Consider the following 56,776-nt stretch of genomic DNA (forward strand, 5'->3'; position numbering starts at 1 on the left):
CTCCGATGAGCTACGCCCTCGTGCTGGCCGTCGGCTTCGTTGCCGGTACGGTGAGCGGCATCGTCGGCACGGGCGCAACCGTCATCCTGCTGCCTGTGCTGGTGATCGTCTTCGGCCCGCGCGAGGCCGTGCCGATCATGGCGGTCGTCGCCCTGATGTCGAACTTCGCCAAGATCACCTCATGGTGGCGCGACATCGACTGGCGCGCCGTCGCCGCCTACGCGCTGGGCGGCGTTCCCGCAGCGGCGCTGGGCGCACGAACTCTGCTCGTGCTCCCCGAGAACAGCGTCGAGTTGGCGCTCGGCCTCTTCTTCCTAGCCATGGTCCCCGGTCGCCGCTGGCTCGCCTCGCGCAACATGACGATCGGTTTCGGCGGGCTGGTGATCGCCGGCGCCGTGATCGGCTTCCTCACCGGCATCGTCGTCTCGACCGGCCCGCTCAGCGTGCCGACCTTCGCCGCCTACGGCCTGGTCAAGGGCGCCTTCATCGCCACCGAAGCGGCGGGCTCGCTCGCCCTCTACATCAGCAAGGCCGTGACGTTCAGGCAGTTCGGCGCGCTGCCGACCGACATCGTCGTCAAGGGCCTGATCACCGGGTCCTCAGTCATGGCCGGCACCTACCTCGCTCGCTTGATCGTCGAGCGTCTGAGCGTGGCCGCCTTCCAGTACATGCTGGACATCGTCATGGTGGTCTCGGGCCTTGCACTTTTGTGGCAGGCACTGCACTGACCGAGCTGCCATACTGGCGGCCTCGCGGAGGAAGCCGGATGAACAGGATCGTCGTCGTATCGATGGCCGCAGGCTTGGCGCTGACGACCGCCTGCACCCAGCAGACGGCCCAGCAGCTCAACACCGCCAACGCCAACTCCCAGGTCTATATCGGCGCGCTGACCTGCAACGTCACCGGCAGCACCGGCTATGTCTTCGGCTCGAGCCGCGATCTCAGCTGCATCTATCTCACCAAGGAAGGCGCCTCGCAGGCCTATGACGGCAAGATCCGCCGTTTCGGCCTCGATCTCGGAACCACCAAGCCCGGCCATGTGGTGTGGAAGGTCTATCAGCTCGGCGGGCTGGTCGGGGACCAGACCAGCGCCAATCCAAGGGTGATCGTCGGCAACTACGGTGGCGAGCAGGCCTCGGTGTCGGCCGGCGCCACCGCCGGCGGCAACTGGCTGTACGGCGGCAGCAACAACCAGATCGTCCTGCAGGCGACCCAGCTCCAGTCGTTGGGCGATGCCGGCTACAACCTCGCCTACGGCATTGCCGAGATTTCGCTCAGCTTGAAGAACTAGACCCAAGTCTCGCTTGCGCCGCCGCGCGTTGTGCCATACTCGGGCGGCTTAAGGAGATACGGAGACCCATGAAACTGATCGCCAAGGCCGCCGTCGCGGCAACCCTCGCCGCGACCGTCGGTGCCTGCAACATGAGCCAGTCGACGCCGCAGCAGCTCAACACCACCAACGCCAACTCCCGCATCTACATCGGCTCGTTGAGCTGCAACGTCGGCGGCAGCACCGGCTACGTGCTCGCGTCGCGCAAGACGCTCGACTGCGTCTTCCTCGGTAAGGACGGCATCCAGAGCGCCCAGTACACCGGCACCATCGACAAGGTCGGCATCGACATCGGCTACACAAAGGCCGTGCACACGATCTGGCGGGTCTACTCGCTGGGCTCCGATCGCGGTCCGAGCGACCTCAGCGGCACCTATGTCGGCGAGCAGGGCACGGTGGCGGCCGGCCAGCAGGCCGGCGGCAACTGGATCTATGGCGGCCCCAATGCCGAGATCGGCATGGTGTCGTCGGGCGTCATCCAGGACGCGGGCTACAACCTCGCGACCGGCATCGCCGGCATGACCATCAAGCTGAAGCGGTAAGCTTCGACTACATCGTCGCCGGTTGCAGGCTGCAGCCGGCGACGGTGACGCGATGCATCAACCGGCGCTCGCCGCTGTAGTCGTTGGCGGCGTAGTGCCAGGTCGCCCGGTTGTCCCAGAAGGCGATCGAGCCCTCGCGCCAGCGGAAGCGGCAGGTGAATTCCGGCCGCGACGCGTGGCGATAGAGGTACTCCAGCAACGGCTTGCTGTCCTCGACCGACCAGCCCTCGAAGCGCAGGGTGAAGGCCGGGTTGACGTAGAGCGACTTGCGGCCGCTCAGCGGATGGCGGATCACCACCGGGTGCACGACATCGTCGCCCACCGCTTGCTGATTACCGAAGCGGCTGGCGCCTTCGGGATTGGCCGCATTGACGCCTTTGGCGCCGAAGATGTGCGCCGAGCCGTGGACGGCCGTCATGCCTTCCAGCGTGTGCTGCAGGCCGGGCGATAGCGTCTCGAAGGCGCGGTACATGTTGGCGAACAGCGTGTCGCCGCCCTCCTCCGGCAGCTCGCGCGCCAGCAGGATCGAGCCCATGGCCGGCTCGGCATCGTAGCTGTGGTCGGTGTGCCAGCCGCCGCCGATGTTGGTCTTCTGCTCGGGCTCCTTGCGCACTTCGGCGATCTCGGGATAGCCCTCGACCGCCTTGAAGAAACGGTTGACGTCGATCGGCGCCCAGCGACGCGCGAACTCGAGGTGCTGATCGGGCGTAAGCGTCTGGTCACGGAAGAAGATGACGCCGTGCTCGGCGAAGGCCTGCTGCACCTCGTCCCACTGGCGATTGCTCATCGACTTGAGATCGATGCCCAAGACCTCGGCACCGCAGCCGCCCGTGAGCTTACGCACCTGTACCGTTTCGTATGCCATGACCTTACCTCCGCAATGGAGACTAGCGAGTTTGCACGCCGAGGAGCAACAGCACCGCCGACAACGTGAAGATGCTGGCGCCCGTCGAAATGACGACGGCGTTGGTCGCGAGCCCGACGCCCGTCCGGTAGAGCTGGGCCACCAGATAGACGTTGGCGCCGGCCGGCAAGGCAGCGTTCAGGGTGGCGACGGTGAGCCACAACGCATCGAGTGCGAAGACGTAGCGACCGACCAACCACACCATCAGCGGCATGACGGCGAGCTTGACGGCGGTCGCAACGGCACCGGACTGCCAATGCTCCTTGATGCCGACATGGGCAAGCGAGGCGCCGGCCATGATCAGGCCACAGGGAGGTGCGGCCAGCGCCAGGGCCTGCAGGACCTTGTCGATCACCACCGGCATGCCGAGCCCCGGGACCAGCGCCGTCAGCTCGGCCCAGGCGAGGCCGGCGAAGATCGACGGGATCACCGGGTGCTTCATCATCATCAGCGCCGCACCGCCCAGCTTGGCAAGCAGCCGGCCGCCACCGCCGCCGCCGGAGCCGATCTCCAGCAGGAACGAGCAAAGCGTCAGCATGATCAGCGAGTTGACGCTGATGATCATCAGCAGCGGCACCAGGCCTGCCTCGCCGAAGGCGTAGGTGATGAAGGGGATGCCGATGCCGACGCCGTTGGAGAAGGTGCCGGACAGGGCGAACACCGCCTGATCGCCGAGCTTCATGCCGAGAGCGCGGCCGAGCGGCATCAGCAGCAAATAGAGCAGCAGGCCGGTGCCGAAGAACACGACGATGATGTCGGGCTCGAGCGCCTCGAGCCGCACCTTGGCCATGGAACGGAACAGCAGCGCCGGGAACAGGGAATAGAACGCGACCTGGGTCAGCCCGCGCAGGCCGTCGGCCGTGAGCAGCCAGCGGCCCAGCGCCCAGCCGACCGCGACCGTGCCGAACACCGGCACGATGATGTCGATGATGGCGCTCATGCTGGAGCGCGGACCTCCAGGTCCGCACTCATGAGCTATGAGCGGACCTGGAGGTCCGCGCTCCGAATGAGGACGACCTCACGCCGCCATGGCGAGGTTGCTGTAGCGTGTCAGGTGATGCTGCTGGTTGCCGAACATCAGGTCGATCATGGTCAGCCGCTTGAAGTAGTGGCTGACCGAGAGCTCGTCGGTGACGCCCATGCCGCCGTGCATCTGCACCGCGCTCTGGCCGCAGAACTTGCCCGACTTGCCGATCTGGACCTTGGCGCCCGAGGCGGCCTTGCGGCGCACGACGGAATCCTTGTCGTCGATCTTGAGCGACGCCATCAAGGTCATCGAGCGCGCTTCCTGGGCGTTGGTGAAGCAGTCGACCATGCGATGCTGCAGCACCTGGAACTTGCCGATCGGCACGCCGAACTGCTTGCGCGTCTTGATGTATTCCAGGGTCGCCGCATTGATCGCGTCCATGCAGCCCGTCGCCTCGGCGCACAGCGCCACGATGGCGTGATCGACCGCATCCTCGACCACGCCGAAGGCGTCATCGACCTTGCCCAGCACGGCGTCGGCGCCGACCGAGACCTTGTCGAAGGTGAGCTCCGAAGCGCGCAGCGAATCCTGGGTCGGGTAGTCGCGGCGGGTGATGCCCTTGGCCTTGGCATCGACCACGAACAGCGTCAGCCCCTTCTCCTCGCGCGCGCTGCCCGAGGTGCGGGCGAGCACGATGATGTTGTCGGCCGACGGCGCGTTGTAGACCACGCCCTTATGGCCCGACAGCGACCAGCCATTGCCTTCCTTGGTCGCCTTGAGCGAGACGTCGGCCAGATTGTAGCGCGACTGGCGCTCGAGCCAGGCGAAGGCGAACTGCTTCTTGCCCTCGATCATTGGGGCAAGCAGCGCTTCCTTCTGGGCCTTGCTGCCGGCCTTGGCGATCATGCCGCCGCCCAGCACGACGGTCGGCAGGAACGGCTCGAGCACCAGGCCCTTTCCGAACTGTTCCATGACGATCATGGTCTCGATCGGCCCGCCGCCGTAGCCGCCATCCTCCTCGGAGAACGCCATGCCGAGCCAGCCCAGCTCGGCCATCTGCGCCCAGTTCTCCGGCAGCCAGCCCTTCTCGGTGGCGGCGATCTTGCGCCGGTTCTCGAACGCGTATTTGTCGCGAACGAAGCGCTCGGCAGCGTCCTGCAGCTGCTTCTGTTCGTCGGAAAGGGACAGGTCCATTTGTCTTCCTCCAAATCTCTGGCGTTTATAGCCCGAGGACCATCTTCGACACGATGTTCTTCTGAATTTCGTTGCTGCCGCCGTAAATGCTCGTCTTGCGGAAATTGAAATAACGTGGCGCGGCGGGCGGCGCGTGGTCGGGGCCGATCGGCGTCTCGTTGGTGTCCTGGAACAGCATGCCGGGCTGGTAGGGCGCGGCATATTCGCCGACCGCCTCCATGGCGAGCTCGGTGATGCGCTGCTGGATCTCGGAGCCGCGGATCTTGAGGGTCGAGACCTCGGGCCCCGGCGCGCCGCCCAGCGCCATGGTCGAAAGCGCGCGAAGCTCACTCATCTCCAGCGCCTGGACCTGCAGGTCGAGGTCGGCGATCTGCGCGGTGAACGCCGGATCGTCGGCCAGCGTGGCGCCGTTCGCCGGCTCGGCGCGGGCGATGTCGCGCAGCGAGCGCACGCCGCGCTTGGAGGCCGGCACCTCGGCGATGCCCAGCCGCTCGTTGGCCAGCAGAAATTTTGCGCAGGTCCAGCCTTCGCCTTCCTTGCCGATGCGGTTGGCGACCGGGACCTTCACGTTGTCGAGGAACACGTCGTTCACGTGATGGGCACCGTCCACCATGATGATGGGCCGCACCGTGACTCCCGGCGTCTTCATGTCGATCAGCAGGAAGGAGATGCCCTCCTGCGGCTTGGCGTCGGGATTGGTGCGCACCAGGCAGAAGATCCAGTCTCCCCAATGAGCAAACGACGTCCAGGTCTTCTGGCCGTTGACGATGTAGTGGTCGCCCTCACGCACGGCGCGGGTGCGCAGCGACGCGAGATCGGAGCCGGCGCCCGGCTCGGAGTAGCCCTGGCACCACGACACTTCGGAGCTGCGGATGCCGGGCAGGAAGCGTTCCTTCTGCTCGTCGGTGCCGAAGGTGTAGATCACCGGCCCCACCATCTTGGGACCGAACGGGATGATGCGCGGCGCGCCCTCTTCCGCGAGCACGTTCTCGAACAGGAAGCGTTGCGTCACGTCCCAGCCCGGGCCGCCGTATTTCTTGGGCCAGGTGTAGGCGAGCCAGCCCTGGCGGCCGAGCGCCTGCTGCCACTGGATGTGGTCGTCCTTGTCATAGTGCTTGCCGGAGAAGGTCTTGGCCTTTGTGGCGGCAGACAGATTGGCGCGCGCGAAGGCGCGGACTTCGTCGGCGAAGGCCTTGTGTTCGGGTTTGAGCGCGAGGTCCATTTACAGTCCCAACACCATCTTGCTGATGATCCCTTTCTGGATCTCGTTGCTGCCGCCGTAGATCGTGGTCTTGCGCGTGTTGAAGTAGCGCGGCGCCGCGAGATGCGCGTAGGCCGGCCCGACCGGCTCCTCGTTGGACCCCTGCCACAGCAGGCCGGGCAGATAGGGCGCGGCGTACTCGCCGACCGCTTCCATGGTGAGCTCGGTGATGCGCTGCTGGATCTCCGAGCCCCTGACCTTGAGGCCCGATACTTCCGGACCCGGCTGGCCACCATGTGCCATGGCCGAAAGCACGCGCAGCTCGGTGTATTCCAGCGCCGTGAGCTGGATCTCGAGATCGGCGATCTTCTCGGCGAAGCTCTGGTTCTCGATCAGCGGCTTGCCGTTCTCCTGCTCGCTGCGCGCGATGTCCTTCAGCGCCTCGACGCCGCGCTTGGATTGCGGCACCGCAGCAATGCTGAGCCGCTCGTTGGCCAGAAGGAACTTGGCGCAGGTCCAGCCATCGTTCTCCTTGCCCACGAGGTTGGCGACCGGAACCTTGACGTTGTCGAGGAAGACCTCGTTCACCTCATGGCCGCCGTCGGCCATGATGATGGGCTTCACGGTGATGCCCGGCGTCTTCATGTCGATCAGCAGGAAGGAGATTCCCTCCTGCGGCTTGGCCTTGGGATCGGTGCGCACCAGGCAGAAGATCCAGTCGGCCCAGTGGCCCATCGTCGTCCAGGTCTTCGAGCCATTGACGATATAGTGGTCGCCTTGCTTCTCCGCCTTGGTGCGCAGGCTCGCGAGGTCGGAACCGGAGCCCGGCTCGGAATAGCCCTGGCACCACCACACCGTGCTCTCGCGGACACCCGGCAGGTACTTGGCTTTCTGCTCTTCCGTGCCGAAGGTGTAGATCACCGGCCCGACCATCTTGGTGCCGAACGGAATGATGCCCGGCGCATACTCCTCGGCGCAGATGTTCTCGAAGATGTAGCGTTGCGCCGGCGTGAAGCCCGGGCCGCCATGCTTCTTGGGCCAGGTGTAGACCAGCCAGCCCTGCTTCCCGAGCACCTGCTGCCAGCGCATGTAGTCGTCGCGGATCAGGTGCTTGCCGTTCTTGACCTTGTCGCGGATGTCGGCCGGCAGATTGGCCCGCACGAAGGCGCGCACATCATCGGCGAATTTCTGCTCTTCAGGTGTAAAAGCGAGGTCCATACAACCCTCCCAGGATAGGGCCTTCGTTTGCGCCGGAGTTTAGCCACGAGGCCGGTTGGGACAAGCGCGATGCAGCCGGATCGCGGCTTGATCCGCCGCGGCGCGGAACAAGTTTACGTAGATTGCGCGTTACGTCAGGTCGGGCTTCACACCCGTCTTGAAACCGTAAGTCTCGGGCGCCAAAGCGAAAACAAGCCCTTGCCAGTCTGGCGCCTGGCGCCCCAGCTGGCCGCGGTTCGCGCGGGCAATGTCCCCGAACGCCCGTAGTGCAGCCCGGTCATCGAGCGACGCCGTATCGACGCCGAGATGCTGATCGAACAGCGCGGTGCGCAGCGCGTGCGCAACGTCGGCATCCCAGATCGAGGCATTCATCTCGGTGTGCCCGCTCAGCGAGAACGGATGTAGGTTGCACGAACCGACGGTCGCCCAGACGTCGTCGACCACCATCATCTTGGCGTGGACGTAGGCGGCGCGCCGTTTGCCCTCGTGCATCGCGGCGAGGCCGGCCAGCGTGAAGTTGGCATGACGCCCCAGCGCCTCGATGCCCCAGAAGCGCGAGGCCTCGTTCGGATCGTGGCGCGCATCGAAAACGTAGCCCTCGGGGACCGGCGGCACGAGCATCACGATCTCGACGCCGCGCTCGACGGCTGCAACCAGGTGGCGGGCGACCTCCGGCATCGGGATCGCCTGGTTCTGCAGGTAGATCGTGCGGCGCGCCGCATCGATAGCGCGCTGGTACTGCTCCAGGATCGATCGCTCGACACGCGCCGGCGGATAGCGGCGCGCATCGAGCATGCGCTGGACCTGCACGGTGCTCGGCCCGCACGCAGGGCGCGGCTGGTCGGCATAAGGCAGTTCGTCGCCGGCGTCGCAGCCCCAATTGCCGTCAGGCGCATGGCGATCGCTCGCCTCGTTCCAGCGCTCGACGAAATTGTGGCGCACATCCGTCGCCGACGGCCCGGTCACCTCGACATAGACGTCGTGCAGGCGCATGGCGACGCTGGTGAGGTTGAGACCGCCGACGAAGGACGTTTCCGACGGCTGACCGGCATCGATCACCCAGCTCTTCTGATGCTGGCAGAACACCGTCGCCGCCCTGTCCCAGCGGATCTTCAGGCGCGACCCGCGCCTGGCGAGCAGCGCGCGCTGCTCGGCTGAGCCGCCGAACATGCGCGGGCTGGGCGCGGTCTCGGGATTGGGACGCCAGACCAGCAGCCGCACATCGACGCCGCGCGCGACGGCGCGATCGAGCACGTCGAACAGCGGCTCCTGTCCGTCCGGCAGCAGGAAGTCGTCGGAATAGAAGGCGACGGTCAGCCAGATGCTGTGGCGCGCATGGGCGATCGCCTCGCCGATACGCCGCATGATCTGCGGCCCATCGATGAACGCCCGCACGCGATTGCCAGGACGCGCCGGGTAAGGTCCCGATGTCGTGGCCGGGATGTAGGAACCGTCAGAAATCACTGGGCCATCGGCGCCGGCACGATCAGGGCCTTGTCGGCCTTCAACTTGTCGATCTCTGCCTGGCCGACGCCCGCCTCGCGCAGTACCTCTTCGCCGTCCTCGCCGATGCGCGGGGCGTGGCGGCGGAACTCGACCTTGGTCTTCTCGAAGTCGAGCGGGCTGGCGAAGGTCGTGATCGGTCCCTCCGTCGGATGCTCGCGCTCGGTGAAGAAGCCGGTCGCCTTGAGATGCGGATCGTCCCGAAGTTCCTCGAGGGTGCGCACGGGCATCGCCGGAATGTCGGCCTTGTCGAACATCTCCAGCCATTCCTCGGTCGGCCGATGCTCGAGCAGCGAGGCCAGCACCTGATAGAGCTCGCTGAAATGCTTGGCGCGCTCGTTGCGGTCGATGAAGCGCTGCTCCTTGCAGAGGTCGGGCCGGCCGGCGAGCTCGAAGAAGGTGAGCCAGTGCGCGTCGGTGTAGGGCAGCGCGCAGATGAAGCCGTCCTTGGTTTTGAACGGATGGCGGAACTTGTTGATGATGCGGTCGTAGCCCATCGCGCCGCGCTCGGGCGTCCAGGTGGCGCCGAACAGGTGCTCGGTCAGCCAGAACGAGGCGAGCGTCTCGAGCATCGGCACCTCGATCATCTGCCCTTCGCCGGTCTTCTGGCGATGATAGAGCGCGCCCAGCACCGCGATGCAGAGATGCAGCCCCGTGGTCTTGTCGGCGATCAGGCTCGGCATGAAGCGCGGCGGCAGGCCGTCGACGCGCGACTGCAACGACGCGGCACCGCTCACGCCCTGTACCAGGTCGTCGAACGCCGGCTTGTGGCCGTACGGTCCCTTGCGCGCATAGCCCAGGGAATAGGCGTAGATGATCGACGGATTGACCTTCTTCAGGTCCTCGTAGCCCAGGCCCAGGCGCTCGATCGCCTGCGGCCGGCTGTTGTGGATGAAGAGGTCGGCCTTCTTGACCAGCTCCTTCAGCACGGCGCAGGCAGCGGGCTTCTTGAGGTCGAGGCAGAGCGAACGCTTGTTGCGGTTGGCCGCCATGTAGATCGGCCCCATGCTCTTGTCGCGCCCCATCGAGCCACCCGAGACGCGTAGAAGGTCGCCTTCGGGCGGCTCGACCTTGATAACGTCGGCGCCCATGTCGGCCAGGTGCTGGGTGGCGAACGGCCCCAACAACACCGCCGTCAGATCGATCACACGCACGCCCGCAAGCGGTCCCGGCATCTCGCGCCCACCTCATTCTGTTCGGCTTGCCACAATGACGCGATCGGACGGCAAAGCAACAACGCCGCGCGATGAGCGCTTGCAGTTCAGAACTTCACGGCAGGATTTCTGTGCGCTCGGTCACATTCGCTTCGTACATTTTCTTGAGCCGTTGCCAAGAAAATGTCCCTTCGACCGCCCCTGTTTGCTGCGGTAGTTGGAACCACATCGACCTTCACAATTCGGACGTTGAGAACGCGCTGCCCGCCGGAGCAATCTGCACGGAGTCGCTTCGATGAATAGTCCTGATCGAAAGAAGATCCTGATCGTCGGCGGTGGCGTCGGCGGACTCACCACCGCGCTCTGCCTGCACGAGGCCGGGATCGAGGCCGAGATATTCGAGCAGTCGCAGGAGCTGCGCGAGCTCGGCGTCGGCTTCAACGTCCTGCCGCACGCCATCAGCGTGCTGGCCGGCCTCGGTCTCCTGCCCGAGCTCGACCACGCCGGCATCCGCACGCGCGAGCTGATCTATTGCAATCGTTTCGGCCAGACGGTGTGGCAGGAGCTGCGTGGCAGTGACGCCGGATATGACGTGCCGCAGTTCAGCATCCACCGCGGCAAGCTGCATGGCGTCCTCCATCGCGCGGTGCTCGACCGGCTGGGGCCGGCCCGCATCCATACCGGGTGCCGGCTGGTCGGCTTCGACGACCGGCAGGATCGCGTCGTAGCATCCTTCAACGGTCGGCCGGACGTCGAAGGCGATGCCCTGGTCGGCGCCGACGGCATCCATTCCACGGTTCGATCGATTCTCCATCCCGGCGAGGGCCCGCCGATCTGGAACGGAACGATGCTGTGGCGCGGCGCGACCGAATGGCCGGCCTATGGCGATGGCCGCACGATGGTGATCGCTGGCGGCAATGCCGCCAAGTTCGTGTTCTATCCGATCCACACCGACCCGGCGCGGCCCGACATGCGCTTGACCAACTGGGCGATCATGGCGCGCCTCAGCGATGCCCAGGTGCCGCCGCGGCGCGAGGACTGGAACCGCATCGGCCAGCGCGAAGAGGCGCTGCCCTTCGTGCGCGACAGGTTCCGGCTGGGCTTTCTCGACCCGGTGGCGCTGATCGAGGCGACCGAGACGTTCTACGAATATCCCAACTGCGACCGCGATCCCCTGCCGCGCTGGTCGTTCGGCCGCGTGACCTTGCTGGGCGATGCCGCCCATCCGATGTATCCGGTCGGCAGCAACGGCGCGAGCCAGGCTATCCTCGACGCGCAGTGCCTGGCGCGCCACCTCCAGGCCCAGTCATCGGTCGCGGAGGCCTTCGCCGCCTATGACGTCGAACGCCGACCGGCCATGGCGAAGATCGTCGAAGCGAACCGCAAGGGAGGCCCCGAGGGCGTGATCGACATGATCGAGGCCCGCGCCCCGGACGGCTTCGACGACATCGACCGTGTCGCCAGCCATGCTGAGCGCGAAGCGGTCGTGCGCGGCTACGCCTCGATGGCGGGCTTTGCGCGCGAGCAGGTCAACGGGCGCTAGACGACAAGCGGCACGTTGGCGATGACGGTCGCCAGCAGGATGCCGTTGAGCAGCATGCCCTTGAGGTGCAAGGCGCGAAGCCGCGGCACGGCCGCTGCTTCGCCGGCCGCCCTGGCCTGAAGCTCGACATCCATGTGTTGCAGGAACCAGCGCCGCGCCATGACCGCCACGGCTGCGACGGCGAGCGCGCCGACGGCGAAGACCGGACGTCCCGAAATCACGTACGCCACCGCGGAAGCGACTCCGGCCACACACATGACGATGAAGTAGCCGTTGAACAGGCCGCGCAGCAGCTGCGTCACTTCCGGAATCTCGAGCCCGACCAGCAGGAAGGTCGGCGACGACAGGAAGAAACAGGCCATCGGCAGGAGCAGAATGACGGTGGCGTAAAGGGCAAGGGCGTCAGGCGGCATGGGTTCCCTCAGAAGCGTGGCCAGAGGGTATTCGCCGCGTCATTCCGTCTCCATTGGACTTTGGTCGGAATTTCAACCAGCGAGAAAGGTCAGAACTTCGGCCTTGGCCATGACACTCACCTCGAACCGCTGCTTTGATGTCGAATGGTAGCAGCAATTCCCGAGACGACATGTTACTCGAAGCGGTGACGCGACTGTCCATGGAAATGAGTTGATAGATGCCTGGAGCGCTTGAAGGGCTGCTGGTGATCAGCGTTGAGCAGGCCGTGGCCGCCCCCTATTGCGCCGCCCGCCTGGCCGATGCCGGCGCGCGTGTGATCAAGATCGAGCGGCCGGAAGGCGATTTCGCCCGCGCCTACGACGCCTATGTGCACGGCCAATCGAGCTACTTCGTCTGGCTGAACCGGGGCAAGCAATCGGTGACGCTCGACTTCAAGGACAAGGACGATCTCGCCCTGCTGCATCGCATGATCGCCAAGGCCGACGTGCTGATCCAGAACCTGGCGCCGGGCGCCGCCGAACGCGCGGGCTTCGGTTCGGCGGCGATGCGCGCCAAGAACAAGCGGCTGATCACCGTCGACATCTCGGGCTATGGCGAGCACGGCCCCTATCGCAACCGCCGCGCCTATGACCTGCTGGTGCAGGCCGAGAGCGGCCTCGCCTCGATCACCGGTACGGCCGAAGGCCCGGGCCGCGTCGGCATCTCGGCGACCGACATCGGCACCGGCATGTTCGCCCATGCCGCCGTGCTGGAAGCGCTGCTGGCCCGCCAGAAGACCGGCGAGGGCCGTGCCATCGCGGTCTCGCTGTTCTCCGCCATGGCCGAGTGGATGACCGTGCCGGTGCTGGCCAAGGACTACTCCGACTACAATTGGCCGCGGCTCGGCCTCACCCATCCCTTCATCGCGCCCTACGGCGTCTACCAGACCGCCGACAAGGTGCCGGTGCTGATCTCGATCCAGAACGACCGCGAGTTCGAGCGGCTGTGCCACGGCGTGCTCGACCGGCCGGGCCTGGAGAAGGATCCCGACTACGCCACCAACAAGGCGCGCAATTCGCGGCGCGACGATACCAACGCCATCGTGCAGAAGAGCTTTGGCGGCCAGACCTTCGCCGACCTCGCGGCCCGCCTCGACGCGGCGCAGATCGCCTGGGCGCGCGTGAGCTCGGTCGACGATCTATCGACCCATCCGCAACTTCGCCGCGTCGTCTTTGGCACGACCGTCGGCGACGTCTCGATGCCGGCACTCGCCGCCTCATGGAACGGCGAGCCCGAGCGGCTGGGCGACGTGCCAACGGTGGGCCAGCATTCCGAACAGGTGCGGCGCGAGTTCGCGGCTTAGATGACGCGCTGCTGATGAAAGCCCCGCTGTCATCCCGAGCGCAGCGAGGGACCTTTCGTCGGTCTCGCAAGGGTCCCTCGCTGCGCTCGGGATGACAGTTTTGATGTCGTCGCGAATCCTCACCGTCGTCAGGCTTGCCGGATACGGCGCGGCCTACTTCTTTGCTTCCGGCGCCTTCATGAGCTACTGGCCGGTGTGGCTGCGCGATCGCGGCATCGCGGACGCCGAGATCGGCACGCTCTTCATGAGCCGGCAGCTCGTGGGGGTCGGCGCCACGCTCGCCATCGGCTGGATCGCGCATCGCGTCGGCAACGTGCGCGGCGTCCTCCTGGCACTGGCCGTGGCCGCAACGGTCCTGGTGACCGGCTACCAGTTCTCTCACACCTTCCTCGCCATCCTGGCTGTGTCGCTGGTGTGGGGTGTCGTGTGGGCGCCAACCATGGCGCTCTACGATGGCGTGGTGGTGAACGAGACCCGAGCGCGCGGCATCAACTACGGCAGGCTGCGCGTCTGGAGCTCGGTATCCTTCATCCTGGGCGTCATCATCTGCGGCGTTGCCGTCGACCGGCAGGGACCGTCCTGGGTGCTCTATGTCGGCTTCGCCGGCATCGTGATGCTGGTGCCGCTGGCGCTTTGGCTGCCGGCGGCGGAGACGCAGCACCGTGACCAGGCCAAACACGCCTCCTTCGGCATTCCCGACCTGCTGCGCTCGCGGCCGTTCCTGCTGTTCATGATCGCGGCTGGACTCTGCCAGGCGAGCCACGCCGTGCTCTACAGCTTCGGCACGCTGACCTGGCGCGCCGCCGGCATTGACGACGTCACCATCAGCCTGCTGTGGGGCGAGAGCGTTGCCGTCGAGATCGTCCTGATGCTGGCGAGCCCCTGGCTGCTGGCGCGGCTCGGCCCCACCGGCATGATTGCGCTGGCGCTCGGCTGCGGCATGGTGCGTTGGCTGGGCATGGCCTTCACCACCGAGCTGTGGGCGCTGATCCTCCTGCAGGCCCTGCACGCCGGCACCTTTGCCGCCTGTCATCTCGGCGCCATGGCCTTCCTCCAGCGGGCGCTGCCCGCCTCGGGCATGGCGCTGGGCCAGAGCGTCTACTACGCGATCGGCACCGGTGCGGCGCAGGCCGTGATCTTCCAGATCGCCGGCGTGCTCTACGGCGCCTACGGCCAGAAGGCTTTTTTAGGCATGTTCGTCGTCAGCGCCGTCGGCATGGTGGCGATCGTCGCGTTGGCGCGCCAGTGGAAGGGCGGACTGCTCGTGGGCAATGCCTAGACTAGGTAGTGCATGCACTGACGGCAGCAGTGAGAGAGGTTTCTGAGGTTTCCGAGAGAGAGCCTGGTAGCCCTTCGAGATCGCACCCCCTATCGGTTGGGCCTCATCCTAATTTCGGACAATAACGCTATTTGCGCTACCGGAATCGCCCGAGTCGGAGAGACCGAACGCCGAGCCCGGCCCGTCCATGTAAGCGCCTGGACGGGCCGCGTGGCGCAGCCATTTGGTCTCGGATCAACGATGCATAGAGCAGGAACGCGAAGGCGTAACGCGCCAAGAATATAACTATGGTTCGGAATGGTCAATAACTTTGGTCAGCGATGATGGCAGTTCTTTTCCTACGCCTTTTAGCGCTAGGGACCCGCTGTCATCCCGAGCGAAAGCGAGGGACCTTTCCTGCATTCAAAGGCCCCTCGCTTCGCTCGGGGTGACAGCAGTGAATCACCTCCAACGATAGCGAGTACTAAGCCTGCGGCGTCTCGGCCGGCTCGGTCGCCGTCATCGACGGCCGCTGGGCCACCCCATCGAACCAGGCCGCCAGCTTCGGCGCGACACCGCGCCACTCCTCGCCGTAGCGCCAGCTCTCGTAGCCGCAGGCGACGGCGGTCGTGATCTGGGCGAGATCGAAGGTGGCGCCAAAGTGCGGCACACGCTTCTCCAGGGCGGCGAAGCAGCGGAGCTCGCGGTCCTTCATCTTGCCGATGAAGTCGTCCGACCGTTCGTCTTCGGACCGCAGGAGCTCGGCCCGCCGCGCGATGTGCGCTTCGATGATGCCGCAGGCGATCGACATGTCGGCCAGCGCATGCCACCGCGACATGCCCTCGCGTGCCAGCAGGCGAAAGCCGCCGTGTTCGCCATTGAGGTAATCGCAGATCGAATGGGAGTCGGTCAGGGTGAAACCCGACGTGACCAGTGCCGGAATGCGGACGACCGGCGTGGCCTCGAGGAACTCGGGCCGGTGCTCGACGGCCCGGGTCGCCCAGTCGTGCGACCACTTGGTCTGCACGAACTCGAAGCGGCCTTCTATTCCCAGCTCGAGGATCGCGACCCGGACTCTCCTGACCCAGGGCGAGGCGGGTGTAACAAAGAGGCGCACGGCAATTCTCCGGCTAGGGCAAGGCGGACAAGTCCAATGCCCTGAGTCGGTCGCGGTCGGCAACCACCTCGATCGCCGCGATCCTGTCGCCGGCGAAGGTCAGGTTGAGCACCAGCAGCAGATGGCCCTGCGGCGCCACGACGACACCCAGCGCGCCATCGATCAGGGCAGGCCGCGCAGCCTGCGCCTTGCCCTTGAAGTTGGCAGCGACAACCTCGGCGCCATGCAGCTCTGTCACGTCGCCCAGGCGCACGGCGGTGCGGTCGGCCCGCAGGACGACGTCGGGATCGAGCACGGCCAGGAGTCCGGCAATATCGCCACTGCGCGCCGCCGCCAGGAAGGCGTCGACGACTCTGCGCTGGCTGGCGACGTCGGATGACGTCTTGCCCCCGCGCACGCGTCGGCGTGCCCGGCTGGCCAACTGCCGGGCCGCTGTCGGCGAGCGGCCAACGATGGGTGCGATCTCCTCGAACGGCAGGTCGAACATGTCGTGCAGCACGAAGGCCACGCGCTCGGCCGGCGCCAGCGCTTCCAGGACGACGAGCAGCGCCAGGCCGACGGAGTCGGCCAGCTCGGCCTCGCGCTCGGGATCGGCGGTGCGCTCATGGCCGGCGAGGGGTTCCGGCTCGCCTTCCAGCGGCTCCTCACGCCGCGACTTGCGCGAGCGCAGGGTGTCGAGGCAGACGCGGGCCACGACCGTGGTCAGCCAGCCGCCCAGATTCTCGATGCCTGCAGGCTGCGAGCGGCTGAGCCGCAACCAGGCCTCCTGGACGGCATCATCCGCCTCCCCCGTCGCCCCCAGCATGCGATAGGCAACCCGCTGCAGATGGTCGCGGTGGGCCTCGAACTGCTCGGCCAGCCAATTTTCTTTTTCCATCGGTCACATTCCCCGATCGCGCTTCGTCATGCCCATGACGGCCGAGAGGCGGCCGATGTGACAAAGGAGATGATCATGCAAGCACGGATGACCAACCCCGTTTTCGTGGTTCCCGAGGCGCTCAAGGCCCTCAATGCCCTGGGGACTTCGATCGCCAAGGGCGGCGTGCCCAACACGACCCTCGAGCTGCTGCGGCTGCGCGCCAGCCAGATCAACGGCTGCAGCGTCTGCGTCGAGATGCACGCCCGCGACCTCCGGAAGGCGGGCGAGAAGGACGATCGCCTGTTCGCCGTCGCCGCCTGGCGCGAGGCCCCCTACTTCACCGACGCCGAGCGTGCGGCGCTGGCACTGACCGAAGCGGCAACGCGCCTGCCCGACCGCGGCGATGCGGTGCCCGACGACGTCTGGAACGACGCAGCCAAGCACTACGACGAGAAGGCGCTGGCCGACCTCGTCCTCAACATCGCCCTGATCAACTTCTGGAACCGGGTGAACGTCACGATCCGCCAGGTGTCGGGCGTGCTGCCCAAGGCTGCGTAGCTTTCCTCCCCAGCTTCGCTGCTACGGGGTGGAGACACCTTCAAATTCCTCTCCCCCTAGCGGGCAGGCCAATCGCATATGACCAATTTTCCCGTCATCCCGAGCGGAGCCGCCCGAAGGGCGGCGCAGTCGAGGGACCTCTTTTTGTCGATGCATCAACAAAAAAGGTCCCTCCGCTCCGCCTCGCTACGCTCGGCTCCGGTCGGGATGACGGGACTTTGCAGTCATATGCGATCGCGCTGCCCTAGCGGGGGAGAGGAGCCTGATTCGACGGGGAGGAAATGAGCGCACACGAACGTTCGTGCGCATTCGGTTGCAGGAAGTTGTGGTGCGCGCCGGCATGCATACAACAAATGCGAGCAACGCGAATCTTATGTTCGTTTTCCACCTTATGCACCGATGACGGACAGCGGAATCTGCCGGATCACACGAGCGAGTCGTGTTAGCTTCACAATCAGAGAGCAGCGGTTGGTCGAGCCCCGGTCCTCTCTTAAATAAAAGATCAAACTCGACGACCGGCTGGAGGTGCGGTGACGACCCGAAAGGGCATGCCGCACCGGGATCAGAGGGGACGCGCAAGCGGCATCTGTGATCTTCGAGGTCGGTAGGCCGCGCGGTTCGTGTGACCGCCCGGAAATTGCCTGGAGCGGCAACGCGACGGGCGGATTTCCGAGGTCGCTCGGGTCGCCAAGGTCCGGAAAGGGGTCGTTCCTCGGAACGGCCCCTTTTTCTGTTGGGGCGAACCACTTAGAAGAGCTCGCACAAACTGGAAAAGGAGGAGTGAGCCAGTGCGAGTAAAAGCATTGAGTAGTGTGGTGGCGTTCGCCGTGGCTGCGTTCGTCGGCCTGCAGCCGGCGGCGGCGCAGTATCCGGACAAGGCGGTCACCGTGATCGTTCCCTTTCCACCCGGCGGCGCCTCCGATGTGACGGCGCGCACCGTGGCGCCGGAACTGGCGAAGAAGCTCGGCCAGCAGGTCGTCATCGACAACAAGGGCGGCGCCAACGGCGCCATCGGCGCGGCGGCGCTGAAGCAGGCCAAGCCCGACGGCTACACGCTGATGATCGGCTCGATCGGCGTCTACAGCATAAATCCGGCCCTGTTCAAGGACCTGCGCTATGATCCGCTGAAGGACTTCGACTTGCTGAGCGTCATCGTGCGCACGCCCAACGTGCTGGTGGCCAATCCTGACTTCCCGGCCAACACCGTCGCCGAGCTGCTCGACTACCTGAAGAAGAATCCGGACAAGGTGAGCTTCGCCTCGTCGGGCACGGGCTCGTCGGATCACCTGACGGCGGCGCTGTTCCTGCAGAAGACCGGCATGAGCGGCGTGCACGTCCCCTACAAGGGCGGCGGACCGGCCATCAACGACCTGATCTCCGGCCATGCCAACGTCTCGTTCCAGAACCTGGGCGCGATCGCCCAGCAGGTTCGCGCCGGCAAGCTGAAGGCGCTGGCCGTCACCAGCGCCACGCGCGCGCCCGCGCTGCCCGACGTGCCGACGCTCGCCGAAGCCGGCGTGAAGGACCTCGAGGTCTATTCCTGGCAGGCAGCGGCCGCGCCCAAGGGCCTGCCGCCGGCGGTGAAGGCGAAGCTCGAAGCCGACATCACCGCAGCCACCAAGGCGCCCGAGGTCAAGGAGCAGTTCGAGAAGATCGGCTTCGACGTGGTCGCCACGACCGGCGCGCAGTTCGACGCGTTCCTCACAGGCGAGATCGCGCGCTGGAAGCAGGTCATCGAGACCGGGAAGATTACGGCTGAGTAGCTACTCAGCAGCACGGCGACCCAGCGTCACAGGGTCGTCGTGCTATGCTGCGCCGATGATACCGAGAGCGGATGTGATGATTCCCAATCTGAGCGAACGCGAGAGAAGGTTGCTCGAGACGCTTGTCCATGAGGTCGACCGCCTTCTCGATCGGCCGTTTGAGAACGGACAAGAAGGTAGCCTCATAGAGACTAGCGCAATGCACGCAGGTGAAAGCGCGATCCTGGCGCTCGAGGAATACGGCGTAGTGAATTTGTGCCTGCCAACGCTCCGCTTTGGAGAATGGACAGACGCCGGACAAAGACTTCGAAAAGCGCTCCCCAAAGAGTCCGTCGGAGTGAGAGCTCAACACAACCTGCCATTGCTGACCGAGCTGGACGATCCCGAATACACGCCCGCTACAGGGCTTGGCATCGGCAACCGCGAAGCACTGCTACTCGAAGCATTGTGCGCCATGACCCGGCAATACTATGTCGTCGAGCACGCAATCACCGTGCTCGCGGAATACGGCCTAGTGGAGCCGACGGGATGCTCAGGGCAGTGGACGGAGGCGGGGAGAAAATTTGAGGGTTGGTGTGCGAGATGTGCCCGCGAAGAATCAGCGCGGGCGCTCTCGGCTATTTCAAAGCCCTAGGCAAGGAACAGGCTCGCGGTCTCACTCAACGCGACCTGCCGCGCGCCGTCACCGGCCAGATGTCGACGAGCGTGTCGCCCTTCACCACGTGGTAGCTCTCGTAGAGATTGACCGTGGGATCGCAATGCGGCGGCGTCAGGATCACCTGTTCGCCGTGGCCCGGGGGCGCTTTGCCTTCGGGCGCGATCACCGCCAGGTGCTCGTCGCCCATGAAGCGCGTGGTCGAGCCTTCGACCGCGCCCTGCAGGATCATCGGCGGGCCCTTTTCGGTGGCCATCGCCTTCAGGCCGGCATCGACGGTGACCATGCCGGCGGTGTTGGCGCTGACGACGCGGGCGTCGATCTGCAAGGCCTGCTCAAAGGTCGGCTTGTCGAGGCCTCGCAGGTCGCAGACGTTGTAGTCGTGGTCCATGAAGACGTAGGAGCCCACCTGCAGCTCGGTGAAGACGCCGAGCTTGGCGTCGATATAGTGCGTGCCGGTCCCTGAGCCGGTGATGATGCCGGGCTTCAGTCCGGCTGCCTCAAGCTTGCCCAAGGAGACCTTCAGGTACTCGGTACGCTCCTCGATCTCGGCCGTGCGCTGCTTGAAGTCGACGATGTGCTGGTGACGGCCGCAATAGAACTGCACGCCGGCATATTTCAGCGACTTCAGGCCGACGACCTTCTTCACCAGCTCGACGACGCCGTCGGGCGTGGCCACGCCGGTGCGATGAAGGCCGGGATCGATGTCGACGATCACCGTCAATGGCTTGCCGGCCTTCGCTGCGGCCGTGGCCAGCGCCTCGACATTGGCAGGATGGTCGACCACCACCATCAGGTCCTTCACCTTGGCGTTCAGCGCCACCAGGCGGTCGATCGCCTGCGGCGTGACCACCGGCGAAGTGATGTGCAGGCTCTCGATGCCGGCCTCGCCCAGCGCCTCGGCCTCGCCCAGCTTGGCGCAGCACACGCCGAGCGCGCCGGCGGCGATCTGGCGGCGGGCGATGTCGGCCGACTTGTGGGTCTTGGAATGTGGCCGCAGGTTCACCTTGTGCGCCTTGGCGAAGGCCGCCATCTCCGCGATGTTGCGGTCGAGCATCTCGAGATCGAGCACCAGGGCCGGCGTGTTCAGCGAGCGCCGCGATCCCTGCTGGCCGATCAGATGGCGGTGGAGTTTCTCGGCTTCACTCATGACTTGTCCCTCAGGTTGCGCACGACCATTGCCTCGCCGGTCGTGCCGCGGTTCACGCCCGCGCTTTTCATGAACATGTTTTCCTTGCCCGTGCCCCAGAGCGCAATGCCTTGCGCTAAAAGGCCGCCGTCGACCTTGACGGTCTCGCCGGTGATGAAACGGGCGTCGTCCGAGCACAGGAACGAGGCCACGTCGGCGATGACGTCGGGCTCGCCGCGGTCGGGCCACGGCTGGTGCTGGAACTGCCGCTCGTACTTCTCAGGCCGGCCGCGATGGACCAGCGGCGTGGAGATCACGCCGGGCGCGATACCGACGACGCGGATGCGCTCGGGGCCGAGCTCGGCCGCCACGTTCTCGATCAGGCTGATGACGGCAGCCTTGGCCGCCGAATAGGCGTGGCTGCCGGCGCCGCCCACCATGCCGGCAATCGAGGCTGTCACGAGGATCACGCCGCCATGGCCATGCTTCTTCATGGCTAGCGAAGCGTGCTTCATGCCCAGGAACACCGAGCGGACGAGCACGGCGAAGGTGTAATCCCAATCCTCGACGGCGGTCTCGGCGATCGGCCCGAAGGCACCGCCGACGCCGGCATTCAGATAAGCGATGTCGAGGCGGCCGAAGCGCTGCTCGGCCTCGGCGACCGTGGCGGCCACATCCGCTTCCTTCGCGACGTCGCAGCGCACGAAGGCGATGTCATTGCCGTGGCCATTCGCCTTGGCAACCGCCAGGGTCTCCGCACCGTTGGCCTCGTTGAGGTCGGCCACCACGACCTTCGCGCCATCGGCCAGGAAGCGCATGACCGTGGCGCGGCCCATTCCGCTTGCCCCGCCGGTGACGATGGCGACCTTGCCTGCCAGTCTTGTCATCTTTGATTTCGCCCTCCGATCCCATGGTGAGGTTGCGCCGCCCGGTGGGCAAGCCTAGCGTTTGACGGAAGGCGTATCACAATTTTTCGTCATCCCGAGCGGAGCCGGCCGAAGGCCGGCGAAGTCGAGGGACCTGTTCTTCAGCCAAAGAAGAGGTCCCTCCACGCGGCCCCTTCGGGGCCTTGGTCGGGATGACGGCTTGGTAGGAGCCGTCAGATGAAGTTCGGCCTGTTCTACGAGATCTCCATTCCGCGTCCATGGACACCGGAGAAAGAGCGGACCGTCTACAACAACTGCCTCGAGCAGGTGAAGCTGGCCGACGAGCTGGGCTTCGATCACGTCTGGGCCGTCGAGCACCATTTCCTCGAGGAATACTCGCACTGCTCCGCGCCCGAGCTGTTCCTGACGGCCTGCGCCATGGTCACCAAGAACATCCAGGTCGGCCACGGCATCGTCGTCTGCGTCCCCGAGTTCAATCATCCGATCAAGATCGCCGAGAGGACGGCGACGCTCGACATCCTGTCGGGCGGCCGCCTGCATGTCGGCACCGGCCGCTCGGCGACCTGGACCGAACTCGGCGGCTTCCGCGCCAATCCCGACACCACCAAGAAGAGCTGGGACGAGTTCGTGCGCTGCCTGCCCAAGATGTGGATGCAGGAGACCTTCTCCTACCAGGGCGAATTCTGGTCGATGCCCGAGCGCACCATCCTGCCCAAGCCCTACCAGAAGCCGCACCCGCCGATGTGGGTAGCCGTCACCAGCCCCGGTACCGAGATCGACGCCGCCGACCGCGGGCTGGGCAGCCTCGGCCTGTCGTTCGCGGGCTTCGACGAGCAGGAGAAGAAGATCAAGGAGTACCGGCGGCGCATCAAGTCGTGCGAGCCGGTCGGCGCCTTCGTGAACGAGCAGGTCGCCACCACCAACTTCCTGTTCTGCCACGAGGACGAGAAGACCGGCGTCGAGATGGGCAAGCGGCTGGGCAACACCTTCAACTATCTCGCCACGCAGCTGATCTCGACGCGCGAGGTGTTCTCCTCGCCGTCCTACCAGTCGTTGGGCCTGCTGCCGGCATTGCGCCGCGCCGCCACCGGCCCCGACGCCAACGAGCAGCAGACCGAGGGCATGGCCTATGGCGATCCCGCGCGCATCATCCGCGCCGTCAAGAAGTGGGAGTCGCTCGGCGTCGACTGCATCAATTTCATCCTGAACGCCAACGAAGTCGTGCCGCAGGACCAGGTGATGGCGAGCCTCCGGCTCTTCGCCAAGGAAGTGATGCCGGTGTTCGCCAAGGGATCGGCCAACAAGGTCGCGGCGGAGTAGACGATGCCCCTCTACGGAACGCTCGACATCACCCAGAACGCCAAGGCGCTGCCGACGCTCGGCAATCTCGACACCGAGGCCTGGACCTTGCCCAAGGCCGAGATGCTGCAGCTCCTGATCGAGGTGCCGCGCAGCACGACCGACGGCCTGCTGCCCAAGGCGATGCACCCGGCCCTGCCTTCCTACGTGATCCTGGCAGTCACGCGGTATTCGGAGAGCCCGGTCGGGCCGTTCAATCTCGCCGTGCTGCGGCTCGGCAGTCGGGCCGGGGCGCATCCGCGCGGCTTCCTGCTGGGCGCCGTCGCCAGCACCGTGGCCGCCGCCAAGGAGCTGCGCGGCCGTTGGGGCCTCCCGGTCGAAGCCGGCGAGGTGAAATTCCTGCGCCGGCACGACCGCGTCATGGGGACGGTCGCCAAGGGCGGCAAGACGATCCTCGACTGCGCGCTGGTCGATCCGCAGCCGGTCGCCGGCACCGACGTGCAGTACATCAACTGGGTGACGGCGGCCAACGCGCCGCTCGACGGCCAGACCCAACCGATGCTGATCCAGGTCGACCCCAAGTACACCTTCTACAAGGCCGAGCGCGGCAAGCCGCAGGTCTCGGCCTTCGACGCGGCGGCCTGGAACGCCGGTGCGATCACGCTGGCCGATCCCATCGTCGGCACGTGCTGCACGGTCGACACCGACCTGCCGCGCATCCGCTTCGTGATGGATCCATTGAAGCCCGTGTTCCAGGGCACCCGAAGGATTAGGGAGTCTCGAGCTGACGAATGAGTACCGAAACCCGCCACAATTCCGGTGTCATCCCGAGCGTAGCGAGGGACCTTTCCTGCGGCCTTAAAGGCCCCTCGCTTTGCTCGGGGTGACAGTTATGTTGAATTACGACGCCATCATCATCGGGGCCGGCATCTCCGGCCTCTACCAGCTCCATCTGCTGCGCAAGCTCGGCATGAAGGTACGCGTGTTCGAGACGGGCACCGGCGTGGGCGGCACCTGGTACTGGAACCGCTATCCGGGCGCGCGCTTCGATTCGGAAAGCTATTCCTACGGCTACTCCTTCTCCCAGGAGCTGCTCGACCAGTGGCACTGGACCGAGCACTTTTCGCCGCAGCCGCAGACGCTGAAATACCTGAACTTCGTCGCCGACAAGTTCGACCTGCGCCGCGACATCCAGTTCAAGAGCCGGGTCACGGCGGCGCACTGGAAAGAAGAAACGCAGAGCTGGGCGATCACGCTGGAGGATGGCAGCCGCCATACCTCGCGCTTCCTGATCACCGCCATCGGCCCTCTGTCGGCGCCGACCATGCCGCGCATCGAGGGCATCGACAGCTTCAAGGGCCAGTCCTGCCACACCGCGCGCTGGCCGCATGAGCCGGTGAGCTTCGAGGGCAAGCGCGTCGCGGTGATCGGCACCGGCGCCACGGGCGTGCAGACCATCCAGGAGGTGGCCAAAACCGCGGGCCATCTCACGGTCTTCCAGCGCACGCCCAACTGGTGCGCGCCATTGCACAACGCGCAGATCTCCAAGGAGGAGATGGCCGAGATCCGCCCGCGCTATCCCGAGATCTTCCAGCGCTGCCGCGAGACCTTCGCCTGCTTCCTGCACACGCCCGATCCGCGCAAGGCCATGGAGGTGACACCCGAGGAGCGCGAGGCGCTGTGGGAGAAGCTCTACGGCAACCGTGGCTTCGGGATGTGGCAGGGCAATTTCCGCGACATTCTCGTGGACCGCGAGGCCAATGCGCTGGTGAGCGACTTCGTCGCCCGCAAGATCCGCCAGCGCGTCAAGGACCAGGCGGTGGCCGACAAGCTGATCCCCAAGAACCACGGCTTCGGCACCCGCCGCGTGCCGCTCGAGACCAAGTACTACGAGGTCTACAACCAGCCCAACGTGAAGCTGGTCGACATCAAGGAAACGCCGATCGAGCGCATCACGCCGAACGGCATCAAGACCAGCGATGCCGAGTACCCGTTCGACATCATCATCTACGCCACAGGTTTCGACGCCATCACCGGCGCCTTCGATCGCATCGACTTCCAGGGTGTCAACGGGCTGAAGCTCAAGGACAAGTGGAAGGGCGGGCCGCAGACCTATCTCGGCATCATGGTCGAGGGCTTCCCCAACATGATGATGCAGATGGGCCCGCACACCGCGCTGGGCAACATTCCGCGCAGCATCGAGTACAGCGTCGAATGGGTCACCGATCTGCTGCGCCATGCGCGGGAGCACGACGTCACGCGCATCGAGGCGACCGCCGACGGCGTCGCCTCGTGGACCGATCACGTGAAGTCGCTGGGTGTCGGGCTGCTCTCCAACGAAGTCGATTCATGGATGACCGGCATCAACCGCAACATCGACGGCAAGCAGACCCGCATCATTGCCCGCTACAGCGGCAGCGCCCCCGCCTTCCGCGAGCGCTGCGATGCGGTGGCGGCGGACGGCTATCGGGAGCTCAGGCTCGGCTGACAACGACGACGGAGGAGGCCATGGCAGACGGCATCACGGTCGCGAAATTCCGGGACGTGGCCGGCGGCCTGCAGAAGGGCCAGTTCTCCGTCGGCGAGCACGTGCAGATCAGGCACCTGTCGGACCTCGATCCGATCTACAAGGCGCTGCTCGACCGGCCGATCACCGTGACCATGGGATTGGTCGCGCCCGACGGCACCATCGGGCTTACGCCGATGTGGTTCGACTACGAGGGCGACAAGGTGCTGGTGAACACGGCCTCGCATCGTCCCAAATGCGGCTGGATCCGCAAGAACGGCAAGCTCACCATCCTGGTCGTCAATCCCGACAATGCCTATCACTGGGTCCAGCTGAAATGCTCGGTGGAGCGCGAGGAACACGAGGCCGCACCGGGCGGCGAGCGCGTCACCAAGCAGCTCGACAAGATCTGGACCAAGTACACCGGCAATCCGCCGCCCTACGGCCTGCGCGATCCCGCCATCGACGAAAAGCGTGTGCTGTTCATCTGCAACGTCGATCGCATTGCGACCTTCGGAAAGCCGTGAGCGGCTTCAAGCTGCTTCACCCCGGGCGAGCGCAGCCGCCTGATGGAGGCTGACGCCGCCGGCAAGCGGATCGGCATGGCGATGGGCAAGGTGCCATTCGGCGCCCTCGCGGCGATAGACAAGCGTGACGCGCAGCGGCCAGCTCTGCGCCGGCAGGCCGCCGACCTCGACCGTCTGGCGTTCGATCAGGGCGAGGACCACCATGTCGGCAGAACCGTAGGCCTGCACGACGTCCTGCTCGAACACGCCGTTCTTGAAGAAGCGCCCCATCGCCTCCCAACGCTCGCCGGTCATGTCCGAACCGCGCGTGGGCGTCCCGCCGAAGGGCGACATCAGCATGAAGTCGTCCGCATGCTTGATCAGGGCGCGGTAGCGGCCGACGTCGCCGCGCATCAGCGCCGTATTGGCTTCTGCCGATCGCCGTATCAGCTCGGCCACCGTCTGGTCGATGGCCATGTCGCGTTGCGAGTCAGGCATCGGATCATCTCCTCCAGCGATCTCAAGGACTGACGAGGCTGTGCAGCGGCTGGAAGGACAGTTTCGGTCGTATGCCCTCCGGCAGGTTCGGAGCGATATGGGCGGCGAAGAACCGTGTCGCGTCTTCCTGGCTTTGCCACACCTCGACGATCCGCCATCCGGCCTCGGCTGGATGGGCCATGTGCATGACGAAGCCAGGCGCCTGTCTCAGCGCCCCGCCGAGAAGAGCGAGCATGCTGTCGTAGCCCTGCGGCGACTGGCCGCCGACCTCGGAAATCATCATCACCGGCATTGGCCTCTCCTGCTGGAGCCGTTGGTCGGCAGCGGGATCGCATGTGGCGCTTGCTGAAGCCAGTGATATGATTTCAGCAACATGCTGAATGAGATTGATCTCGCGCGCGCCGACCTGAACCTCCTCGTCCTGTTCGAGGTCGTGCTGCGCGAGCGTCATGTCGGCCGGGCGGCCGATCGGCTCAATCTGACGCCATCGGCCGTCAGCCATGGCCTGGGCCGCCTGCGCCGCCTCCTCAACGATCCGCTGTTCCTGCGAACGCCCAAGGGCGTCGTCCCGACGGCCCGCGCCACCGAGCTTGCCGCACCCATCGCCGACGTCCTGGCGCGCGCCAGCGCCGTCATTACCACCGGCAGGCCATTCGACCCGTCCACCGCGACCCGCCGGTTCGCAATCGGCGCTCCGGACGGCATCTCGGCCGTGGTCCTGCGCCCGCTGCTCGCCCGGCTGCGCACGATGGCGCCCGGAATCGATGTCGGGGTGCGTCAGATCCTGCCCTCGCCGGCCCGCGTCTGGCGGGCGGCCGTCGCCGACCTCGAGGCGGGCGACATGGACATTGCCATCATCCCATCGGACGACATTCCGCCGCGTTTCGAGAAGCGCCGTCTCTATGAGGAAGACTTCGTGATTGCGATGCGCACCGGCCATCGCTTCGCGCGCGATCCGACCCTGGAGCGGTATTGCGAGATGCAGCATCTGGTCGTCTCGTATACCGGCGATCCTCATGGCTTCGTCGATGAGGCCCTGGCGAAGCGCGGCAGGACGCGGCGGATCGCGCTCACCGTTCCGAACTTCATGCTGGCGCTTGCGATCGTCGCCGAGACCGACCTTGTCACGGCCCTGCCGCGGCGCTTCGCGGCCATGCATGCGGCGCGCTTCGGCATCCTGGGCCTCGACGCCCCGCTGGCGCTCCCCGGCTTCCGGGTCAACGCCGTCGCGCCCAAGGTCGCGATGATGGACGCGGGCCTCGCCTGGCTGTTCGGCCTGCTTGCCGACTCCGCGCCAGCAGAGCCGACGCGCCGCAAGCGCCCGACGCAGCGACGCGCTACTCGATCAAGCCGTCCTCGCGCGCCTTGATCTGCAGCGCGAGGTACCGTGAGTAGATTCGGCACTGCGCCAGGCTGCCGGCGGTGAACCACAGGCCGTCCTGTTTCGTCGGTCCCCACATGTTGCGCAACTCGCCGCCATCGTCGAAGCCCCACACGGGTCCGATGCGCTCGGCGACGTCGTTACCGAGTGTGACGCGCACGAACTCCTGCTGGCTTTCGTAGCCGGTGGCGACGACCACCACGTCCAACGGCTTCTTCGTGCCGTCCTTCAGGACGACGCCGTCGGCCTCGAAACGGTCGATCGTGTCGTACTGCAGCAGCCTGACGCGGCCGTCGACGATCATGTCGGAGCAGCCGACGTTGAAGTAGTAACCGCCGCCACGCCGCAGATACATCATCTGGAAGCCGGTATCGTCCTCGCCAAAGGTCAGCTTGAAGCCGCGTTTCTCCAGCCCCTTCAGCAGTTCGCGGTCGACCTCGCGCATCTCGGCGGTCGAGAGCTGGTAGGCGCGGCGCAGCACCGGATAGGGCATCGAGCAGGCGAGCAGGTCGCAATCCTCGAACGGCAAGCCTTCGCTATAGGTCGAATAGACCTTCTGCGCCTCGCGGATGCTGACGATGTAGGTCGGGCTGCGCTGGACGATGATGGTGTTAACGCCACTGGCGCACAGGTCCTGCGCCACATCGTGGCCGCTGTTGCCGGTGCCGATGACCATCGCGTTGCCGCCCTTCCAGGCAGCGCCGGTCGTGTATTGACCGGAATGCATGACCTCGCCCTTGAAAGAGTCGAGGCCGGGCACCTTCGGCCAGATCGGGATGCCGCTCACGCCGGTGGCGACGATGATGTGACGCGGCTTCATGGTGCGCTCGCTGCCGTCGCTTCGCTTAAGAGTCACCGTCCAGCACTTCGCCTTGTCGTCCCAGCTGCCGCCTAAAAGCTCGGTGCCGGTCCAGAAGTTCAGCTCCAGGCTCTCGACATAGGTCTCGAACCAGTTGGCGAGCTTGTCCTTGGGAATGAACACCGGCCAGGTCGGCGGAAATTTCATCAGCGGCAGGTGATTGACGTGCACCTCGTTGTGCAGCGTGAGCGAGTGATAGCGCAGCCGCCAATTGTCGCCGATGCGAGGATTGCGATCGATGATCAGCGTGTCGACGCCGAGATGGTTGAGCCGCGCCGCCGCCGACAGGCCGGCCTGGCCGCCGCCCACGATCAGGACCGTGGGATCGTGGTCGGTATAGGCGAGCGCCTTACGCCGCTGGTCGAGCCAGTTCTCGCCGCCGAAGTCGCGTGAATACTTCTCGGCATCGCTCACCGCCTTGGGCCGGCCGTCGGGATAGCCGTTCAGCTCCTCGAGCGTGGTGAGCAGCGTCCAAATGCGCCAGTCGTCCTCCTCCTCGACCAGCCGCACGACACCGTTGGCGCGGCCGGCTGCCGTCTCGAACTCGAAGATCGCCTCGATGCAGTCGACGCCGGCGCGCTTGACGCGGCGCGCCTGCGAGCGCCCCTCGGGAATGTGGAAGCCACGCGGCCTGGTCCGCGCAAGCGTCGGCGCCAGGGCGGCCTCGATCGCCGCTACGCCGGTCTCGGTCCCGATCCGCCACGTGAAAGCCAGCACATCGCGCCAGTGGCCCTCGCGCGCGAAGTGGCAGGCGGCGCCGGCGGCATCGGCCGACTGCAAGGCATCACCGAAGGACTTCAGCCAGCAAGCCGCTATGTCCTGAACGTCGTGACGGGGCCTCGAAATCACGTTCATATGTCACACCCTTGCAGACGGGCCAGAATAACAGAGGAAACGAGGAGACGAACATGGAGCCGGGCAAAAGACTTTTGGGCAAGGTCGCCGTCGTCACAGGCGGCGCCTCGGGCATCGGTGCCGCGACGGCGCGGTTGTTCGCTCAGCACGGCGCGTCCGTCCTGCTGACCGACAGCAACACATCGCTGGGCAAGTCGATCGAGACGGAAATCGCGTCGGCAGGCGGAACCGCACGCTTTGCCGAGCAGGATGTGCGGAACGAAGGGCGCTGGAGCGCCATCGTCGACCAGGCCGAGAAGGCCTGGGGCCGCGTCGACATCCTGTGCAACATCGCCGGCATTTCGGGCCGCGATCCCAAGCAGAACATCCAGACCGGCCACACGGCAGGACCGCGGCTCGCCGACCAGACGCTCGAGCACTGGAACCTGGTGATGGAGATCAACGCGACCGGCGTGTTCCTCGGCACCAAGGCCGCGGTGCCGGCCATGCAGCGCTCGGGCGGCGGCTCGATCATCAACATCTCGTCGATCTGCGGCATCGTCGGCAGCCACGCCAACGCCGCCTATCACGCCTCCAAAGGGGCGGTGCGCATCTTCTCCAAGGCGGCGGCAATCCAGTACGCGCCCGACAGAATCCGCGTGAACTCGGTCCATCCGGGCTTCGTCGACACGCCGATGACCGCGCCCGGCCATTCCAATCCCGAGGTGGCGCGCAAGCGCATGGAGGCGACGCCGCTCGGCCGCTTCGGCACGCCCTACGACATTGCCGCCGGCTGCCTCTACCTCGCGTCGGACGAGGCGTCGTGGGTCACGGGAACCGAGCTGGTGATCGATGGCGGGATGACGGCGAACTGATCGTGGCTGGGGGCGCGCCACTCCAGTGGCGCGTCATGGTGCTAGCAGACCCAACACCACCTCACCCTGAGGAGCACCGCGCAGCGGTGCGTCTCGAAGGGTGGGCCCAGTCCCGATGTTATCCACCCTTCGAGACGCGCACGGAGTTTACCCCGAGGTATTCGAGGAGGGCGCTCCTCAGGGTGAGGTGGTTGGGTTGCGATCGCCGCCATGACGCGCCACTGGAGTGGCGCGTCCCCAGCAAAGCCCCACCCGTTCATTGACGCCATCACTCTGCGAACTCTTTCGGCAGCGGAGGATGCCGGAGCCGTATAGGCTCCGACAATCGACGCGGCCCGCCACGCGTCAGAAGTTCCATTCAGGAATGCGGGCCGTGACGCGAGGAGGAAACCCATGATGATACGCGTTGCGTTGTCGTGTGTGCGGTTTGTGGTGCTTGCGTTCCTGCTCATCGCACCTTTTGCCAGTGCCTCGGCCCAGAAGCAGGGCGGCATCCTGCGCATCACCCATCGAGACAGCCCCGCCAGCATGTCGATCCACGAGGAAGGCACGATCTCCGTCGTGCTGCCGATGATGGGCGTCTTCAACAACCTGGTCATGTTCGACCCGGCAAAGAAACAGAACAGCCTCGACGACATCGTGCCCGACCTTGCCGAGAAATGGGCATGGAGCGAGGACGGCAAGACGCTGACCTTCACCCTGCGCAAAGGCGTCAAGTGGCACGACGGCAAGCCGTTCACGGCCGCCGACGTGAAGTGCACCTTCGATCTCCTGCAGGGCAACGCGCCGGAGAACTTCAAGGTCAACTTCCGCAAGGGCTGGTACGCCAACGTCGAGAGCGTGACCGTCAACGGCGAAAGCGAGACCGTCCTCAAGCTGAAGGCGCCGCAGCCCGCGCTGCTCGGCCTGCTCGCCTCGGGCTTCTCGCCGATGTATCCGTGCCATGTCTCGCCGCGCGAGATGCGCCAGGTGCCGGTCGGCACCGGCCCGTTCAAGTTCGTCGAGTACAAGCCCAACCAGACCATCAAGCTCGCGCGCAATCCGAACTACTGGAAGCCGGGCAAGCCCTATCTCGACGGCGTCGAGTACACCATCATCCCCAACCGCTCGACGGCGATCCTCGCCTTCCAGTCGAACAAGTTCGACATGATCTTCCCGTTCGAGGTCACCGTGCCGCTGGTCGGCGACATCAAGGCCAACCGGCCGGACGCGATCTGCGAGACCGCGCCGATGAACGTCGCCGCCAACATCCTGATGAACCCCAACCCGCCGTTCGACGACATCGAGGTGCGTCGCGCCGTCGCCATGGCGCTCGACCGCAAGGCGTTCCGGGACATCATGACCTCGGGCACCGGCGATCCCGGCGGCGCCATGCAACCCCTGCCGGAGGGGCGCTGGGGGCTGCCGCCGGAGATCCTGAGCGAACTACCGGGCTACGCACCCGACGTCGCCAAGAGCCGCGAGAAGGCGCGCGCGGTCATGGCGGCCAAGGGCTACGGGCCCAACAAGCCGCTGAAGATCAAGGTCTCGACCCGCAACCTGCCGACCTACCGCGACGCGTCGGTGCTCCTGATCAGCCAGCTCAAGGAGATCTACATCGACGGCGAGCTGCAGCTGGTGGACACGGCGCAGTGGGTGCCCAAGCTGATCCGCCGCGACTACGTGATCGGCGTCAGCCAGGTCGGCAACGGCGTCGACGATCCCGACCAGAACTATTTCGAGAACTATGTCTGCGGCTCGCGCACCTACATGGACTACTGCAACAAGGACCTCGACGCGATGGTCGCCGCACAGTCGGCCGAGCGCGACCCCGAGAAGCGCAAGAAGATCGCCTGGGAGATCGACAAGAAGCTGACCAACGAGGCGGTGCGGCCGATGCTCTACTACATGTACGGCGCCACCTGCTGGCAGCCCGGCCTCAAGGGCGTCAACGTGCAGGTCAACAGCATCTACAACAACTGGCGCCTCGACGACGTCTGGCTGGAGTAGCTCTTGGGAGCGCGGGCCTCTGGCCCGCTCATGGTCTTCGTCTTCCGGACCGCGCATCCTGCGCGCCTCATGATCATGAGCGCGCTGGAAGCGCGCGGTCCGGAAGAACATGAGCGGACCGGACCTGCCTGCACGAAGCCGAAGCGGCTTCGCTTCGGCGAAGGCAGGGGTCCGCGCTCCGGCAAGAGTCACCTGTTCATCGACGTCACGGCGCCCGGCGTCGAGGTGCGGCCGCCGTCGACGACGAAGTGGGCGCCGGTGATGTTGCCGGCGAGATCGGAGCAGAGGAACAGCACGGTGTTGGCCACCTCCTCCGCCGTGCCGTAGCGGCCGATCGGGATCGAGGCCTGGTAGGTCGCCTCGACCTTGCCGGGATCGCCAGGGTTCAGCTGCTTCTCGAGATCGTGGATCATGCGGGTATCGATCGGGCCGGGGCAGACGGCGTTCACGCGGATGCCCTGGCGCGCCACCTCGCCCGACGCCGTCTTGGTCAGGCCGAGCACGGCGTGCTTGGAGGCGACATAGGCGTTCATGCCGGGCGAGCCCATCAGGCCCGCGACCGAGGCGGTGTTGACGATGGCGCCGCCGCCCTTCTGCGCCAGCATCTGCTTCAAGACGTACTTCAGGCCGAGGAACACGCCGCGCACGTTCACGGCCATGATCTGGTCGAACATCGCCTCATCGTAGTCGGCGATGTTCGCGACCTTGCCCTCGATGCCGGCGTTGTTGTGGAAGCAGTCGATGCGGCCGTAGGTGTCGACCGCCTTCTTCACATAGGCCTGCACCGACTTCGCGTCGGTGACGTCGGCTTGAACGAACAGCGCCTCGCCGCCCTTCTGGCGCACGATGCCGGCCGTCGCCTCGCCGCCTGCTGCGTCGCGGTCGACGATCACAACCTTGGCGCCGAGCCCGGCAAAGCCGAGCGTCGAGGCACGACCGATGCCGTTGCTGCCGCCAGTGACCAGGGCAACCTTGTTCTTGAAGTCCATCGAACGCTCCTCCTTTTGTCGGCATCGTAGGGCATGTCCGACCGCCACAGAACCGCCTCACCCTGAGGAGCATCGCGTAGCGATGCGTCTCGAAGGGCGAGGTCTTGTCAGCCACTGTTGCGCAGGCCGGCCGCGATGCCGTTGATGCTGAGATGAATACCCTGCACCACCTCGGGCGCGGTGTCGCCGGCGCGATGGCGACGCAGCAATTCGATCTGCACATGGTTCAGCGGATCGATGTAGGGAAAGCGGTTGCGGATCGAGCGCGCCAGCAGCGGATTGGTCTCGAGCAGCGTGCGCTGCCGCGTGATCGCCAGCACCGCGTCGATCGAGGCCTGCCATTCCTGGCGCACGCGCTCGAAGATGCGCTTGCCGAGCGCGGCGTCGGTCACCAGCTCGGCATAGCGCGAGGCGATGGCGATGTCGCTCTTGGACAGCACCATGTCCATGTTGGAGAGCGTGGTGCGGAAGAACGGCCATTCGGCGTGCATGGCCTGCAGGGTCGCAAGCCCGTCGGCCGGATGCGCCGCGAGCCACTCCTTCACCGCCGTGCCGAAGCCGAACCATCCCGGCAGCATCAGCCGGCACTGCGCCCAGCTGAACACCCAGGGGATGGCTCGCAGGTCTTCTATGCCCTGCTTCTTGGAGCGCGAGGCCGGGCGGCTGCCGATGTTGAGGGACGCGATCTCCTCCAGCACGGTCGATTCGCGGAAGTATTGGTCGAACCCCTCGGTCTCGTAGACCAGCGCGCGATAGGCGCGGAACGCCTTGGCCGACAGGTCCTCCATGATGGCGTGGTAGGACTCGGGCGGCGGCGGCCGCTCGGCATCGAGCAAGGTCGCCTCGAAGGTGGCGGCGGCCAAGGTCTCGAGGTTGCGCCGGCCGACCTCGGCATTCGAATATTTGCCCGCGATCACCTCGCCCTGCTCGGTGACGCGGATCTGGCCGCGCACGGCGCCGGGCGGCTGGGCCAGGATCGCCTCGTAGCTCGGCCCGCCGCCACGGCCGACCGAGCCGCCGCGGCCGTGGAACAGGCGCAGGCCGACCTTGTGCCGCGCGAACAGCTCGACCAAGGTCAGCTCGGCCTTGTAGAGTTCCCAGGTCGAGGTGAGATAGCCGCCGTCCTTGTTGCTGTCGGAATAGCCCAGCATCACTTCCTGGACGTTGCCGCGCGAGGCCAGCAGCCGGCGGTAGGCCGGCAGCGAGAACAGAGCCTCCATGATGCGGCCGCAGTGCTGCAGGTCGCCGATGGTCTCGAACAGCGGCACGATGTCGACGTCGAGCCGGGCGTCACCAGTCTTGGGGCGCGGGCCCAGCAAGCCGACCTCCTTGAGCAGCACCGCCACCTCCAGGATGTCCGACACACTGTCGGCCTTGGAGATCACGTAATGCGGGATCGACGCCGCGCCGTAGCGGCGATGGGCGTCGGCCACGACGTTCAGCATGGCAAGCTCGCCCGTCGTTTCCTCGCCGTAGGAGAGATGCGGCGAGCTGAGCGGACGCATGTTGCCGAGCTCGCCGGTCAGCAGGGCGATCCGGCCCGCCTCGTCGAGCGCGCGGTAGTCGCCGAGGCCCGCGGCTTCGACGAGCTCCGCCATGACGCGCTCGTGGACGTCGGAGTTCTGCCGGATGTCGAGCGACGCCAGGTGGAAGCCGAAGACGTCGACGGCGCGGCGCAGGGCGCGCAGGCGACCACGTGCCAGCGCGGTCGAGCCGTTCTCGGCCAGCGAGGTGAAGATCGTGTCGAGGTCGGCCTTGAACTCCATCACCGAGCCGTAGGGTGACGCCTCTGCGACCGGCTGATGCGGCGCCTCGAGCTTGTCGAGCGACCAGGCCGTCGCGGCCAGGCGCGCATAGATGCCGACGATGGCGCGGCGATAGGGTTCGTCCTGGCGCTCCACGGCGTGGTCGGGCGAGCCGGCCGAGAGCGCCCGCAGGCCATCGGAGACGCGCACGATGCGGCCGTCGAGCGACAGCTCGCCGCCGAGCTGGTGCAGCTCCTCGAGATAGAAGCGCATGGCGCGCTCGCTCTGCATGGCGAGCGTCTGGCGGGTGACGTCGGCGGTGACGAAGGGATTTCCGTCGCGGTCGCCGCCGATCCAGCTTCCCATGCGCAGGAAGGACGGGATCTCCAGCTCCTGCCAGGCCGCATCGGTGACGGCGAGCAGGCGCTCGAGGTCGGCATAGAACAGGGGCAGCGCCCGCAGGAAGGTATAGTCGTAGTACGACAGGCCGTTGGCGACCTCGTCGATGACGCGCAGCCGTGTGCCGCGCACCAGGCTGGTCTGCCACAGGACCAGCACGTTGCGCCTGAGCGCGCGGCGGTTGGACGCCAGCTCCTCCGGCGTGAACTCGATGCGGTCGCGCTCGTCGAGCAGGCGGGCGATCTCCATCTCGCGATCGATCGAGCTCTTGCGGCGGATCTCCGTCGGATGGGCCGTCAGGACCGGGACGCACATCGCATGGGCGAAGAAGCGCGTCAGCTGCTCACGGGACAGCCGCGCCTGCCGGGCGCGGCCCAGCGCATAGGCCATCGTGCCCGGCCGCGGGGCCGCCTCGGCCTTGGCGTAGGCGCGCGTGCGGCGGATGTGGTGCTGGTCCTCGGCGATGTTGGCGAGATGCGAGAAGTAGCCGAAGGCCCGGATGATGCGCAGTGCCCGGTCGGTCGGCAGCTCGCTCATGATCTTCTGCAGCTCGTGGCGCGCGGCCTCGTCGGCGTCGCGATGGAATTGCACACCGGTGCGGCGGATGTGCTCGACCAGATCGAACACCGCATCGCCTTCCTGGATCCGCACCGTGTCGCCCAGGATACGGCCAAGCAGCCTGATGTCGTAACGCAGCGGGGCGTCTTTTTCGGTCGGCTCGATGGGGTCCAGGCGATCCATATGTGCGGCCCGTCAGGGGATGTCGATCACACCATCGCCGCCGGCGTAGAGCTTGTCGACCAGCACGCGGCGCCGGTCGAGCGTGGCGCGCTGGTTGATGTAGCCCTTGTCGGTGATCTCGTGGCCATCGACCGACGGCGGCTCGGCCATCAGGATCGCACGCCTGACCCGCATCGACGAGCCCTTGCACTCGGCATTCATGCGCGCGAGGCCGTCGCGCAGGGTACCGACCACCGCGGGATGGGCGAGCAGCTCGGCGGCCGTCAGCTTGGCGCCGTCATCGTCGGCGAGGCGCCGGCAGGCCGCGATATTGGGAAAACCCAGCAGGCCGACATACTCGCGGTCCTGGCCGCAGATCACCGCGTCCTGCAGCACTGGCGAGGCCGCGGCGATCGCCGTGGTGCGCAAGGTGCCGACCAGGACGAAGGTGCCGCTCATCAGCTTGAAATCCTCGACGACACGGCCGTCGAAGATCAGGCCCCAGCTCGGGTCATTGGGATCGACGAAGCGGCCGGCGTCGCCGATCTTGTAAAAACCTTCCTCGTCGAACATCTGGGCCGTGAGGTCGGGCCGGCGGAAGTAGCCCGGCGTCACGATCACGCTCTTCAGCCGCAGCTCGTAGCGGCCCTCCTCGCCGGTCGGCACGAGCTTCAGCTGCACCTCGGGGAACGGCAGGCCGATCAGGCCGACGCGCTCGGACGCCCAGTGCACCGTGGTCGCCGTCGGTGCGGTCTCGGTCGAGCCCCAGCCGGTGACGAACGGCAGGCGATAGCCGGTGTGCTTCACCGCCAGCGCCTCCATGCGCTCATAGAGGTCGTTCGGCAGGGTGGCGCCGCCATAGGCCAGCGAATTGAGGTTCTTGAAGAAGCGCTTGGCGAGCCCGTCATCCTTCTCCAGCGCCGTCGCCAGCATGGCATAGCCCGCCGGCACGTTGGCAAAGTAGGTCGGCGAGATCTCGCGCAGATTGCGCAGCGTCTCCTCGAACAGGCCGGGCAACGGCTTGCCGTCGTCGATGTAGGTCGTGCCCCCCTCGGCCAGGTTGCCCTGGAAGGTGGCGTTGCCGCCCATCGTGTGGTTCCACGGCAGCCAGTCGAGCATCACGGCCGGCGGATCATCGGCCTTGCGGGTCCGCGCCATCTGGCTCATCGCCAGGTTGGCGCACATCATCTCCTGGGTGTTGATCACCGCCTTGGGCATGCCGGTGCTGCCCGAGGTGAACAGGAACTTGCCCACGGTCTTGGCGTCGATCTGCTCGATCGAGCGCGCGACGGCATCGGTGGGCCTGGTGGCTAAAAGCTCGCTCCAGGGCAGCGACTGCATCTCCGGCGGCGCCTTGTCGACGTGCACCAGCAGCATGCCCTCGAGATCCAGCGCGGCAAGCGCGCGGGCGTAGATCTCGCCGTTCTGCACGAACACCATGCCCGGCTTGATGAGGTCGAAGACGTAGCGCAGCTTGGCGTGGTCCTGGCTCATCACGGAATAGGCCGGCGACACCGGCGCCATGGGCGCGCGCGCCTGCATGGCCGCCATGGTGAGCAGGGCGAACTCGATGGAGTTCGACGACAGGATCATCACCGGCTTGTCCGGGCCGAAGCCGCGATCGATCAGCGCCTGGGTCACCGCATCGACCTGGCGCTTGGCCTCGCCGTAGGTGAGTTTCAGCCACTCGCGGTCGGGTCCGCGGCGTTGCGCCAGCCACACGCGATCCGGCGCTTCCCTGGCCCACTTCGCCAGGAAGGCCGGCACGTGCGTCTCGTAAGGCTTCAGCGGGTGGTTCGACTGCAGCAGGATGGTGCCATCGCCGCGCCGTTCGACCGCGACATCGCGGCTCAGGAAGTCGATCGGCTTGAAGGGCGTTTGCATCACACTGTCCAACGCGATACTCCCGGATGAGATTGGGTTTGTGCCGATTAAGGAGTGGGATCCGACGATCGGCAAGGGGGAGCCTTGGGGTCGATGCCGCTCAGCAGTGCCGCGGACGGAGGACGCACGACGAATCGCTGGCTTCAGCTCAGTGCTGGCATTGTCTGCATGGTGATGATCGCCAACCTGCAGTATGGCTGGACGCTGTTCGTCCATCCCATCCAGGAGAAGTGGGGCTGGAGCCACGCGGCGATCCAGGTGGCCTTCACGGTCTTCGTTCTGGCCGAGACCTGGCTGGTGCCGTTCGAGGGATGGTTCGTCGACCGGCTGGGGCCCAAGCGCGTGGTGTTCCTGGGCGGTGCGCTGGTGGCCATTGCGTGGTCGATCAACTCCATCGCCGATTCGCTTCCCCTGCTCTATCTCGGCGCCGCCGTCGGCGGCATCGGTGCGGGCTGCGTCTACGGCACCTGCATCGGCAACGCCCTGAAATGGTTTGCCGACCGGCGCGGCCTCGCCACCGGCCTGACCGCAGCGGGCTACGGCGCAGGCTCGGCCCTCACCATCATTCCCATCTACCGAACGATCCACGAATTCGGCTATCAAGCGGCCTTCCTGTGGTTCGGCCTCGGCCAAGGCATCGTCATCTGCCTGGCAAGCCTGGCGATCGCCGCACCGCGCCCCGGCGAAGCACCGCCGCCGTCGCGGCGCGTCCATCAGACCGCCCACGACTACACCCCGGCGCAGATGCTGCGCTCGCCCTCGTTCTGGCTGCTCTACGTCATGCTGGTCCTGGTGGCATCCGGCGGCCTGGTCTTCACCGCCCAGCTCGCGTTGATCGCACGCGACTTCCATGTCTCCGGCGTGGATGTCACCCTGCTCGACGTCACGCTGCCGGCATTGACCTTTGCGCTCACCCTCGACCGCATCACCAACGGCTTGACGCGGCCGCTCAGCGGCTTGATCTCGGACCATTTCGGCCGCGAGACCACGATGTTCGGCATCTTCGCCCTGGAAGCCGTCGGCGTCTGGGCAATGAGTGTATGGGGGCACGACCCCGTGATGTTCGTGGTGCTGGGCGGCGTGGTCTTCCTGGCCTGGGGCGAGGTCGCGAGCCTCTTCCCAACGACCTGCGCCGACTACTTCGGCACCAAATACGCCACCACCAATGCCGGACTGCTCTATACCGCCAAAGGCACTGCCGCGATGATGGTGCCCCTGGCCAGCCTGCTGGCCGCAGCGACCGGGCATTGGCATGCCGTCTTCATGATCGCGGTGGCGATGAACGCCGCGGCGGCCCTCCTCGCCATCGCCGTGTTGCGGCCGATGCGGCTCAATCTGCTGGCAAAATCGGGTCCGCCCAGCGAACCCGCACGGCAGGAGGGTGCGGCCTGAATGACCGTTCACAGGACCGGCCTTTTCGGCCAGAGTCCGGCGCAGCACATAGGGAGAGACGGATGGATTTCGAATACTCGGACCGCACCAAGGAGCTGGTCGAGAAGCTCAACAAGTTCATGGACGAGGTCATCTATCCGGCCGAGCCCGTCTACGAAGAGCAGATGGAGAAGGCCAAGGACCGCTGGCAGCTCCCCAAGGTGATCGAAGACTGCAAGGCCGAAGCCAAGAAACGCGGCCTGTGGAACATGTTCCTGCCGGCCGACCCTGACTCGGGCGACACGCACGGAACGATGGGTCTCTCCAACCTCGAATACGCGCCGATCTGCGAGGTGCTGGGCCGTTCCGCGATCGCCTCGGAGGCGGTCAACTGCTCGGCGCCCGACACCGGCAACATGGAAGTGTTCGCCCGCTACGGATCGGCCGAGCACAAGGAGAAGTGGCTGAAGCCGCTCTTGAACGGCGAGATCCGCTCCTGCTTCGCCATGACCGAGCCTGCGGTGGCCTCGTCCGATGCGCGCAACGTCGAATGCCGCATCGAGGCCGACGGCGACAGCTACGTCATCAACGGCCGCAAGTGGTGGTCGTCGGGCATGGGCGATCCGCGCTGCAAGGTCATCATCCTGATGGGCAAGAGCGATCCCAACGCGCCGGCCTACCGCCAGCAGTCGATGATCGTGGTGCCGCGCGACACGCCAGGCATCAAGATCGTGAAGATGCTGCACGTGTTCGGCTATGACGATGCCCCGCACGGCCATGCCGAGGTGATCTACGACAACGTGCGCGTGCCGAAGTCGGCGATCCTGCTGGGCGAGGGCCGCGGCTTCGAGATCGCCCAGGGCCGCCTTGGCCCGGGCCGCATCCATCACTGCATGCGCGCCATCGGCGTCGCCGAGCGGGCGCTCGAGATGGCGATCAAGCGCGCCAAGAGCCGCGTCGCCTTCGGCCAGCGCATCTCGGAGATGGGCGTCACCAAGGCTCACGTCGCCGACATGCGCATGGAGATCGACATGGCCCGCCTGTTGGTCCTGAAGGCCGCCTGGGCGATGGATAAGTACGGCAACAAGGAAGCCCGCCAGCAGATCGCCATGATCAAGGTGGCGGTGCCCAACATCAGCTCCAAGGTCGTCGACCGCTGCCTGCAGCTGCATGGCGCCGGCGGCGTCAGCCAGGTCTTCAAGCTGGCCAGCATGTACGCCCACCAGCGCACGCTGCGGCTCGCCGACGGCCCGGACGAGGTCCATCGCGACCAGGTCGGCCGCATGGAGATCGCGAAGTACAACTAGGCCGTTCTTGACGGCAGCAAACGGGGCGCGATCCTTCGGGGTCGCGCCCTTCTTCTTTGTCCTGGAGGTTTCGGTGGAATCCAAGAACCCTCATGTCAGCGATCATCTCGCCAACGAGCGCACACTGCTGGCCTGGATCCGAACCGCCATCGCCGTGATCGCGTTCGGCGTGGCGATCAACCGCTTCAGCCTGTTCCTGATGGAAATCAATCAAGTCGTGCCGGAGGTGCGCGCCGCCGCCAACCGCCATGTCGGAGCACTCGGTGCCGGCCTCGTCGCACTGGGCATCGTGATGATGGTCGGCGCACTCTGGCACTACCTGCGCGTCAGCCGCTCGATCGACGCCGAAACCTACCGGCCCTCGACGCGTATCATGATGGTGGCATCGGCCGCCATCGTCGCGATGGGCATCGTCGCCCTCGTCTGGCTCTTCTAGATCAGCGCCGGGCCGACCCGAGGGGTGCCGGCGGGCCGTCAGGGATGTTCATCAGCTCGGACTCCGGCGCGCCTGCCTCGTAGGCGCCGGCCAAGGCGGCGGGGTCGAAGGCCACACCGATCGGGTTCTTGCGGAAGGCGTCACTCGTGAAATAGGCCGAGCACTCCTCCTTGGTCTTGTAGCGATCGACCTGCAATTCGACCGAATTGCCGTCGGGATCGCGGTAGTACAGCGAGATCGTCGGGCCGTGATGGATCGGCCGGTACGGCTCGATGCCCTTGTCCTTGAGGCGGCGCCAGGTCGAGAGCAGCTGGCCGATGTCGCGGAAGGTGTAGGCGACGTGCGCCAGGCCCCACGCCTTGTCGTCAGGCTCGTGCAGGCCTTCGATGTTCACGACCGCGAGCCGATGGTGCTCGTTGTCGTAGGTCATGAAGCATATGAAGTCGTTGCGCTGCACGACATGCATGTTGAGCACGGTGCGGTACCAGTCGACCATCCTGGCCATGTTCGACGAGCGCAGCACGAAATGCGCGAACAGCGACGGCGCGATCGGCTTGGAATCGAGGGTACGCGACTGCAGGACGGTATCCATCGGCTGACCTCCGGAAATGTTGCCTGATCCTACGCCGTCCGGCGCTGGCGCAACAACCGTCCGCTTGGCCTGTCGGGAACCTGCCCGGGCGGCGGAAGCGGCCGGCCGTTGACGATGACGGCCTGGATCCCGCGCGGATGGGCGATCAGGCGGTCGGCGCCGGCCGGCAGGTCGTTGACGCGCTCCAGCGGCGAGGCGCCGACCGTCGCGGGATCGAAGACAACGATATCGGCCGGCAGGCCGACGGCCAGCCGCCCGCGGTCGATGAGGCCGAACAGGGCTGCGGTCGCGCCGGTCAGGCGATGCACCGCCTGCTCGAGCGTCAGCGCGCCGTCCTCGCGCACCCAGTGGCCGAGCAGATGGGTCGAATAGCAGGCGTCGCAGAGCTGGCTGAGATGGGCGCCGCCATCGCCCAGGCCGATCACGACATTGGGGTCCTTGATGATTTCCCGCACCTCGTTTTCGACGAAGTTGAGCTGCGAGGCGCGCACGCGCGTGTCGAGATCCTCCAGCGCCAGGTCGAGCATCAGGTCGACGGAGTGCTTGCCACGTTCGCGGGCGACATCGACAAGCTCGCGCTCCACGAGCGAGGGGTCCTTCGCCTTGGTGATGACGTAGGTCCAGAACGCGGCACGCCGGGTATCGCCTTCCAGCTCCTTGCCCATGAACACATCATCGTCGGGCCCGCGCCCGTCGGCCTGGCGCTTCACCCGCGCCCGGAAGGCCGGGTCGGCGTAGACCGCGCGCCGCGACGCGTCGTCTGGGGCCTCGCGCGCCGCAGCGAACGAGGCCCAGGTGTCGAACACCACGGGCGAATGGAAGTCGAACTCGATCTGGATCGGTCGGCAAGCGCCCTGCGGGTAGATCGGCAGGCCGCGCGCGATCTGCTCGCCGGCGCGGGCAAGCTGCGGACGATGCGAGTTGGGTCCGAGCGACCCGGCCAGCAGCGCCGTCCAGACCAGCGGCCGGCCGGACTTGGCATGCAGCGCCTCGTACTCCTCCCAACGTGGATCGCGGCCGACATTGTACTGGATGATGCCGTGGCCCGACCGGCCGACGGCGTCGGCGATCTCCAGCATTTCGTCGAAGCCCGCGAGCCTGCTCGGCACCGGACGGCCGCCATAGCCGATATGGACCTTCGACACCGAGGTCGCGAAGCCCACGGCACCGACCTCCATGGCTTCGGCCGCCAGCCGCTTCATGGTGGCGATCTCGTCGGGGCGTGCGGCGCGCTCGGTCGCCTCCTCGCCCATCACCGACAGCCTGAGCGGCGTATGACCGAGCATGACCGCAACATTGATGCCGAGCGGCCGCGCGGCGACCGCGTCCATGTATTCCGGGAAGGTGACGAACGGCCAGTCGGGGCCGATGCCCGCCTCCAGCGCGGCAAGGCTCATGGCCTCGACCCGCTCCAGCGTGCGCAGGATGAGCCCACGATGCTCAGGCCGGGTCGGCGCGATGCCGAAGCCGCAATTGCCGACCACCACTGTCGTCACGCCATGCCAGGGCGAGATGGTGAGCATGGGATCCCACAACACCTGGGCATCGTAGTGGGTGTGGATGTCGACGAAGCCCGGCGCGACGACCTGGCCGCCGGCGTCGATGGTGCGCTCGGCGGTATCGGGAGCCTTTCCGAGCGCCACGACCTTACCGTCCTTGATGCCGACGTCGCCGCGGTAGCGCGCGGCACCAGTGCCGTCGACGATCTCGCCGCCGACGATCTTGAGGTCGTACGCCATCCGCTTACTCCACCTTGATGCCGGTGTACTCGATCATCTTCTTCCAATAGGCAAGGTCGGCTTTCTGCCGCTCGGCGAAAGCCTCCGGCGTCGTGCCGATCGGATCGAAGCCCAGGGCCTTCCAACGCTCCAGCGAGGCCGGCTCCATCAGCACCTTGTTGATGTCGGCCGAGAGCTTGTCGACGATCGGGCGTGGAGTCTTTGCCGGCGCGAAGATGCCGTACCAGCCTTCGATGGCGAAGTCGGGGAAGCCGGACTCCTCCATGGTCGGCAGGTCGGGCGCGGAGGGCGAGCGTGTGGCGCAGGTCTGGGCCAGCGCCTTGACCTTGCCCGCCTTGGCTGCCGGCAACGCCGAAGGCAGGTTATCGAACATGAAGGCGACGCGACCGCTCATCAGGTCGGGCATGGCAGCCGAGCTGCCGCGATAGGGCACATGCGTGGCGTTGAGGCCGGCGCGCTTCACCATCAACTCGGCCGCCACATGCTGGGAGCTGCCGGGAGCGGCCGAGGCGTAGCTGACGCCGCCATCCTGCTTCTTCGCCCACTCGACGAATTCCTTGGGCGTGTTCGCCGGCACGTTGGGCGCCGTCACCAGCGCCATGCAGGCCGTGCCGATCAGAGTCAGCGGCTGGAAGTCCTTGATCGGGTCGTACGGCAGGTTGGGAAAGAAGATCATGTTGGACGCATTCGTGCTCTGCGTGCCCAGCATCACCGTGTAGCCGTCGGGCTGGGACTTCGCGGTGAAGTCGGTGCCGATCGCACCCGAGGCGCCGCCCTTGTTCTCGACCACGACGCTCTGTCCCCAGATCTCCGACAGCCGCGCGGTCAGGATGCGCGACAGCGTGTCGGTCGGCCCGCCAGCCGGAAACGGCACGACCCAGCGCACCGTTCGGTTGGGATAGGCCTCCTGTGCCATTGGCGCCGCCATCTGCGCCACCAGCACGACAAGGCCTGCAATCGACGCACAAATCCCGCGAGGCAACATCCCAACACCTTTTTTTGCATATCTCCGGTCTCGCGACCCTAACGGAAGAAACATTCAAAACAAACGGCGAGGAATCACGCCTTGCCAAGGGGTTGCATGGCGATAGAGTGGCTGCGAACAACTTCAGCCGCGCCGTGCAATTGCCAGCGTTGCGAAGAATGAAATATCCCCTCGCCGATACGCGTTCACCGGGAGTCGCAGCCATGAAGCTTGCGCTGTTGGTCGGTTCTGCCGCCATCGCTGGAACGGCGATAGCGGCCTATGGTCCGGGCGACCTCTCCCCGTTCTCCCTGAAGTCGAACGCAGCGTCGCCGCGCTACCTCGGATACGTCGAAGGCGAGACGACGCTGGTGGCGCCGCCGGTCGCCGGCCGGCTGGTCTCGCTCGCCGTCGAGCGCGGCGACCGGGTTGAGAAGGGCACCCGGCTGTTCGTCATCGACACCACGCAGGCCGAAGCCGAAGTCGCGCGCACCTCCGCACGCCTCGCCGAATTCCAGGCGCGTCACAGCAACCTGCTGACCGGCAAGCGAATGGAGGAGCAGGACGTCATTCGCGCCCAGCGCCGCCAGGTCGAGGCCACCCTGGTCGCCGCCGAGGCCGATCTCGGCCGCCAGAGCGAGTTGGTGGCGCGGAACATCGCCTCGCGTCACGCCTACGACCAGGCCTTCGCCCAGGTGGCCGAATTGCGCGCCCGTGCGGCCGCCCTGGTCGCCCGCGAACGCGCCGGCGACCTCGCGGCGCGGCAGCCCGAGATCGATGCCGCCGCCGCGATGGTCGAGCAGCAGCAGGCAGCGCTTGCTCGCGCGAAGAACCAGCTCTCCGAGCTGATGCCCGTCGCGCCGGATTCGGCGCTGGTCGAGAACACCTTCTTCAACGTCGGCGAATGGGTGCCGGCGGGCTCGCCCGTTGTGTCGCTGCTGCCCGACTTCCGCATAAAGGTGCGCTTCTTCGTACCGGAGCCCGAGGTCGCCAAGGCGCGGACCGGCACGCGCATCCGCTTCAGCTGCGACGGTTGCCCGCCCGACCTTGGCGCTACCATCGTCTACGTAGCCCCGCGGGCGGAATACACGCCGCCGATCATTTATTCCCAGGGCGCACGCGCCAAGCTGGTCTTCATGGTCGAGGCGCGTCCCGACCCGATGGCCAACTCTCCCCTGCAGCCCGGATTGCCGATCAACGTCGAGTCCTTCTCGGGCTTCAGCACGTGGGCCTCGCGCTGACAATCGGTTCACCGGACACGACGCTGGCGATCGACGTCCACGACCTGGTAAAGCGCTACGGCACGCGCACCGTCGTCGATCGCGTCAGCCTGACGGTGGCGCCGGGCCGCGTCTGCGGCTTCCTTGGGCCCAACGGCTCCGGCAAGACCACGATGCTGCGCATGATCTGTGGTCTGCTGACGCCCGACAGCGGCCATGGCACTTGCCTCGGCCACGACCTAGTGCGCGAGCGCGAGGCGATCAAGCGCCAGACCGGCTACATGAGCCAGCGCTTCGGTCTCTACGACGAGCTCACCATCCGCGAGAATCTCGAGTTCATTGGCCGGGTCTATGCGCTGGACCGCCTGCGGGAGCGGGTCGACGAGGCGCTCGAGCGGCTCGGCCTCGCGACGCGACAGCGCCAGATCGCGGGGTCGCTGTCGGGCGGCTGGAAGCAGCGGCTGGCATTGGCCGCCTGCGTGATGCACTCCCCGCGCCTGCTGCTGCTCGACGAGCCGACGGCGGGCGTCGATCCCAAGGCGCGGCGCGCCTTCTGGGACGAAATTCACGCCTATGCGGCCCAGGGAATGACGGTGCTGGTGTCGACGCACTACATGGACGAGGCAGAGCGCTGTCATGACATCGCCTACATCGCGTACGGCGAGCTGATGGCGCGCGGCACCGTGCGCGAGATCGTGGCGGGCTCGGGCCTGCATGCCTTCGTCGCCTCGGGCGAAGGCGCCGACCGACTGGCCAACCTGCTGCGGCAGCCGGGCATCACCGCCGCGGCGTTCGGCACGACCCTGCATGTCTGCAGCCCCGAGCGCGATGCGCTGCTGGCGGCAATCGCACCCTTTCGCAGCGATGCCACCTTCGAGTGGCGCGAGGCCGATCCAACGCTGGAGGACACCTTCATCCAGCTGATGGCCACGGCGCGGGACAATTCGGAGGGCTGATCGTGTTCTATGGTGCGGCCGTGCGCGGCTTTTTGGTACGGCTTGCCGCCATCGTCATCAAGGAAGTCGTGCCGCTGATGCGCGACCGGCTGAGCTTCTCGCTGATGTTCGCAATGCCGATCCTGGAGCTGCTGCTGTTCGGCTACGCCATCAACACCGATCCGCGCCAGCTGCCGACCGCCGTCATCGCCGCCGATCAGAGCCGCATTACGCGCACCGTTCTGACCGCGCTCGCCAACACCGGCTACATGGTCTTCACGCACCATCCGGAGAGCGAAGCCGAGGCCAACGCCCTGCTGCAAAGCGGTGACGTGCAGTTCGTGATCAGGATCCCTTCGGATTTCACGCGGCGATTGATCCGTGGCGAGCGTTCGCAGCTCCTGATCGACGCCGACGCTACCGATCCCATGGCGATCTCGAGTTCGCTGGCCGCCGCCCGGCCCGCGATCGATCGGGCATTGCGCAACGACCTGGTCGGACCGCTCGCCGAATGGGCGGGCCGCGACGATGCCGTCGAGCTGGTGCTGCATCGCCGCTACAATCCCGAAGGCAAGTCGCGTCTCAACATCATACCCGGCCTCCTCGCCGTCATCCTGTCGGTCAGCATGGTGCTCATGACCGCGCTCGCCATCACGCGTGAACGCGAGCACGGCACCATGGAAACGCTGCTGGCGACGCCGGTCCGGCCGATCGAGGTGATGATCGGCAAGATCGTTCCCTATTTCGCCGTCGGCGTCATGCAGACCGTCGTCGTCCTGCTGCTGGCCTGGTTGCTGTTCGACATCGGGGTCGAGGGCAGCTTTTCGCTGCTGATGCTGGGCACGGCCCTGTTCATCTGCGCCAACCTCGCCATCGGCTTCACCATCTCCACCGTGACCGTGAGCCAGCTCCAGGCCACGCAGGTCTCCTTCTTCGTCCTGCTGCCGACCATCCTGCTGTCGGGGTTCATGTTCCCGTTCCGCGGCATGCCGCAATGGGCGCAGTGGCTGGGCGAGTGCCTGCCGGCCACGCATTTCATCCGCATCACCCGCGGCGTGATGCTGAAGGGCTCGACCTTCGAGGCTGTCGACCAGGAACTGGTGGCGCTGATCATCATCGTGATCGCGACGGCGACGCTCGCCATCAGCCGCTATCGCCTGACCCTCGACGCGGCTGCGAAACCGGCGGCTTGACCCGCGCCGGGCCGCCGGGCAATCCCAAGCGCCATGTCCGCGCCCGTCCTCGACGTGCCCGATTCGCTGTCGCGCCTGATCCCGTCGCGTATGGCGCGCGGCTTCTTCCTCGCCGTCGTCTCCGGCCTGTTCTTCAACTGCCTCAACGTATCGGCCAAGGAGCTGGTGAGCGAGCTGCCGCCGCTTCTGGTTTCGTGGGGCCGCTGGCTGGCCGGCATCGCTTTCATCGCGCCTTACATGCTGTGGCGCGTCGGCCCGAGCGGCATGCGCACGCGCGACCTCAGGCTCCACTGCCTGCGCGGCGTGTTCCATACGCCGGGCTACGGGCTGTGGTACGAGGCCGTCGCCTGGCTGCCGCTCGCCACCATGGCGGCGCTGGGCTTCACCGGCCCGATCTTCGTCACCCTGGGCGCCGTGCTCTTCCTGCGCGAGACTGTGCACTGGCGGCGCTGGGCGGCGGTCGGCGTCGGCTTCTTCGGCATGCTGGTGATCGTGCGGCCGGGCCTGGTGGCGATGAACCCCGGCGTCGTCATGATGATGATGGCCGTGCCGCTGATCGCCGGTGCCAACCTGGTCGCCAAGGTGGTCGCCGGCCGCGACCGACCCGAAGCGGTTGTCCTATGGCAAAGCGTGGTCGGCGCCGTCTGCTTCGCCCCGTTCGGCCTGTGGCTCTGGCAGGCGCCGACCGGCGAGCAGCTCCTGTGGTTCCTGGCGTCGGGCTTCTTCGGCACCATGGGCTACTTCTTCATCACCTGGGCGTACCGCCTGCTCGACATTTCCGCCCTGCAACCCATCACCTTCCTCGGCATCGTCTGGGCCGCCTTGTCGGACGTTGTACTCTGGGGCAAGACCTCTGACGGCTGGACGTTCGTGGGCGCCGCCATCATCGTGGCGGCGACAAGCTACATCGCCCATCGCGAAGCCAGAGGTGGAGGAAAGAAGACATGACCGATCGTCTGGCCGGCAAGGTGGCCCTGATCACCGGCGGCGCCTCGGGCCTCGGCGCCAATGCCGCCGCCCTGATGGTGCAGGAAGGCGCCAGGGTCGTGGTCGCCGACATCGCCGTCGATCGCGGCAAGGCGGTGGCCGACAAGCTGGGCTCGGCCGGCCATTTCGTGAAGCTCGACGTCACCAGCGAGGACAACTGGCAGGCCGCGATCGGCGAAACCGTCGACAAGTTCGGCGCGATCCACGTCCTGCTCAATTCGGCCGGCGTCGGTCTCGGCAAGACCGTCGAAGACATCACGCTCGAGGAATGGCGCAAGGTCCATGCGATCGACCTCGACGGCGTGTTCCTGGGCTGCAAACACGGCGTCCGCGAAATCAAGAAGCACACCCACAAGCTCGGCGGCTCGGTGATCAACATCTCGTCGATCTCCGGCATCATCGCCGGCGCCAACATGGCGGCCTACAACTCGGCCAAGGCAGGCGTGCGGCTGCTCAGCAAGTCGGTGGCGCTGCACTGCGCCAAGTCGGGCTACAACATCCGCTGCAACTCGGTGCATCCCACCTTCATCGACACGCCCATCCTCGACCGCTACCGCGACCGCTTCGGCAACGAGGTGATGCAGCAGAAGCTCGGCCGCCAGGTGCCGATCGGACGGCTCGGCCGGCCCGAGGAAGTGGGTTGGGCACTGGTCTTTCTCGCCTCCGACGAATCGAGCTTCATGACCGGCTCGGAGGTCGTGATCGACGGCGGGATCTCGGCAATGTAACCCGCTGTCACCCCGAGCGAAGCGAGGGGCCTTTACGGCAACAGGAAAGGTCCCTCGCTTCGCTCGGGATGACAGCAAGTTTGGAGACCAACAATGCTGCTCTCTCTCAACAACCGAAAAGTCTATTTCGATCTCGCCGGTCCGCAGGGCGCGCCGACAGTGTGCTTCACCCATTCGCTGAATGCCGACGGCGGCATGTGGGTCGAGCAGATGGTGCCGCTGCTGGCAGCGGGCTATCGCGTGCTGCGGCTCGACATGCGCGGCCATGGCGGCAGCGCGCCGGTCGACGGCGACTACACGATGGACGCGCTGGCGGCCGACGTGAAGGGCGCGCTCGACGTGCTCGACATCAAGAAGGTGCATTACATCGGCCTGTCGATCGGCGGCATGATCGGCCAGGGCTTTGCGCTCGCAAACCCCGGCAGCCTGCTGTCGCTGACCCTCTGCGACACCCAGCCGTCGACGCCGCCCGGCTCGGCGGGGACATGGGAAGAACGCAAGGCGACCGTGCGAACCAAGGGCCTGGCGGCGCTGGCCGACGCAACGATGGAGCGCTGGTTCACCGACGAGTTCAAGAAGGTGAACCCGGTGCGTTGGCGCGAGGTCCGCGACACGATCAGCGGCACCACGCCCGCGGGCTCGGCAGGATGCATGTCGGCGATCCAGAACTTCGACTATCTCGACCGGCTGCCCACCATCAAGACCCCGACCCTGGTGATCTGCGGCGACGAGGACCAGGGCACGCCGCCCGACCGCAACCAGCTCATCGCCTCCAAGATCCCGGGCGGCCGCTACGAGGGCATCGCGGCAGCGCGTCACCTGCCCAACGTCGAGCGCCCGGACCAGTTCAACCGCATCATGCTGTCCTGGCTGGCAGCGAACCGCTAAGGCATCACCATGGATTTTGCGTTTTCTGAAGACCAGCTCGCCATCAAGGACAGCGTCGCCAAGCTGTGCGCCCAGTTCGACGACAGGTATTGGCTGAAGAAGGACAAGGAAGGCGGCTTCCCCGACGACTTCTATCGCGCCATGGCCGATGCCGGCTGGCTTGGCATCGCCATGCCCGAGGAATATGGCGGCGCGGGGCTCGGCATCACCGAGGCGGCGCTCTTGATGCAGACCGTAGCCGAGTCCGGCGCGGCGCTGCAGGGCGCCTCGGCCATCCATCTCAACATCTTCGGGCCGAACCCGATCGTCGTGTTCGGCACCGAGGAGCAGAAGAAGCGCATCCTGCCCGACATCATCAAGGGCAAGATCAAGGGCTGCTTCGCCGTCACCGAGCCCGACGCGGGGCTGAACACCACGGCGCTCGATACCAAGGCCGAGCGCGACGGCAACGGCTACATCGTGCACGGCAAGAAGACCTTCACCACCACGGCCTCGGTCGCCGACAAGATGCTGCTGATCGCCCGCACGACGCCCAAGGACAAGTGCAAGCGCGCCACGGACGGGCTGTCGCTGTTCTACACCGACTTCGACCGCTCCAAGATCGAGGTGACCGAGATTGACAAGATGGGCCGCAAGGCGATCGACACCAACCAGGTGTTCATCGACGGGCTGAAAGTGCCGCTCGAGGACCGCATCGGCGAGGAAGGCAAGGGCTTCCACTATCTGCTGCATGGGCTGAACCCCGAGCGCGTGCTGATCGCGGCCGAAGCGATCGGCATCGGCAAGGCAGCCCTCGCCAAGGCCACGCAGTACGCCAAGGAGCGTATCGTGTTCGGCCGCCCGATCGGCAAGAACCAGGCGATCCAGCATCCCCTGGCCGAGAGCTGGATGCAGCTCGAGGCCGCCAACCTGCTCACCTTCAAGGCGGCTTGGCTCTACGACAACGGCAAGGAATGCGGGGCGGAGGCCAACTCGGCCAAGTACCTCGGTGCACGCTCTGCCTACGATGCCTGCGAGCGGGCGATCCTCACCCATGGCGGCTACGGCTACGCCAAGGAGTTTCACGTGGAACGCTTCCTGCGTGAGGTCCTGATCGCGCGTATCGCCCCTGTGAGCGAGCAGCTCATCCTGTGCTACGTCGCCGAGCGCGTGCTGGGGCTGCCGAAGAGCTACTAGATCCACTCTTCGTGCCGCCGCCGCAGCAATTGCGGCGGCAATGCGGCGAGTTTTGTCCCAAAGGTGCAACCCCTACCGGCAGCGGCGCGTTTGTCAGGCAGCAGACTAATGGAGTCGCAGCCATGACCAACAGCCACGTGCACGCTGCCATCGCGCTCGGTGGCGCGTTGATTGTAAGCGCCTTCGTCGCGTTCGTGCCGCCGATTCCGCCGGCGTCCGCGCAGAGCCACGCGCAGCGCATCTGCCGCGAGCAGGGCATTTCACCTCAAAGCGACGGCTACGAATATTGTCTGTCGCAGGCGACGCGCGCCTTGTACTGGGGCGAGCCTGGTCTCGCGCGCAGCTTCGCCCGGGTGACCGCCAGCGCCCGCGAGGCCTGCCTGGGTTACGGCCTCCAGCCGCAGACGACGGGTTTCCAGGCCTGCCTCGAGCGTGAGACCTATGCTCGGGGCCTGATGGTGCACGCCGACTCAGCAACGCCTGAGTATGGGCCGCAGATCGCTGATCATCCGTAGGGCCGTCCGCCACATAAACATCTCATTCCCACGAGCAACTGGCCTTGGCCCCTGCCGTTGGCCTGACAGGACCAATGGAGACGAGAAAGAAGGCAGGCCGTGCTCCGTTACAATCTGATCATGCTGGCGGTAGGCGGCCTGACGATGGCGGCCATCACCCCTCGCGACCAAGCCGATGCCCAGTCGGGCCAGTCCTTGGCCTTCGCTGAGCATGCCTGCCTCGAATACGGCGTCACACCGGGGACTCAGACGTTCGAGCGATGTGTCCTGGGTGCCGCCAAGGCGTTCGACCGCGGAGAGCCCGACGTTGCCTATGCCGAGGCGCGCGTGGCACGCGCGTCCCGGGAAGCATGCAAGTCATCCGACAAGACGCCATACGCCAATGACGGCAGCGGATGCGCTGACGGGCTGACCAAGCAATAGATGAAGGGGCTGCCCTTCCAGGGAAGCGTCGCGTAGGCTCGGGCCATGCAACCGCTTCCCTCCTCCGTACTTCCCGACGGCGTCCGCGCCCGCATCCTGCCCGGCATCAACGGCCTGGACATACATCTCCTCGAGGCCGGCTACGAAACGCCCGGCCGACCGGCCGTGCTGCTGTTGCACGGCTTCCCTGAGCTCGCCTACAGCTGGCGCAAGGTGATGCCGGCGCTGGCGGCAGCCGGCTACCACGCCATCGCGCCCGACCAGCGCGGCTATGGTCGCACGACGGGCTGGGACGCCGACTACGACGGCGACCTTTCGGGCTTCCGGTTCATGAACCTGGTGCGCGACGCGATCGGCGTGCTGTTCGCGCTAGGCCATCGCACGGCGGAGTCCGTGGTCGGGCACGATTTCGGCGCCTCGGTCGCGGCCTGCGCCGCGCTGATCCGGCCTGACATCTTCAAGCGCATGGTGCTGATGAGTGCGCCGTTCGGTGGACCACCGTCGGTGCCGTTCGATACGGCCGGCAAACCCGCCGCCGCCAAAGGCTACGATATCCATGCCGCAATGGCCGCGCTGCCGCGGCCACGCAAGCATTACCAGTGGTACTACTCGACGCGGCCGGCCAACGAGAACATGTGGAAGGCCAAGCAGGGCGTGCACGATTTTCTGCGCGCCTACTACCACCACAAGAGCGCCGACTGGAAAGCCAACAAGCCGTTCGAGCTCGCCGGCCGGACCGCCGAGGAGTTCGCCAAGATGCCGACCTACTACATCATGGATCTCGCCGACGGCATGGCGGAGACGGTCGCCAAGGAGATGCCGTCGGCCGCCGAGATCGCGGCCAACACCTGGCTGACCGAGCGCGAACTCAAGGTCTACAGCGAGGAGTACGAGCGCAACGGTTTCCAGGGCGGGCTGAACTGGTATCGCGTACGCACGACCGGCAGGGCGAACGGCGAGCTGGAGGTGTTCAGCGGTCGCACCGTCGACGTGCCGTCGACCTTCATCTCGGGCCGCAGCGACTGGGGCATCTACCAGACGCCGGGCGCCATCGACCACATGCAGAAGACCGCCTGCACCAGGATGAAGGAGATCCACCTCATCGAGGGCGCCGGGCACTGGGTGCAGCAGGAGCAGCCGGACGAGGTGAACCGACTGCTGCTCGGGTTCCTGAAGTCGAGCTAGCCTCTTGCCGGACCGCGGGCCTCCAGGCCCGCTCATGGTCTTCGTCTTTGCCGGGAGCGCGCCATTCCAGTGGCGCATCATGTGCTGTTTCAACACGGCACTGGAGTGCCGCGCTCCCGGACATGAGCGGGCCTGGAGGCCCGCGGTCCGCAGAATTACTTCCGCCACCGCGCCGCTTCGGCCGGGTCGGCGTTGCAGGCGGCGGCGACGAGGGCAGCGGTGAACAGCGTCGCCATGCGCAGTTCGCCCTGGCCCACCTTGTCGCGCGTGTCGGCGGGAGTCAGGACGACGCGCAGGTTGGCAGCGGGATCGTCGAAGCCCGCGACCAGCCGCAGGGCCGGGATACCGCCCTGCGCGAAGTTGGCGTGGTCGGAATTGGTCATCAGCGGCCGCACCGTGCGCACGTTGAGCCCATTGGCCTCGGCCGTGCCCAGGATGAACGGCTCGACGCCGGCAAAGCCGCTCGAGAGCGCCGCGAGGTTGGGACTGCCCGCCACCGAGTCGAGATTGACGTTGAGCGCGATCCTGGCGCGCTCGGCGGCGCTCAGCGCCTCGACATACTGCGCCGAGCCGGTCAGCGCCCACTCCTCGACGCTGAAGAACATCACCCGCAGGCCCCGTCGGAAGCCCGCGGCGCGCGGCGCCAGCGCGCGCGTCACGGCAAGCACGCTCGCCAGCCCCGTGCCGTTGTCCATGGCGCTCTCGGCGAGGTCGTGGCCGTCGACATGGGCGCTCAGCACCACCCATTCGTCGGTCTTGCCCGGATAGTCATAGAGCAGCGTCTCGGTCTCGGCCGGGCTCTCCTCTGTCTCGATGGTCATCGTCACCGTCGGATAGGCCGAAGCGCGCCGCGCCAGCCGCGCCGCGGTCTCGGGCGCGATGCCGAGGGCCGGGATGCCGTCACCCGCCTGTCGGCCCGACGAGCCCGCCACGACATGACCGCTGAGGGGGCCCGCAATGAGAAAGCCCACCGCACCATGGGCACGTGCCGCGTCGTACTTGCGGCGGCGATGGATGGTGCCGGCGGCGAACATCAGCTCATGGCGCACCAGCACGATGCGTCCTTTTATCTCGGCCGAATGCGCCTCGAACTCCTCGGGTGTGCCGCGGCCGAGGTCGATCACCTCGGCCGTCAGGCCGGCGGCCGGCGTCGCGATGCTGCGCACCAGTGGGTGGCAGGGGGCATGGCAGGCGGGATGGCTGCCATCGGCCAGGCGCAGCGTTGCCTTCCGCGCGCGCCAGCCGCCGTAGGGGACGGGGATCGAACGCCCCGAATTCGCAGGCGACGCCGCCTTCACGCGCTCGCGCAGGAGCGCGAAAGCGCGCTTCTCGCTCTCGGTGCCGGAAAGCCTGCCGCCGCAGTCGCAGATGTCGTTGAAGTCGCGCCACAGGCCGGTGTCGGCCAGCAGCTCGGCCGCGATGGCACCGTCGAGACGCCAACGAGTGAGGGGATCAGCCGCCAAGCTTGGCCTCCAGCAATTCGAGGAACGAAGCCGCAAGCGTCGAGGGCTCGCGGTCGCTGCGATGGAACACGCCGATCTCGTAGAGGATCGCGGGCTCGAACGGCCGCGCCACCAGGCCGAGATGGCCGAAGCTTTCCGCCGACATCGGATCGACCAGCGCCCAGCCGGTGCCGGCCGCCACGAGGCCGCAGAGGCTCGCCAGAAACTCCGCTTCGACCACGCTGTTGAGATGCGCGCCGGCGGCGGCGAAGACGGCGATGAGCCTGGCCGGCAGCTGCAGCGAGCGCGCCGGCGCCACCATTGGCAGGCCCGACAGGAGCTTGGGCGTCAGCACCTTGCGCGCGGCCAGCGGATGGCGCGGCGGCAGCACCACGACGCAGCGCATTTGGTGGCGCGAAAGCTTGACCGAGGTCTCGTCGAGCGGCAGCTCGGCGATGCCGATGTCGAAGCTTTCGCTCGGCAGGAGCTGGCTCACCACGTCGGAATGACGCGAGATCAGCCGCACCGACACGCCGGGACGGGTGGCCAGGAACTCGGAGACCAGCTTGGGCAGCAGCGAGATCGCGGCCCAGGGATGGCTGGCGATGGCGAGGCGGCCAGCCTGGCCCTCGCGGATCTGCGCCGTCGCCGTCTGCAGGCGATCAACCTCGCCCAGCACGCGCGTGGCCTCGGCGTAGAACAGCATGCCTTCGGACGTGAGCTTCAAACGGCCGCCGGACCGCTCGAACAATGCGAAACCGACCGTCTCCTCGAGCCGCGCGATCTGAGTGCTGACGGCCGGTTGCGTGACGCCCATGGCGCCGGCGGCCGCCGTGACCGAGCGATGGTCGACGACGGCGCGAAAAGCTTCCAGAAGGCGAACATCCATGGAGGTATAAAGCCTGTTTATTGAACTTCGAGCCCAGAGACACGGCATTTCTAGCAAAATCTTTGCCGATGTCGGAACAGAAGTCTTTCGGGCATACGAATTGCTTATGGCGTGAAGTGGGTTAGGCTCGTACCGGAGGGGAAGGATGGGGGATGGCGGGAACGCCGATCATCGTGGCAGAGGACGTGACCAAGCGGTTCGGCACGCATCAGGTGCTGACCCGCGTCTCGTTGCCGGTGATGGAGCGCGACGTGGTGTGCATCGTGGGCCCGTCGGGCTCCGGAAAGACCACGCTGCTGCGCTGCTTCGCCCTGCTCGAGAAGCCGAGCGAGGGTCGCATCGTCATGCAGGACACGACGATCTCCACGCCCGAGCCGGACCGCCAGACCAGAGCCGCCGCGCGGGCGGTGCGTTCGGACATCGGCATGGTGTTCCAGCACTTCAACCTGTGGCCGCACATGTCGGTGCTTGAGAACCTGATCGAGGCGCCGTTGCGGGTGAAGCGCATGCCCAGGGATGAGGCAGTCGCTGTGGCCGAGAAGCTGCTGGCCAAGGTCGATCTCTCCGACAAGCGCGACGCCTATCCGGCGCGTCTGTCGGGTGGCCAGCAGCAGCGCGTGGCGATTGCCCGTGCGCTCGCCATGTCGCCCAAAGTGCTGCTCTTCGACGAGGCGACCAGCGCGCTCGATCCCGAGCTGCGCCGCGAGGTGCTGATGGTCATGCGTCAGCTCGCCCGCGAGGGCATGACCATGCTGGTCGTCACG

The 56,776-nt window shown here is 66.3% G+C and carries 53 protein-coding genes (1 of these 53 cut by a window edge); 30 read left to right on the forward strand and 23 right to left on the reverse strand.

Going from position 1 to position 56,776, the window contains the following annotated elements:
• From RSO01_RS26485 to RSO01_RS26495, 3 genes are all read left to right on the forward strand, one after another.
• The coding region (locus RSO01_RS26485) for a sulfite exporter TauE/SafE family protein (protein ID WP_308933097.1) at positions 1-728 on the forward strand (728 nt) is incomplete at its 5' end.
• Positions 729-766: 38 nt separating this feature from the next.
• Positions 767-1,291 carry a DUF992 domain-containing protein gene (locus RSO01_RS26490; protein ID WP_147153112.1) on the forward strand — a complete coding sequence of 175 codons (525 nt, stop codon included), beginning with the start codon at positions 767-769 and terminating at the stop codon, positions 1,289-1,291.
• Between the two features lie 68 nt (positions 1,292-1,359).
• A complete protein-coding gene (locus RSO01_RS26495; protein WP_147153115.1) occupies positions 1,360-1,872 on the forward strand; it encodes a DUF992 domain-containing protein in 513 nt (170 codons plus the stop codon).
• Positions 1,873-1,879: 7 nt separating this feature from the next.
• On the opposite strand, the gene RSO01_RS26500 is transcribed toward RSO01_RS26495, so the two are convergent.
• The 7 genes from RSO01_RS26500 to RSO01_RS26530 all read right to left on the reverse strand — a co-directional run bounded on the left by RSO01_RS26500 (position 1,880) and on the right by RSO01_RS26530 (position 10,034).
• The gene (locus tag RSO01_RS26500; protein WP_147153117.1) at positions 1,880-2,737 is read right to left on the reverse strand and encodes a TauD/TfdA dioxygenase family protein; all 858 of its coding nucleotides are present in this window, start codon (positions 2,735-2,737) and stop codon (positions 1,880-1,882) included.
• 22 nt (positions 2,738-2,759) lie between these two features.
• Entirely contained in the window at positions 2,760-3,716 is a 957-nt protein-coding gene (locus RSO01_RS26505) for an AEC family transporter (RefSeq protein WP_147153119.1), read from the reverse strand.
• A gap of 78 nt (positions 3,717-3,794) precedes the next feature.
• The gene (locus RSO01_RS26510) at positions 3,795-4,937 is read right to left on the reverse strand and encodes an acyl-CoA dehydrogenase family protein (RefSeq protein ID WP_147153122.1); all 1,143 of its coding nucleotides are present in this window, start codon (positions 4,935-4,937) and stop codon (positions 3,795-3,797) included.
• A 25-nt stretch (positions 4,938-4,962) separates the two neighbouring features.
• On the reverse strand, positions 4,963-6,159 hold the full coding sequence (locus RSO01_RS26515; protein WP_147153124.1) for an acyl-CoA dehydrogenase family protein: 1,197 nt from the start codon (positions 6,157-6,159) through the stop codon (positions 4,963-4,965).
• On the reverse strand, positions 6,160-7,356 hold the full coding sequence (locus RSO01_RS26520; RefSeq protein WP_147153126.1) for an acyl-CoA dehydrogenase family protein: 1,197 nt from the start codon (positions 7,354-7,356) through the stop codon (positions 6,160-6,162).
• Positions 7,357-7,485: 129 nt separating this feature from the next.
• Positions 7,486-8,820 carry a phospholipase D-like domain-containing protein gene (locus RSO01_RS26525; RefSeq protein WP_147153128.1) on the reverse strand — a complete coding sequence of 445 codons (1,335 nt, stop codon included), beginning with the start codon at positions 8,818-8,820 and terminating at the stop codon, positions 7,486-7,488.
• Positions 8,817-10,034 carry a CaiB/BaiF CoA transferase family protein gene (locus tag RSO01_RS26530; protein WP_147153130.1) on the reverse strand — a complete coding sequence of 406 codons (1,218 nt, stop codon included), beginning with the start codon at positions 10,032-10,034 and terminating at the stop codon, positions 8,817-8,819. Before RSO01_RS26530 ends, RSO01_RS26525 begins: the two co-directional genes overlap by 4 nt.
• A gap of 274 nt (positions 10,035-10,308) precedes the next feature.
• On the opposite strand from RSO01_RS26530, the gene RSO01_RS26535 reads away from it, so the two are divergent.
• Positions 10,309-11,556 (forward strand): flavin-dependent oxidoreductase, encoded by a 1,248-nt coding sequence (locus tag RSO01_RS26535; protein ID WP_147153132.1) that lies wholly within the window; start codon positions 10,309-10,311, stop codon positions 11,554-11,556.
• Here RSO01_RS26535 and RSO01_RS26540 read toward each other — a convergent pair.
• Positions 11,553-11,969: a hypothetical protein gene (locus RSO01_RS26540; protein WP_147153134.1), complete on the reverse strand. Its 417-nt coding sequence runs from the start codon at positions 11,967-11,969 to the stop codon at positions 11,553-11,555. The genes RSO01_RS26535 and RSO01_RS26540 overlap by 4 nt on opposite strands.
• Before the next feature lie 218 nt (positions 11,970-12,187).
• Between RSO01_RS26540 and RSO01_RS26545 the strand changes: the two genes are divergently transcribed.
• Both RSO01_RS26545 and RSO01_RS26550 read left to right on the forward strand, forming a co-directional pair.
• On the forward strand, positions 12,188-13,312 hold the full coding sequence (locus RSO01_RS26545) for a CaiB/BaiF CoA transferase family protein (RefSeq protein WP_147153137.1): 1,125 nt from the start codon (positions 12,188-12,190) through the stop codon (positions 13,310-13,312).
• 103 nt (positions 13,313-13,415) lie between these two features.
• The gene (locus RSO01_RS26550) at positions 13,416-14,591 is read left to right on the forward strand and encodes an MFS transporter (protein ID WP_170303377.1); all 1,176 of its coding nucleotides are present in this window, start codon (positions 13,416-13,418) and stop codon (positions 14,589-14,591) included.
• A 463-nt stretch (positions 14,592-15,054) separates the two neighbouring features.
• On the opposite strand, the gene RSO01_RS26555 is transcribed toward RSO01_RS26550, so the two are convergent.
• Both RSO01_RS26555 and RSO01_RS26560 read right to left on the reverse strand, forming a co-directional pair.
• The gene (locus RSO01_RS26555; RefSeq protein ID WP_170303378.1) at positions 15,055-15,687 is read right to left on the reverse strand and encodes a glutathione S-transferase family protein; all 633 of its coding nucleotides are present in this window, start codon (positions 15,685-15,687) and stop codon (positions 15,055-15,057) included.
• A 13-nt stretch (positions 15,688-15,700) separates the two neighbouring features.
• Positions 15,701-16,564, reverse strand: a complete 864-nt coding sequence (locus RSO01_RS26560) for a sigma-70 family RNA polymerase sigma factor (RefSeq protein WP_147153142.1) — start codon at positions 16,562-16,564, stop codon at positions 15,701-15,703.
• A gap of 75 nt (positions 16,565-16,639) precedes the next feature.
• Between RSO01_RS26560 and RSO01_RS26565 the strand changes: the two genes are divergently transcribed.
• From RSO01_RS26565 to RSO01_RS26575, 3 genes are all read left to right on the forward strand, one after another.
• Positions 16,640-17,104, forward strand: coding sequence for a carboxymuconolactone decarboxylase family protein (locus RSO01_RS26565; protein WP_147153144.1), 465 nt, complete (start codon positions 16,640-16,642; stop codon positions 17,102-17,104).
• Between the two features lie 815 nt (positions 17,105-17,919).
• The gene (locus RSO01_RS26570) at positions 17,920-18,867 is read left to right on the forward strand and encodes a Bug family tripartite tricarboxylate transporter substrate binding protein (RefSeq protein ID WP_246158823.1); all 948 of its coding nucleotides are present in this window, start codon (positions 17,920-17,922) and stop codon (positions 18,865-18,867) included.
• Positions 18,868-18,943: 76 nt separating this feature from the next.
• The gene (locus RSO01_RS26575) at positions 18,944-19,501 is read left to right on the forward strand and encodes a hypothetical protein (RefSeq protein ID WP_147153148.1); all 558 of its coding nucleotides are present in this window, start codon (positions 18,944-18,946) and stop codon (positions 19,499-19,501) included.
• Positions 19,502-19,526: 25 nt separating this feature from the next.
• Here RSO01_RS26575 and RSO01_RS26580 read toward each other — a convergent pair whose 3' ends face one another.
• Both RSO01_RS26580 and RSO01_RS26585 read right to left on the reverse strand, forming a co-directional pair.
• Positions 19,527-20,672, reverse strand: a complete 1,146-nt coding sequence (locus tag RSO01_RS26580) for a DSD1 family PLP-dependent enzyme (protein ID WP_147153150.1) — start codon at positions 20,670-20,672, stop codon at positions 19,527-19,529.
• A complete protein-coding gene (locus RSO01_RS26585) occupies positions 20,669-21,538 on the reverse strand; it encodes an SDR family NAD(P)-dependent oxidoreductase (protein WP_147153152.1) in 870 nt (289 codons plus the stop codon). Before RSO01_RS26585 ends, RSO01_RS26580 begins: the two co-directional genes overlap by 4 nt.
• A gap of 216 nt (positions 21,539-21,754) precedes the next feature.
• Between RSO01_RS26585 and RSO01_RS26590 the strand changes: the two genes are divergently transcribed.
• The 4 genes from RSO01_RS26590 (at position 21,755) to RSO01_RS26605 (ending at position 25,870) form a co-directional block, all read left to right on the forward strand.
• Entirely contained in the window at positions 21,755-22,858 is a 1,104-nt protein-coding gene (locus RSO01_RS26590; RefSeq protein ID WP_147153154.1) for an LLM class flavin-dependent oxidoreductase, read from the forward strand.
• 3 nt (positions 22,859-22,861) lie between these two features.
• A complete protein-coding gene (locus RSO01_RS26595) occupies positions 22,862-23,632 on the forward strand; it encodes an acetoacetate decarboxylase family protein (RefSeq protein ID WP_147153156.1) in 771 nt (256 codons plus the stop codon).
• A 97-nt stretch (positions 23,633-23,729) separates the two neighbouring features.
• The gene (locus RSO01_RS26600) at positions 23,730-25,325 is read left to right on the forward strand and encodes a flavin-containing monooxygenase (protein ID WP_147153157.1); all 1,596 of its coding nucleotides are present in this window, start codon (positions 23,730-23,732) and stop codon (positions 25,323-25,325) included.
• A 20-nt stretch (positions 25,326-25,345) separates the two neighbouring features.
• A complete protein-coding gene (locus RSO01_RS26605; RefSeq protein WP_147153159.1) occupies positions 25,346-25,870 on the forward strand; it encodes a pyridoxamine 5'-phosphate oxidase family protein in 525 nt (174 codons plus the stop codon).
• A gap of 6 nt (positions 25,871-25,876) precedes the next feature.
• On the opposite strand, the gene RSO01_RS26610 is transcribed toward RSO01_RS26605, so the two are convergent.
• Together RSO01_RS26610 and RSO01_RS48465 are read right to left on the reverse strand one after the other, a co-directional pair.
• Positions 25,877-26,347 carry a YybH family protein gene (locus RSO01_RS26610; protein ID WP_246158827.1) on the reverse strand — a complete coding sequence of 157 codons (471 nt, stop codon included), beginning with the start codon at positions 26,345-26,347 and terminating at the stop codon, positions 25,877-25,879.
• Positions 26,348-26,369: 22 nt separating this feature from the next.
• Positions 26,370-26,798 carry a hypothetical protein gene (locus RSO01_RS48465; protein ID WP_218037468.1) on the reverse strand — a complete coding sequence of 143 codons (429 nt, stop codon included), beginning with the start codon at positions 26,796-26,798 and terminating at the stop codon, positions 26,370-26,372.
• On the opposite strand from RSO01_RS48465, the gene RSO01_RS26620 reads away from it, so the two are divergent.
• Positions 26,721-27,716, forward strand: a complete 996-nt coding sequence (locus tag RSO01_RS26620) for a LysR family transcriptional regulator (RefSeq protein WP_147153163.1) — start codon at positions 26,721-26,723, stop codon at positions 27,714-27,716. The two genes, RSO01_RS48465 and RSO01_RS26620, sit on opposite strands and share 78 nt — an antisense overlap.
• Here RSO01_RS26620 and RSO01_RS26625 read toward each other — a convergent pair.
• A complete protein-coding gene (locus RSO01_RS26625; RefSeq protein ID WP_147153165.1) occupies positions 27,685-29,442 on the reverse strand; it encodes a flavin-containing monooxygenase in 1,758 nt (585 codons plus the stop codon). The genes RSO01_RS26620 and RSO01_RS26625 overlap by 32 nt on opposite strands.
• Before the next feature lie 53 nt (positions 29,443-29,495).
• On the opposite strand from RSO01_RS26625, the gene RSO01_RS26630 reads away from it, so the two are divergent.
• Positions 29,496-30,296, forward strand: a complete 801-nt coding sequence (locus tag RSO01_RS26630) for an SDR family NAD(P)-dependent oxidoreductase (RefSeq protein WP_147153167.1) — start codon at positions 29,496-29,498, stop codon at positions 30,294-30,296.
• A gap of 393 nt (positions 30,297-30,689) precedes the next feature.
• A complete protein-coding gene (locus tag RSO01_RS26635) occupies positions 30,690-32,285 on the forward strand; it encodes an ABC transporter substrate-binding protein (RefSeq protein ID WP_246158829.1) in 1,596 nt (531 codons plus the stop codon).
• Positions 32,286-32,473: 188 nt separating this feature from the next.
• Here the strand turns inward: RSO01_RS26635 and RSO01_RS26640 are convergent, their stop codons facing one another.
• From RSO01_RS26640 to RSO01_RS26650, 3 genes are all read right to left on the reverse strand, one after another.
• Positions 32,474-33,274 (reverse strand): glucose 1-dehydrogenase, encoded by an 801-nt coding sequence (locus RSO01_RS26640; protein WP_147153169.1) that lies wholly within the window; start codon positions 33,272-33,274, stop codon positions 32,474-32,476.
• Between the two features lie 107 nt (positions 33,275-33,381).
• Positions 33,382-36,159 (reverse strand): phosphoenolpyruvate carboxylase, encoded by a 2,778-nt coding sequence (ppc, locus tag RSO01_RS26645; protein WP_147153171.1) that lies wholly within the window; start codon positions 36,157-36,159, stop codon positions 33,382-33,384.
• A 12-nt stretch (positions 36,160-36,171) separates the two neighbouring features.
• Positions 36,172-38,055 carry an AMP-binding protein gene (locus tag RSO01_RS26650; RefSeq protein WP_218037465.1) on the reverse strand — a complete coding sequence of 628 codons (1,884 nt, stop codon included), beginning with the start codon at positions 38,053-38,055 and terminating at the stop codon, positions 36,172-36,174.
• Positions 38,056-38,115: 60 nt separating this feature from the next.
• Here RSO01_RS26650 and oxlT point away from each other — a divergent pair, with 60 nt between their 5' ends.
• From oxlT to RSO01_RS26665, 3 genes are all read left to right on the forward strand, one after another.
• A complete protein-coding gene (gene oxlT / locus RSO01_RS26655; protein ID WP_147153174.1) occupies positions 38,116-39,414 on the forward strand; it encodes an oxalate/formate MFS antiporter in 1,299 nt (432 codons plus the stop codon).
• Positions 39,415-39,476: 62 nt separating this feature from the next.
• Positions 39,477-40,700 carry an acyl-CoA dehydrogenase family protein gene (locus RSO01_RS26660; RefSeq protein WP_147153177.1) on the forward strand — a complete coding sequence of 408 codons (1,224 nt, stop codon included), beginning with the start codon at positions 39,477-39,479 and terminating at the stop codon, positions 40,698-40,700.
• 73 nt (positions 40,701-40,773) lie between these two features.
• The gene (locus tag RSO01_RS26665; protein ID WP_147153178.1) at positions 40,774-41,136 is read left to right on the forward strand and encodes a YidH family protein; all 363 of its coding nucleotides are present in this window, start codon (positions 40,774-40,776) and stop codon (positions 41,134-41,136) included.
• Between the two features lies 1 nt (position 41,137).
• Here the strand turns inward: RSO01_RS26665 and RSO01_RS26670 are convergent, their stop codons facing one another.
• The 3 genes from RSO01_RS26670 to RSO01_RS26680 are packed head-to-tail and all read right to left on the reverse strand — an operon-like array spanning position 41,138 to position 44,452.
• Positions 41,138-41,728: a VOC family protein gene (locus RSO01_RS26670; RefSeq protein ID WP_147153180.1), complete on the reverse strand. Its 591-nt coding sequence runs from the start codon at positions 41,726-41,728 to the stop codon at positions 41,138-41,140.
• A gap of 29 nt (positions 41,729-41,757) precedes the next feature.
• Positions 41,758-43,467: an N-acyl-D-amino-acid deacylase family protein gene (locus RSO01_RS26675; RefSeq protein WP_147153182.1), complete on the reverse strand. Its 1,710-nt coding sequence runs from the start codon at positions 43,465-43,467 to the stop codon at positions 41,758-41,760.
• 4 nt (positions 43,468-43,471) lie between these two features.
• Positions 43,472-44,452 (reverse strand): Bug family tripartite tricarboxylate transporter substrate binding protein, encoded by a 981-nt coding sequence (locus RSO01_RS26680; RefSeq protein ID WP_170303379.1) that lies wholly within the window; start codon positions 44,450-44,452, stop codon positions 43,472-43,474.
• Positions 44,453-44,655: 203 nt separating this feature from the next.
• Here RSO01_RS26680 and RSO01_RS26685 point away from each other — a divergent pair, with 203 nt between their 5' ends.
• The 10 genes from RSO01_RS26685 to RSO01_RS26730 all read left to right on the forward strand — a co-directional run bounded on the left by RSO01_RS26685 (position 44,656) and on the right by RSO01_RS26730 (position 53,681).
• Complete coding sequence (locus RSO01_RS26685; RefSeq protein WP_170303380.1) at positions 44,656-45,672, forward strand: HlyD family secretion protein; 1,017 nt, start codon at positions 44,656-44,658, stop codon at positions 45,670-45,672.
• Positions 45,657-46,607, forward strand: coding sequence for a heme ABC exporter ATP-binding protein CcmA (gene ccmA, locus RSO01_RS26690; protein WP_147153189.1), 951 nt, complete (start codon positions 45,657-45,659; stop codon positions 46,605-46,607). Before RSO01_RS26685 ends, ccmA begins: the two co-directional genes overlap by 16 nt.
• Before the next feature lie 2 nt (positions 46,608-46,609).
• Positions 46,610-47,779, forward strand: a complete 1,170-nt coding sequence (locus tag RSO01_RS26695; RefSeq protein WP_308933098.1) for an ABC transporter permease — start codon at positions 46,610-46,612, stop codon at positions 47,777-47,779.
• A gap of 33 nt (positions 47,780-47,812) precedes the next feature.
• Positions 47,813-48,727, forward strand: coding sequence for a DMT family transporter (locus tag RSO01_RS26700; RefSeq protein WP_147153191.1), 915 nt, complete (start codon positions 47,813-47,815; stop codon positions 48,725-48,727).
• Positions 48,724-49,494 carry an SDR family oxidoreductase gene (locus RSO01_RS26705; protein WP_147153193.1) on the forward strand — a complete coding sequence of 257 codons (771 nt, stop codon included), beginning with the start codon at positions 48,724-48,726 and terminating at the stop codon, positions 49,492-49,494. Before RSO01_RS26700 ends, RSO01_RS26705 begins: the two co-directional genes overlap by 4 nt.
• 93 nt (positions 49,495-49,587) lie before the next feature.
• Entirely contained in the window at positions 49,588-50,382 is a 795-nt protein-coding gene (locus RSO01_RS26710) for an alpha/beta fold hydrolase (RefSeq protein ID WP_147153195.1), read from the forward strand.
• Between the two features lie 9 nt (positions 50,383-50,391).
• Complete coding sequence (locus tag RSO01_RS26715; protein ID WP_147153197.1) at positions 50,392-51,558, forward strand: acyl-CoA dehydrogenase family protein; 1,167 nt, start codon at positions 50,392-50,394, stop codon at positions 51,556-51,558.
• 122 nt (positions 51,559-51,680) lie between these two features.
• Entirely contained in the window at positions 51,681-52,073 is a 393-nt protein-coding gene (locus tag RSO01_RS26720) for a hypothetical protein (RefSeq protein ID WP_147153199.1), read from the forward strand.
• 99 nt (positions 52,074-52,172) lie between these two features.
• Positions 52,173-52,496 (forward strand): hypothetical protein, encoded by a 324-nt coding sequence (locus RSO01_RS26725; protein WP_147153202.1) that lies wholly within the window; start codon positions 52,173-52,175, stop codon positions 52,494-52,496.
• 45 nt (positions 52,497-52,541) lie between these two features.
• Positions 52,542-53,681, forward strand: a complete 1,140-nt coding sequence (locus RSO01_RS26730) for an alpha/beta fold hydrolase (RefSeq protein ID WP_147153204.1) — start codon at positions 52,542-52,544, stop codon at positions 53,679-53,681.
• Between the two features lie 155 nt (positions 53,682-53,836).
• Here RSO01_RS26730 and RSO01_RS26735 read toward each other — a convergent pair whose 3' ends face one another.
• Together RSO01_RS26735 and RSO01_RS26740 are read right to left on the reverse strand one after the other, a co-directional pair.
• A complete protein-coding gene (locus tag RSO01_RS26735) occupies positions 53,837-55,144 on the reverse strand; it encodes a M28 family peptidase (protein WP_147153206.1) in 1,308 nt (435 codons plus the stop codon).
• On the reverse strand, positions 55,134-56,012 hold the full coding sequence (locus RSO01_RS26740; RefSeq protein ID WP_170303381.1) for a LysR family transcriptional regulator: 879 nt from the start codon (positions 56,010-56,012) through the stop codon (positions 55,134-55,136). The genes RSO01_RS26735 and RSO01_RS26740 overlap by 11 nt, the downstream gene beginning before the upstream one ends.
• 152 nt (positions 56,013-56,164) lie before the next feature.
• On the opposite strand from RSO01_RS26740, the gene RSO01_RS26745 reads away from it, so the two are divergent.
• Positions 56,165-56,776: the 5' portion of an amino acid ABC transporter ATP-binding protein gene (locus RSO01_RS26745; RefSeq protein WP_281291517.1), read on the forward strand. Its footprint extends 150 nt past the window's final position; the window shows 612 of its 762 coding nt (coding positions 1-612); the start codon lies at positions 56,165-56,167; its stop codon lies beyond the right edge, outside the window.

The sequence above is a fragment of the Reyranella soli genome, assembly GCF_007992495.1.
GTDB lineage: Bacteria > Pseudomonadota > Alphaproteobacteria > Reyranellales > Reyranellaceae > Reyranella > Reyranella soli.

Coding starts and splice junctions, on each gene's coding strand:
- RSO01_RS26675 (WP_147153182.1), bottom strand. CDS start 43,467: ATGGCGTACGACCTCAAGATCGTCGGCGGCGAGATCGTCGACGGCACT.
- RSO01_RS26590 (WP_147153154.1), top strand. CDS start 21,755: ATGAAGTTCGGCCTGTTCTACGAGATCTCCATTCCGCGTCCATGGACA.
- RSO01_RS26580 (WP_147153150.1), bottom strand. CDS start 20,672: ATGAGTGAAGCCGAGAAACTCCACCGCCATCTGATCGGCCAGCAGGGA.
- RSO01_RS26640 (WP_147153169.1), bottom strand. CDS start 33,274: ATGGACTTCAAGAACAAGGTTGCCCTGGTCACTGGCGGCAGCAACGGC.
- RSO01_RS48465 (WP_218037468.1), bottom strand. CDS start 26,798: ATGACGCTCGCGCAGCACGACCTCGAACAGGACGAGGAGGTTCAGGTC.
- ppc (WP_147153171.1), bottom strand. CDS start 36,159: ATGGATCGCCTGGACCCCATCGAGCCGACCGAAAAAGACGCCCCGCTG.
- RSO01_RS26605 (WP_147153159.1), top strand. CDS start 25,346: ATGGCAGACGGCATCACGGTCGCGAAATTCCGGGACGTGGCCGGCGGC.
- RSO01_RS26535 (WP_147153132.1), top strand. CDS start 10,309: ATGAATAGTCCTGATCGAAAGAAGATCCTGATCGTCGGCGGTGGCGTC.
- RSO01_RS26620 (WP_147153163.1), top strand. CDS start 26,721: ATGCTGAATGAGATTGATCTCGCGCGCGCCGACCTGAACCTCCTCGTC.
- RSO01_RS26610 (WP_246158827.1), bottom strand. CDS start 26,347: ATGCCTGACTCGCAACGCGACATGGCCATCGACCAGACGGTGGCCGAG.
- RSO01_RS26670 (WP_147153180.1), bottom strand. CDS start 41,728: ATGGATACCGTCCTGCAGTCGCGTACCCTCGATTCCAAGCCGATCGCG.
- RSO01_RS26625 (WP_147153165.1), bottom strand. CDS start 29,442: ATGAACGTGATTTCGAGGCCCCGTCACGACGTTCAGGACATAGCGGCT.
- RSO01_RS26565 (WP_147153144.1), top strand. CDS start 16,640: ATGCAAGCACGGATGACCAACCCCGTTTTCGTGGTTCCCGAGGCGCTC.
- RSO01_RS26500 (WP_147153117.1), bottom strand. CDS start 2,737: ATGGCATACGAAACGGTACAGGTGCGTAAGCTCACGGGCGGCTGCGGT.
- RSO01_RS26515 (WP_147153124.1), bottom strand. CDS start 6,159: ATGGACCTCGCGCTCAAACCCGAACACAAGGCCTTCGCCGACGAAGTC.
- RSO01_RS26490 (WP_147153112.1), top strand. CDS start 767: ATGAACAGGATCGTCGTCGTATCGATGGCCGCAGGCTTGGCGCTGACG.
- RSO01_RS26685 (WP_170303380.1), top strand. CDS start 44,656: ATGAAGCTTGCGCTGTTGGTCGGTTCTGCCGCCATCGCTGGAACGGCG.
- RSO01_RS26495 (WP_147153115.1), top strand. CDS start 1,360: ATGAAACTGATCGCCAAGGCCGCCGTCGCGGCAACCCTCGCCGCGACC.
- RSO01_RS26680 (WP_170303379.1), bottom strand. CDS start 44,452: ATGTTGCCTCGCGGGATTTGTGCGTCGATTGCAGGCCTTGTCGTGCTG.
- RSO01_RS26720 (WP_147153199.1), top strand. CDS start 51,681: ATGACCAACAGCCACGTGCACGCTGCCATCGCGCTCGGTGGCGCGTTG.
- RSO01_RS26560 (WP_147153142.1), bottom strand. CDS start 16,564: ATGGAAAAAGAAAATTGGCTGGCCGAGCAGTTCGAGGCCCACCGCGAC.
- RSO01_RS26700 (WP_147153191.1), top strand. CDS start 47,813: ATGTCCGCGCCCGTCCTCGACGTGCCCGATTCGCTGTCGCGCCTGATC.
- RSO01_RS26715 (WP_147153197.1), top strand. CDS start 50,392: ATGGATTTTGCGTTTTCTGAAGACCAGCTCGCCATCAAGGACAGCGTC.
- RSO01_RS26740 (WP_170303381.1), bottom strand. CDS start 56,012: ATGGATGTTCGCCTTCTGGAAGCTTTTCGCGCCGTCGTCGACCATCGC.
- oxlT (WP_147153174.1), top strand. CDS start 38,116: ATGCCGCTCAGCAGTGCCGCGGACGGAGGACGCACGACGAATCGCTGG.
- RSO01_RS26540 (WP_147153134.1), bottom strand. CDS start 11,969: ATGCCGCCTGACGCCCTTGCCCTTTACGCCACCGTCATTCTGCTCCTG.
- RSO01_RS26505 (WP_147153119.1), bottom strand. CDS start 3,716: ATGAGCGCCATCATCGACATCATCGTGCCGGTGTTCGGCACGGTCGCG.
- RSO01_RS26530 (WP_147153130.1), bottom strand. CDS start 10,034: ATGCCGGGACCGCTTGCGGGCGTGCGTGTGATCGATCTGACGGCGGTG.
- RSO01_RS26585 (WP_147153152.1), bottom strand. CDS start 21,538: ATGACAAGACTGGCAGGCAAGGTCGCCATCGTCACCGGCGGGGCAAGC.
- RSO01_RS26520 (WP_147153126.1), bottom strand. CDS start 7,356: ATGGACCTCGCTTTTACACCTGAAGAGCAGAAATTCGCCGATGATGTG.
- RSO01_RS26730 (WP_147153204.1), top strand. CDS start 52,542: ATGCAACCGCTTCCCTCCTCCGTACTTCCCGACGGCGTCCGCGCCCGC.
- RSO01_RS26630 (WP_147153167.1), top strand. CDS start 29,496: ATGGAGCCGGGCAAAAGACTTTTGGGCAAGGTCGCCGTCGTCACAGGC.
- RSO01_RS26595 (WP_147153156.1), top strand. CDS start 22,862: ATGCCCCTCTACGGAACGCTCGACATCACCCAGAACGCCAAGGCGCTG.
- RSO01_RS26660 (WP_147153177.1), top strand. CDS start 39,477: ATGGATTTCGAATACTCGGACCGCACCAAGGAGCTGGTCGAGAAGCTC.
- RSO01_RS26575 (WP_147153148.1), top strand. CDS start 18,944: ATGATTCCCAATCTGAGCGAACGCGAGAGAAGGTTGCTCGAGACGCTT.
- RSO01_RS26545 (WP_147153137.1), top strand. CDS start 12,188: ATGCCTGGAGCGCTTGAAGGGCTGCTGGTGATCAGCGTTGAGCAGGCC.
- RSO01_RS26600 (WP_147153157.1), top strand. CDS start 23,730: ATGTTGAATTACGACGCCATCATCATCGGGGCCGGCATCTCCGGCCTC.
- RSO01_RS26705 (WP_147153193.1), top strand. CDS start 48,724: ATGACCGATCGTCTGGCCGGCAAGGTGGCCCTGATCACCGGCGGCGCC.
- RSO01_RS26510 (WP_147153122.1), bottom strand. CDS start 4,937: ATGGACCTGTCCCTTTCCGACGAACAGAAGCAGCTGCAGGACGCTGCC.
- RSO01_RS26635 (WP_246158829.1), top strand. CDS start 30,690: ATGATGATACGCGTTGCGTTGTCGTGTGTGCGGTTTGTGGTGCTTGCG.
- RSO01_RS26550 (WP_170303377.1), top strand. CDS start 13,416: ATGTCGTCGCGAATCCTCACCGTCGTCAGGCTTGCCGGATACGGCGCG.
- RSO01_RS26710 (WP_147153195.1), top strand. CDS start 49,588: ATGCTGCTCTCTCTCAACAACCGAAAAGTCTATTTCGATCTCGCCGGT.